Annotated in this window: 64 protein-coding genes (2 of these 64 running past the window's edge); 9 read left to right on the plus strand and 55 right to left on the minus strand. The window is 40.4% G+C overall.

Features of this window, described 5'->3' with window-relative positions:
* From LIT25_19015 to rpsU, 3 genes are all read right to left on the minus strand, one after another.
* Positions 1-628: the start of a nodulation protein NfeD gene (locus LIT25_19015; GenBank protein USK36337.1), read on the minus strand. Its footprint begins 653 nt before the window's first position; the window shows 628 of its 1,281 coding nt (coding positions 1-628); it begins with the start codon at positions 626-628; its stop codon lies off the left edge, out of view.
* Positions 629-1,053: 425 nt separating this feature from the next.
* The gene (locus tag LIT25_19020; GenBank protein USK32665.1) at positions 1,054-1,500 is read right to left on the minus strand and encodes a GatB/YqeY domain-containing protein; all 447 of its coding nucleotides are present in this window, start codon (positions 1,498-1,500) and stop codon (positions 1,054-1,056) included.
* Between the two features lie 13 nt (positions 1,501-1,513).
* Complete coding sequence (gene rpsU / locus LIT25_19025) at positions 1,514-1,687, minus strand: 30S ribosomal protein S21 (GenBank protein ID USK32666.1); 174 nt, start codon at positions 1,685-1,687, stop codon at positions 1,514-1,516.
* A 208-nt stretch (positions 1,688-1,895) separates the two neighbouring features.
* On the opposite strand from rpsU, the gene LIT25_19030 reads away from it, so the two are divergent.
* The gene (locus tag LIT25_19030) at positions 1,896-2,840 is read left to right on the plus strand and encodes a Na/Pi symporter (GenBank protein USK32667.1); all 945 of its coding nucleotides are present in this window, start codon (positions 1,896-1,898) and stop codon (positions 2,838-2,840) included.
* A gap of 51 nt (positions 2,841-2,891) precedes the next feature.
* On the opposite strand, the gene deoC is transcribed toward LIT25_19030, so the two are convergent.
* The 13 genes from deoC to gpr form a co-directional block, all read right to left on the minus strand.
* A complete protein-coding gene (gene deoC, locus LIT25_19035) occupies positions 2,892-3,563 on the minus strand; it encodes a deoxyribose-phosphate aldolase (protein ID USK32668.1) in 672 nt (223 codons plus the stop codon).
* A 181-nt stretch (positions 3,564-3,744) separates the two neighbouring features.
* Positions 3,745-5,103 carry a tRNA (N(6)-L-threonylcarbamoyladenosine(37)-C(2))-methylthiotransferase MtaB gene (gene mtaB / locus LIT25_19040; protein ID USK32669.1) on the minus strand — a complete coding sequence of 453 codons (1,359 nt, stop codon included), beginning with the start codon at positions 5,101-5,103 and terminating at the stop codon, positions 3,745-3,747.
* A gap of 5 nt (positions 5,104-5,108) precedes the next feature.
* Positions 5,109-5,864 (minus strand): 16S rRNA (uracil(1498)-N(3))-methyltransferase, encoded by a 756-nt coding sequence (locus tag LIT25_19045; protein USK32670.1) that lies wholly within the window; start codon positions 5,862-5,864, stop codon positions 5,109-5,111.
* Between the two features lie 13 nt (positions 5,865-5,877).
* On the minus strand, positions 5,878-6,816 hold the full coding sequence (gene prmA / locus LIT25_19050) for a 50S ribosomal protein L11 methyltransferase (protein ID USK32671.1): 939 nt from the start codon (positions 6,814-6,816) through the stop codon (positions 5,878-5,880).
* Positions 6,817-6,836: 20 nt separating this feature from the next.
* Positions 6,837-7,949 carry a molecular chaperone DnaJ gene (dnaJ, locus tag LIT25_19055; protein ID USK32672.1) on the minus strand — a complete coding sequence of 371 codons (1,113 nt, stop codon included), beginning with the start codon at positions 7,947-7,949 and terminating at the stop codon, positions 6,837-6,839.
* Between the two features lie 357 nt (positions 7,950-8,306).
* On the minus strand, positions 8,307-10,133 hold the full coding sequence (gene dnaK / locus LIT25_19060; protein USK32673.1) for a molecular chaperone DnaK: 1,827 nt from the start codon (positions 10,131-10,133) through the stop codon (positions 8,307-8,309).
* 24 nt (positions 10,134-10,157) lie between these two features.
* A complete protein-coding gene (grpE, locus tag LIT25_19065; protein USK32674.1) occupies positions 10,158-10,751 on the minus strand; it encodes a nucleotide exchange factor GrpE in 594 nt (197 codons plus the stop codon).
* An 84-nt stretch (positions 10,752-10,835) separates the two neighbouring features.
* Entirely contained in the window at positions 10,836-11,864 is a 1,029-nt protein-coding gene (hrcA, locus tag LIT25_19070) for a heat-inducible transcriptional repressor HrcA (protein ID USK32675.1), read from the minus strand.
* Between the two features lie 177 nt (positions 11,865-12,041).
* Entirely contained in the window at positions 12,042-13,193 is a 1,152-nt protein-coding gene (gene hemW, locus LIT25_19075; GenBank protein USK32676.1) for a radical SAM family heme chaperone HemW, read from the minus strand.
* Between the two features lie 99 nt (positions 13,194-13,292).
* The gene (gene lepA, locus LIT25_19080) at positions 13,293-15,119 is read right to left on the minus strand and encodes a translation elongation factor 4 (protein ID USK32677.1); all 1,827 of its coding nucleotides are present in this window, start codon (positions 15,117-15,119) and stop codon (positions 13,293-13,295) included.
* Positions 15,120-15,536: 417 nt separating this feature from the next.
* The gene (locus tag LIT25_19085; protein USK32678.1) at positions 15,537-15,878 is read right to left on the minus strand and encodes a YqxA family protein; all 342 of its coding nucleotides are present in this window, start codon (positions 15,876-15,878) and stop codon (positions 15,537-15,539) included.
* A gap of 27 nt (positions 15,879-15,905) precedes the next feature.
* Complete coding sequence (locus LIT25_19090) at positions 15,906-17,105, minus strand: stage II sporulation protein P (GenBank protein ID USK32679.1); 1,200 nt, start codon at positions 17,103-17,105, stop codon at positions 15,906-15,908.
* 65 nt (positions 17,106-17,170) lie between these two features.
* The gene (gpr, locus tag LIT25_19095) at positions 17,171-18,289 is read right to left on the minus strand and encodes a GPR endopeptidase (protein ID USK32680.1); all 1,119 of its coding nucleotides are present in this window, start codon (positions 18,287-18,289) and stop codon (positions 17,171-17,173) included.
* A 208-nt stretch (positions 18,290-18,497) separates the two neighbouring features.
* On the opposite strand from gpr, the gene rpsT reads away from it, so the two are divergent.
* Positions 18,498-18,764: a 30S ribosomal protein S20 gene (rpsT, locus tag LIT25_19100; GenBank protein ID USK32681.1), complete on the plus strand. Its 267-nt coding sequence runs from the start codon at positions 18,498-18,500 to the stop codon at positions 18,762-18,764.
* 43 nt (positions 18,765-18,807) lie between these two features.
* Here rpsT and holA read toward each other — a convergent pair whose 3' ends face one another.
* Positions 18,808-19,824 carry a DNA polymerase III subunit delta gene (holA, locus tag LIT25_19105; protein ID USK32682.1) on the minus strand — a complete coding sequence of 339 codons (1,017 nt, stop codon included), beginning with the start codon at positions 19,822-19,824 and terminating at the stop codon, positions 18,808-18,810.
* 300 nt (positions 19,825-20,124) lie between these two features.
* Here holA and LIT25_19110 point away from each other — a divergent pair, with 300 nt between their 5' ends.
* The gene (locus tag LIT25_19110; protein USK32683.1) at positions 20,125-20,259 is read left to right on the plus strand and encodes a YqzM family protein; all 135 of its coding nucleotides are present in this window, start codon (positions 20,125-20,127) and stop codon (positions 20,257-20,259) included.
* Positions 20,260-20,386: 127 nt separating this feature from the next.
* Here the strand turns inward: LIT25_19110 and LIT25_19115 are convergent, their stop codons facing one another.
* From LIT25_19115 to LIT25_19125, 3 genes are all read right to left on the minus strand, one after another.
* Positions 20,387-22,720: a DNA internalization-related competence protein ComEC/Rec2 gene (locus tag LIT25_19115; protein ID USK32684.1), complete on the minus strand. Its 2,334-nt coding sequence runs from the start codon at positions 22,718-22,720 to the stop codon at positions 20,387-20,389.
* A gap of 7 nt (positions 22,721-22,727) precedes the next feature.
* Positions 22,728-23,276: a ComE operon protein 2 gene (locus LIT25_19120; protein USK32685.1), complete on the minus strand. Its 549-nt coding sequence runs from the start codon at positions 23,274-23,276 to the stop codon at positions 22,728-22,730.
* Between the two features lie 71 nt (positions 23,277-23,347).
* Positions 23,348-23,977 (minus strand): helix-hairpin-helix domain-containing protein, encoded by a 630-nt coding sequence (locus tag LIT25_19125; protein ID USK32686.1) that lies wholly within the window; start codon positions 23,975-23,977, stop codon positions 23,348-23,350.
* 84 nt (positions 23,978-24,061) lie between these two features.
* Here LIT25_19125 and comER point away from each other — a divergent pair, with 84 nt between their 5' ends.
* Positions 24,062-24,892 (plus strand): late competence protein ComER, encoded by an 831-nt coding sequence (gene comER / locus LIT25_19130; protein USK32687.1) that lies wholly within the window; start codon positions 24,062-24,064, stop codon positions 24,890-24,892.
* Between the two features lie 70 nt (positions 24,893-24,962).
* On the opposite strand, the gene LIT25_19135 is transcribed toward comER, so the two are convergent.
* The 8 genes from LIT25_19135 to LIT25_19170 are packed head-to-tail and all read right to left on the minus strand — an operon-like array spanning position 24,963 to position 29,984.
* Positions 24,963-25,706 (minus strand): class I SAM-dependent methyltransferase, encoded by a 744-nt coding sequence (locus tag LIT25_19135; GenBank protein USK32688.1) that lies wholly within the window; start codon positions 25,704-25,706, stop codon positions 24,963-24,965.
* A complete protein-coding gene (gene rsfS / locus LIT25_19140) occupies positions 25,703-26,059 on the minus strand; it encodes a ribosome silencing factor (protein USK32689.1) in 357 nt (118 codons plus the stop codon). The genes LIT25_19135 and rsfS overlap by 4 nt, the downstream gene beginning before the upstream one ends.
* Complete coding sequence (yqeK, locus tag LIT25_19145) at positions 26,056-26,634, minus strand: bis(5'-nucleosyl)-tetraphosphatase (symmetrical) YqeK (protein ID USK32690.1); 579 nt, start codon at positions 26,632-26,634, stop codon at positions 26,056-26,058. The genes rsfS and yqeK overlap by 4 nt, the downstream gene beginning before the upstream one ends.
* The gene (locus tag LIT25_19150) at positions 26,624-27,193 is read right to left on the minus strand and encodes a nicotinate-nucleotide adenylyltransferase (GenBank protein ID USK32691.1); all 570 of its coding nucleotides are present in this window, start codon (positions 27,191-27,193) and stop codon (positions 26,624-26,626) included. Before LIT25_19150 ends, yqeK begins: the two co-directional genes overlap by 11 nt.
* A gap of 17 nt (positions 27,194-27,210) precedes the next feature.
* Positions 27,211-27,504 carry a ribosome assembly RNA-binding protein YhbY gene (gene yhbY, locus LIT25_19155; protein USK32692.1) on the minus strand — a complete coding sequence of 98 codons (294 nt, stop codon included), beginning with the start codon at positions 27,502-27,504 and terminating at the stop codon, positions 27,211-27,213.
* Positions 27,498-28,340 (minus strand): shikimate dehydrogenase, encoded by an 843-nt coding sequence (gene aroE / locus LIT25_19160; protein ID USK32693.1) that lies wholly within the window; start codon positions 28,338-28,340, stop codon positions 27,498-27,500. Before aroE ends, yhbY begins: the two co-directional genes overlap by 7 nt.
* Before the next feature lie 14 nt (positions 28,341-28,354).
* The gene (gene yqeH, locus LIT25_19165) at positions 28,355-29,461 is read right to left on the minus strand and encodes a ribosome biogenesis GTPase YqeH (GenBank protein ID USK32694.1); all 1,107 of its coding nucleotides are present in this window, start codon (positions 29,459-29,461) and stop codon (positions 28,355-28,357) included.
* Positions 29,462-29,465: 4 nt separating this feature from the next.
* Positions 29,466-29,984 (minus strand): YqeG family HAD IIIA-type phosphatase, encoded by a 519-nt coding sequence (locus tag LIT25_19170; GenBank protein USK36338.1) that lies wholly within the window; start codon positions 29,982-29,984, stop codon positions 29,466-29,468.
* A 386-nt stretch (positions 29,985-30,370) separates the two neighbouring features.
* Between LIT25_19170 and LIT25_19175 the strand changes: the two genes are divergently transcribed.
* The gene (locus LIT25_19175) at positions 30,371-30,511 is read left to right on the plus strand and encodes a sporulation histidine kinase inhibitor Sda (protein ID USK32695.1); all 141 of its coding nucleotides are present in this window, start codon (positions 30,371-30,373) and stop codon (positions 30,509-30,511) included.
* A gap of 26 nt (positions 30,512-30,537) precedes the next feature.
* Here the strand turns inward: LIT25_19175 and LIT25_19180 are convergent, their stop codons facing one another.
* Positions 30,538-31,320, minus strand: a complete 783-nt coding sequence (locus LIT25_19180) for a phosphatidylserine decarboxylase (protein USK32696.1) — start codon at positions 31,318-31,320, stop codon at positions 30,538-30,540.
* A 100-nt stretch (positions 31,321-31,420) separates the two neighbouring features.
* Here LIT25_19180 and pssA point away from each other — a divergent pair, with 100 nt between their 5' ends.
* Positions 31,421-31,960, plus strand: a complete 540-nt coding sequence (pssA, locus tag LIT25_19185; GenBank protein ID USK32697.1) for a CDP-diacylglycerol--serine O-phosphatidyltransferase — start codon at positions 31,421-31,423, stop codon at positions 31,958-31,960.
* Positions 31,961-31,991: 31 nt separating this feature from the next.
* Here pssA and LIT25_19190 read toward each other — a convergent pair whose 3' ends face one another.
* Positions 31,992-32,156, minus strand: a complete 165-nt coding sequence (locus tag LIT25_19190; protein ID USK32698.1) for a hypothetical protein — start codon at positions 32,154-32,156, stop codon at positions 31,992-31,994.
* A gap of 429 nt (positions 32,157-32,585) precedes the next feature.
* On the opposite strand from LIT25_19190, the gene LIT25_19195 reads away from it, so the two are divergent.
* Positions 32,586-32,726, plus strand: a complete 141-nt coding sequence (locus LIT25_19195) for a YrzI family small protein (protein USK32699.1) — start codon at positions 32,586-32,588, stop codon at positions 32,724-32,726.
* Between the two features lie 184 nt (positions 32,727-32,910).
* Here LIT25_19195 and sigK read toward each other — a convergent pair whose 3' ends face one another.
* Positions 32,911-33,639: an RNA polymerase sporulation sigma factor SigK gene (gene sigK / locus LIT25_19200; protein USK32700.1), complete on the minus strand. Its 729-nt coding sequence runs from the start codon at positions 33,637-33,639 to the stop codon at positions 32,911-32,913.
* Positions 33,640-33,853: 214 nt separating this feature from the next.
* On the opposite strand from sigK, the gene LIT25_19205 reads away from it, so the two are divergent.
* Entirely contained in the window at positions 33,854-34,600 is a 747-nt protein-coding gene (locus LIT25_19205) for an SGNH/GDSL hydrolase family protein (protein ID USK32701.1), read from the plus strand.
* 76 nt (positions 34,601-34,676) lie between these two features.
* Here LIT25_19205 and LIT25_19210 read toward each other — a convergent pair whose 3' ends face one another.
* From LIT25_19210 to LIT25_19230, 5 genes are all read right to left on the minus strand, one after another.
* Complete coding sequence (locus LIT25_19210) at positions 34,677-34,916, minus strand: YrhC family protein (protein USK32702.1); 240 nt, start codon at positions 34,914-34,916, stop codon at positions 34,677-34,679.
* A 90-nt stretch (positions 34,917-35,006) separates the two neighbouring features.
* Positions 35,007-36,140, minus strand: coding sequence for a bifunctional cystathionine gamma-lyase/homocysteine desulfhydrase (locus LIT25_19215; protein ID USK32703.1), 1,134 nt, complete (start codon positions 36,138-36,140; stop codon positions 35,007-35,009).
* A 1-nt stretch (position 36,141) separates the two neighbouring features.
* Positions 36,142-37,065 carry a cysteine synthase family protein gene (locus LIT25_19220; protein USK32704.1) on the minus strand — a complete coding sequence of 308 codons (924 nt, stop codon included), beginning with the start codon at positions 37,063-37,065 and terminating at the stop codon, positions 36,142-36,144.
* A 42-nt stretch (positions 37,066-37,107) separates the two neighbouring features.
* The gene (gene mtnN / locus LIT25_19225) at positions 37,108-37,806 is read right to left on the minus strand and encodes a 5'-methylthioadenosine/S-adenosylhomocysteine nucleosidase (GenBank protein ID USK32705.1); all 699 of its coding nucleotides are present in this window, start codon (positions 37,804-37,806) and stop codon (positions 37,108-37,110) included.
* A gap of 30 nt (positions 37,807-37,836) precedes the next feature.
* On the minus strand, positions 37,837-38,478 hold the full coding sequence (locus tag LIT25_19230; GenBank protein USK32706.1) for a class I SAM-dependent methyltransferase: 642 nt from the start codon (positions 38,476-38,478) through the stop codon (positions 37,837-37,839).
* Between the two features lie 171 nt (positions 38,479-38,649).
* On the opposite strand from LIT25_19230, the gene LIT25_19235 reads away from it, so the two are divergent.
* A complete protein-coding gene (locus LIT25_19235) occupies positions 38,650-38,850 on the plus strand; it encodes a YrzA family protein (protein USK32707.1) in 201 nt (66 codons plus the stop codon).
* A 177-nt stretch (positions 38,851-39,027) separates the two neighbouring features.
* Here LIT25_19235 and LIT25_19240 read toward each other — a convergent pair whose 3' ends face one another.
* From LIT25_19240 to mnmA, 19 genes are all read right to left on the minus strand, one after another.
* Positions 39,028-39,717, minus strand: a complete 690-nt coding sequence (locus LIT25_19240; protein USK32708.1) for a DUF1510 family protein — start codon at positions 39,715-39,717, stop codon at positions 39,028-39,030.
* A gap of 54 nt (positions 39,718-39,771) precedes the next feature.
* The gene (locus tag LIT25_19245) at positions 39,772-41,514 is read right to left on the minus strand and encodes a penicillin-binding protein 2 (protein ID USK32709.1); all 1,743 of its coding nucleotides are present in this window, start codon (positions 41,512-41,514) and stop codon (positions 39,772-39,774) included.
* 57 nt (positions 41,515-41,571) lie between these two features.
* Positions 41,572-42,045, minus strand: coding sequence for a transcription elongation factor GreA (greA, locus tag LIT25_19250; protein ID USK32710.1), 474 nt, complete (start codon positions 42,043-42,045; stop codon positions 41,572-41,574).
* Positions 42,046-42,356: 311 nt separating this feature from the next.
* Positions 42,357-42,992: a uridine kinase gene (udk, locus tag LIT25_19255; protein ID USK32711.1), complete on the minus strand. Its 636-nt coding sequence runs from the start codon at positions 42,990-42,992 to the stop codon at positions 42,357-42,359.
* Positions 42,993-42,995: 3 nt separating this feature from the next.
* The gene (locus LIT25_19260; GenBank protein ID USK32712.1) at positions 42,996-44,264 is read right to left on the minus strand and encodes a U32 family peptidase; all 1,269 of its coding nucleotides are present in this window, start codon (positions 44,262-44,264) and stop codon (positions 42,996-42,998) included.
* A 27-nt stretch (positions 44,265-44,291) separates the two neighbouring features.
* Positions 44,292-45,221: a U32 family peptidase gene (locus LIT25_19265; protein ID USK32713.1), complete on the minus strand. Its 930-nt coding sequence runs from the start codon at positions 45,219-45,221 to the stop codon at positions 44,292-44,294.
* Positions 45,214-45,876, minus strand: coding sequence for an O-methyltransferase (locus tag LIT25_19270; protein USK32714.1), 663 nt, complete (start codon positions 45,874-45,876; stop codon positions 45,214-45,216). The genes LIT25_19265 and LIT25_19270 overlap by 8 nt, the downstream gene beginning before the upstream one ends.
* Positions 45,877-46,070: 194 nt before the next feature.
* The gene (mltG, locus tag LIT25_19275; GenBank protein USK32715.1) at positions 46,071-47,198 is read right to left on the minus strand and encodes an endolytic transglycosylase MltG; all 1,128 of its coding nucleotides are present in this window, start codon (positions 47,196-47,198) and stop codon (positions 46,071-46,073) included.
* Between the two features lie 212 nt (positions 47,199-47,410).
* The gene (locus tag LIT25_19280; GenBank protein ID USK32716.1) at positions 47,411-47,698 is read right to left on the minus strand and encodes a DUF1292 domain-containing protein; all 288 of its coding nucleotides are present in this window, start codon (positions 47,696-47,698) and stop codon (positions 47,411-47,413) included.
* A 32-nt stretch (positions 47,699-47,730) separates the two neighbouring features.
* Positions 47,731-48,147: a Holliday junction resolvase RuvX gene (gene ruvX, locus LIT25_19285; protein ID USK32717.1), complete on the minus strand. Its 417-nt coding sequence runs from the start codon at positions 48,145-48,147 to the stop codon at positions 47,731-47,733.
* 1 nt (position 48,148) lies between these two features.
* Entirely contained in the window at positions 48,149-48,415 is a 267-nt protein-coding gene (locus tag LIT25_19290; GenBank protein USK32718.1) for an IreB family regulatory phosphoprotein, read from the minus strand.
* Between the two features lie 156 nt (positions 48,416-48,571).
* The gene (alaS, locus tag LIT25_19295) at positions 48,572-51,205 is read right to left on the minus strand and encodes an alanine--tRNA ligase (GenBank protein ID USK32719.1); all 2,634 of its coding nucleotides are present in this window, start codon (positions 51,203-51,205) and stop codon (positions 48,572-48,574) included.
* Positions 51,206-51,587: 382 nt separating this feature from the next.
* On the minus strand, positions 51,588-52,649 hold the full coding sequence (locus tag LIT25_19300; protein USK32720.1) for an AI-2E family transporter: 1,062 nt from the start codon (positions 52,647-52,649) through the stop codon (positions 51,588-51,590).
* 140 nt (positions 52,650-52,789) lie between these two features.
* Positions 52,790-53,131 carry a hypothetical protein gene (locus LIT25_19305; protein USK32721.1) on the minus strand — a complete coding sequence of 114 codons (342 nt, stop codon included), beginning with the start codon at positions 53,129-53,131 and terminating at the stop codon, positions 52,790-52,792.
* A 409-nt stretch (positions 53,132-53,540) separates the two neighbouring features.
* The gene (locus LIT25_19310; protein USK32722.1) at positions 53,541-53,732 is read right to left on the minus strand and encodes a hypothetical protein; all 192 of its coding nucleotides are present in this window, start codon (positions 53,730-53,732) and stop codon (positions 53,541-53,543) included.
* 14 nt (positions 53,733-53,746) lie between these two features.
* Complete coding sequence (locus LIT25_19315) at positions 53,747-54,247, minus strand: PRC-barrel domain-containing protein (GenBank protein USK32723.1); 501 nt, start codon at positions 54,245-54,247, stop codon at positions 53,747-53,749.
* Positions 54,248-54,249: 2 nt separating this feature from the next.
* Positions 54,250-56,625, minus strand: a complete 2,376-nt coding sequence (locus LIT25_19320) for an ATP-dependent RecD-like DNA helicase (protein ID USK32724.1) — start codon at positions 56,623-56,625, stop codon at positions 54,250-54,252.
* A gap of 29 nt (positions 56,626-56,654) precedes the next feature.
* A complete protein-coding gene (locus LIT25_19325; protein ID USK32725.1) occupies positions 56,655-57,308 on the minus strand; it encodes a tetratricopeptide repeat protein in 654 nt (217 codons plus the stop codon).
* 174 nt (positions 57,309-57,482) lie between these two features.
* Positions 57,483-57,671, minus strand: partial view of a tRNA 2-thiouridine(34) synthase MnmA gene (gene mnmA, locus LIT25_19330; protein ID USK32726.1) — the end only. The gene runs 930 nt beyond the window's last position; only the last 189 of its 1,119 coding nucleotides appear in the window; its start codon lies off the right edge, out of view; its stop codon occupies positions 57,483-57,485.

The raw sequence follows: 57,671 nt of genomic DNA on the forward strand, positions 1-57,671 counted from the left end.
CCTCCATTTCAATCACTTCAGCCGAACCTAAGTCCAGTGCATTTAACAAACTGTCCAGGTTTTCAGCAATTCCTTCTGCATAATTTACCTCCACCGCCTGCTCTGCGTTCAGAGTCAATAGATCACCCTTGCCTGCTCCATACTCAGGAAGGTCCACATCGGGATCAGCCATAGCAAGTGCGTATTTTGAATCTCTGTTATTCCGTTCTGCTGATTCTTTCATTTCAGCCAGCCAGAGGGATTCAGCTTTTTTATCAGCCGTATTGCCTTCTAAATCAATAATAGCTGCAGAGCCCATCTTAGCTCCCGGAACCATGTAAATTTGATCAGCATTCAAAGCAATATAAGCTCCGGCAGATAAAGCCCTGCTATCTATAAAAGCGGTTACAGGTATTTCTGATGCTCTTATTGTGTCCGCAATTTCAAGTGCAGCATCAACCGCTCCGCCCGGAGTATTTATATCGAGAATAATGTGGTTGACCTTTTCTTCTCTTGCTTCCTTAAAAGATCTTTTAATAAATTGTGATAAGCCTTTCTCAACGGTTTCTTCAATTGGGATGACCGCAACTTTTTCAGAAGCATTATCTGCGGCGGGCATATAAGCACTGCCAAACAGGGAAAGAAACATAACAATTCCAAATAATATATGAAACAAACGGTTATGATTGCTTATCAAGTGAATCGCAAGCCTCCTTTCAATCGTAAGGTTTAATTGTAATACGTTTCATCTTAAGTATAGGTTTCGGTTTCATGAAAAATTCTTAAAAGAAAAGCGGAAGTGCCCGTTTAGCTCCGACAGACAGAAAAGGCTCAGACTGGAAAGTCCGGGTTTGACTTTTCAGGCTGAGACGTTCTGGCCGAGGAGTTGGGTGCTGAAGCTGGACAATGGGAAAAGCGAAGCACCCGTTAGCCGCTTTGCTTATTTATCCACTTTTTTTTGCATTTATCTTACAAGCTTAAATGATTTTTTCAGCTAAATTTGTTACAATCTGCTTTTTTCATATAAAACATAAAAACACCTTGTTCAAATGAACAAGGTGTTTTCCGTCTTTTTTATGATAGCCGTCCAGCTACAGTTTTATTGACAAGCGCGCCATCAGCCTTACCTTTTACCTTAGGCATGATCGCAGCCATAACTTTACCCATGTCTGCTTTAGAAGTTGCATTTACTTCTGCAATTGTTTCTTTCACAATAGCTTGAAGCTCTTCTTCTGAAAGCTGTTCAGGCATGTATACAGTTAAAATATCAAGTTCAGCCTGTGTCTTTTCAACTAAATCTAAGCGATCAGCTTTACTGAATTCCTGGAGGGAGTCTTTACGTTGCTTTAATTCGCGAGAAAACACAGTCAGTTCCTCTTCAGCAGACAACTCCTGTTTACCCAGCTTGATGCCTTCATTTTGTAATGAGGCTTTCACCATTCGGATAACAGCCAGTTTGTCCTTCTCTTTGTTCTTCATCGCTTGTTTCATATCTTGATTTAAACGCTCAAGAAGACTCATAAATCCACCCTCTTTAGAATTTGCGTTTTCTAGCAGCTTCAGACTTTTTCTTACGTTTTACGCTAGGTTTTTCATAGAATTCGCGCTTTCTTGCTTCTTGTATAGTACCGCTTTTTGATACTGTACGTTTGAAGCGACGAAGAGCGTCCTCAAGCGACTCGTTTTTACGAACGACCGTTTTTGACATTCTTATTCCCTCCCTCCGAATACAACCAATCGACATCATCTGTTTAATAAACATGTTTAAAGAAAACATGTACTTTGCAATTATAATATAACGTTTCTCAGAGGTCAACTTATATAAAAAAAAGTTCTTAACTTCGTTCATTTGCCCCCTGAATTTCAGTCATGCAGCAGGGCGCTTGTCCATATATTTTTAAATAAGAGGTGATTTGATGGGGGCTGCAGGCTTTTTCTTCCTTTACTTAATCGTTTTTTTAGCGGGTATGCATTTGCTGAAAAATGGCCTGTCTATTCTATCGGGACAGGCGATGAGAAGCTGGATCTACACTTGTATTAACCATCCCGTCAAAGCTTTTATTGCGGGAATCATATTCACGGGCATTCTGCAAAGCAGTTCAGCTGTGATGGTAATTGTGATTGGTCTTGTTTCAGCTGGGGTCATCTCGTTTAAACAGACGATTGGAATTATTCTTGGAACAAATATTGGCTCTACTTTCACTACACAACTAATCACTTTGGATATTGGATCTTTAATTCTTCCCCTTTTCATGATAGGATTCCTATGTCTTTTAATGGGAGCTGCCTTTAAAAAAGAAGCGCTGATGCGAATGTGTGCTGTTTTTATGGGGCTAGGAGCACTTTTTTCAGCGATGGCAGGGTTTGGCCGGCTTGCTTATCCTCTATCCCAGCTGGAACTTGTTCATGAATTATTGCTGTACACAAATGAACACTCTTTTGCAGGAGTCCTAAGCGGGACGGTTTTAACAGCAATTATTCATTCAAGTGCAGCCACTGCAGGCATCATTATGAGTTTTTTAAATGCGGATATTCTTACGCTCAGTGCAGGCATTGCTTATGTTCTTGGAGCTAATATCGGCACTTGTATTACAGGCATGATGGCAGCAGCCGGAGCCAATCAAGAAGCAAAGCTGACCGCCTATGCGCATGTGTGGGTAAATGTAATCGGTGTAGCCGCATTTTATCCATTCATTTCATATTGCAGTGCAACTGTTCAAACTTTATCTTCACAGCCTGATCTGCAGCTGGCACATTTCAGTCTAATTTTTAATGTCATCAGTTCACTTGCATTGCTGCCTTTTGCCAATGCTTTTGGAAAATTTGTAGTTTCATTTTCAACTTTTTTTAGAGGAAATTAATACGGCAAAAAGACTGCCGAAAAATTTTCAGCAGTCTTTCATAGTCAGAAATTAATAATCAGAATTTGAAACTTCGCCTTTAACAATAGAAATTCCAGCACTTGCACCGATGCGAGTTGCACCAGCTTCAACCATCGCAAGCGCTCCTGCACGGTCACGAACGCCGCCAGAAGCTTTTACGCCAAGATCTGGCCCTACTGTTTTGCGCATTAGTGCGATATCCTCAACAGTTGCACCGCCAGTTGAGAAACCAGTGGATGTTTTGACGAAATCTGCTCCAGCTTTCACTGATAATTCGCATGCTCTAACTTTTTCTTCTTCTGTTAAAAGACTTGATTCGATAATGACTTTTGTAAGCGCTTTTCCTTTAGCTGCATCAACAACCGCACGGATGTCACGTTCAACAAGCTCATCATCTTTATCTTTTAATGCGCCGATATTGATTACCATATCAACCTCTGTTGCGCCTTTTGCAATTGCATCTTTAGTTTCAAATGCTTTCGTTTCAACTGTAGTCGCTCCAAGCGGAAAACCGATTACTGTACAAACCTTTACATCTGTTCCTTTTAATAAAGCGGCTGCTGTTTCAATCCAAGTTGGATTGACACAAACAGATGCGAATTTATATTCCTTTGCTTCTGCGCATAATGTGTCGATTTGAGCCTTTGTTGTTTCTGGCTTTAACGCTGTATGGTCAATCATACTGCCAATATTTACTGACATATGTAGTACCCCTTTTCCATTTAATTAGTCGTCTGACCTCTTACATCTTAACACTTTTTCAAAAAAAATACGAGTACAAACTTAATTTACACCAGTAAAATAATTCTAAACCTGTTTTAAAAGAAAAGTGCGTTTCCTGTGTTTATACATAAAAATAAAAAACCCGGTCTAGTCGACCAGGTTAAGAGATATTCCGCATACTTTCAGCTGCCGGTTCATCTTCCATGACACGGACAAACTGTCCTTCCGAATACGGGTAGCCGGCTTTAGTAATTTTCACTTTAACAATTTTTCCGACCATTTCTTCTGTTGCAGGGAAAACAACTTTCAAATAATTATCCGTATATCCGACATAAAGACCACTTTCAGGATCTTCTTTATACAGTTCCTCAGGGATAACTTCAAGAACTTCGTCTTCATATACAGATGCGTATTCTTTGGCAAGCTGATCGGATAGGGCAATCAGCTGATGAACACGTTCATTTTTAATTTCTTCATCCACTTGATCATCCATTCTTGCAGCAGGTGTTCCTGTCCGTTTTGAATAAGGGAAAACATGAAGCTCTGAGAATTTATGTTCTTTAATAAAGTTATAAGTTTCCATGAATTCTTCATCCGTTTCACCTGGGAAACCGACGATAACATCAGAAGTAACAGCCAGCCCGGGCAAAGCTTGTTTGAGTCGTGTCAAACGCTCCGCAAAGAATTCCATCGTGTATTTTCGGCGCATTCTTTTCAATACAGTATTTGAAGCTGATTGAATCGGGATATGCAAATGACGGACAATTTTATCTGACTGATCAAGAACTTCAATGACTTCGTCTGAAATTTGACTGGCCTCAATGGACGAGATTCTAATGCGCTTTAAGCCGTGAACCTTAGTGTCCAGATCACGAAGCAGCATGGCGAAGTTGTAATCTTTCATGTCTTCGCCGTATCCGCCGGTATGAATTCCCGTCAATACAATTTCTTTGTAGCCTGCATCAACAAGCTGCTGGGCCTGTTTAATGACTTCTTTGGGATCGCGTGAGCGCATTAAGCCGCGCGCCCATGGAATAATACAGAACGTGCAGAAGTTGTTGCAGCCTTCCTGGATCTTCAATGATGCACGGGTGCGGTCTGTAAATGCCGGTACATCAAGTTCCTCATATACTCTCGCCTTCATAATATTGCTGACGCCGTTGATAGGCTGCCTTTCGTTCTTAAATTGCTCAATATAGTCAAGCATTTTAACCCGGTCAGACGTACCTACTACTATATCAACACCCGGAATCGCCATAATTTCAGCAGGAGACGTTTGAGCGTAACAGCCGGTTACACAAATAACGCCGTCCGGATTTTTTCTTATTGCACGGCGAATGACCTGACGGCTTTTTTTATCGCCTGTATTCGTTACTGTACATGTATTTATGACATAAACATCAGCTTTGCTTTCATATTCAGAGCGATCATAGCCTGCGTCCTTGAATAACTGCCAGATAGCTTCTGTTTCATAATGGTTTACTTTACAGCCAAGTGTATGAAATGCTACGGTTGGCATGATAATCACCTCGATAATTCAAAATAATAAGAAACAGCAGATAAAACATATAGCGGAGCCGTTTCCGTCCGTAAGATTCTCGGCCCGAGTCCGCAGGCTATAAAACCTGCATTTGTCAGCTGTTCTATTTCTTCTTCCGTTAATCCGCCTTCTGGTCCGAATACAACCAGAATGGATTGACCTGGATAACTTTCATTTAATGCTTTCGCAAGATTGGAGAGTTCCCCGCTTTTAGCCAATTCTTCATATGCGACGATTTTCAGGTCATATGAAGCGGAACGATTAATAAGTTCCTTCCAGCTGCATGGCTCAAAAACATCCGGGATTAAGTTGCGATAGGATTGTTCAGAAGCTTCTTTCACAATCTTTCTCCAGCGCTCCACTTTTTTGACTGCTTTCTTTGCATCAAGCTTTACAACGGAACGAGCAGCATTAAAAGGGATAAACGAAGCAGCACCAAGTTCTGTGCCCTTTTGAAGTATCCATTCCAGCTTATCCCCTTTAGGCAGCCCGCTCGCAATCGTGACTGATACTGGAAGTTCATGATCAGCAGTTTGCCACTCAATAATCCTGCATACTGCTGCATCATCATTTACTTCTTCTATTTCACAAAGCGCTGCCTGTCCATCTGAAGTACAGCAAATCAGTTTGCTGCCTGGTTTCATACGCATAACACGGGAGATGTGATGAACAACGTCTCCCGTGATTGTCATTCTGGATGTTAAATTTACTTTTTTCTCACTTATAAAATAACGCTGCACAGATGAGCACCTCTTATTTCTTTCTTGCGATAAAGGCCACCCAGTCTTCCATAACAACTGTTTCTTCAATCTCAAACCCAGCCTCGATTAAACCGTTTTTAACCTCAGCCTTTTTATTAAGAATGATTCCAGAGGTGATGAATAAACCGCCTTGCTTCAGAATCTGATTTGCTTCGTGGACAAATCGCAGAATGACTTCAGCTAAAATATTTGCAACGACTACATCTACAGGACCTTGGATTCCGTTCAGCAAATTGTTTTGAGATACTGTGACCGCCTTGTGCACTTTGTTTAATTTCGTATTTAAACGTGCGCTTTCAACAGCAACAGGATCTAAATCCAATGCTTGAACCTGTTTTGCTCCAAGCATTGCAGACGCAATACTTAAAACTCCTGAGCCTGTGCCCACATCCACTACTAAATCCTGTTCTTTTACAGAGCGTTCAAGCGCCTGAATACAAAGAACGGTTGTCGGATGAGTCCCCGTTCCGAAAGCCATACCCGGATCAAGCTCGATGATCAGTTCATCGGAATGGACCGGTGTATAAGTTTCCCATGTCGGCACGATCGTAAATCGCTCCGAAATCTTTACGGGATGATAATACTTTTTCCATGCAGTCGCCCATTCTTCATCATTTACTTCACTGATTGAGATATCATTCTTCCCTAAATCAATATCATGAATAAGCAGATTATTTACAGCTTCTTTAATTTCATCAACCGTTTCACCAAGGAAACTGTTTACAGGAAGGTATGCTTTAATAATAACACCTTCATCGGGATAATCATCAGAATTGAGGTGGTAGATTTCTCCATACACACTTTCACGTTCTTTTAATAGATCCATTTGATCTTCAATGACGACACCGCTTGCTCCGGCCTCATGCAATATATTCGAAATTGGTTCTACCGCTTCTTGTGTTGTATGAATACTTAACTCGGACCATTTCATTCTACCAGCTCCACTTCTGTTTATTCACCCTTGAATGCACGCTTTACTTTATCAAAAAAACTTTCTTCGTGCTCATCTGGTCTTCCTCCGCTCATTTCAGCGAAATCGCGAAGAAGCTCTTTTTGTTTTTCCGTAATATTTGTAGGCGTTAAGACTCGAACGATAATGTGCTGATCGCCCTGTCCGTAGCCTCTCACATTTGCGACACCTTTTCCCTTCATGCGGAATTTAGTGCCCGTTTGTGTTCCGGCCGGAACCTTCAGCTTCACTTTGCCGTGCAGTGTAGGCACTTCAATTTCATCACCTAAAGCAGCTTGTGCAAATGTAAGCGGCATTTCACAGTAAATATCGTCCCCGTCTCTCTCGAAGAACTCATGAGATCTTACTTGGAACACAACGTATAGATCACCGCTTGGTCCGCCGTTAATTCCTGGTTCCCCTTGTCCGGAAACTCTAAGCTGCTGTCCATCATCGACCCCAGCAGGAATTTTAACAGAAATCTTTTTGCGTTTTTGAACTTTTCCAGCTCCTCCGCAAGTTGAACATTTATGTTTGATCATTTTGCCAGTTCCGCTGCAATGATGACACACGCGGCGGTTGACAATTCTGCCGAATGGCGTGTTTTGTTCAACATTCAGCTGTCCAGATCCGTTACAATGTTTACACGTTTCCGGCTTAGTTCCAGGTTTCGCTCCTGAGCCATCACATGTATCACATGTTTCCTCCCGAGGTATTTCGATTGTTGTTTCCTTGCCGAATACTGCATCTTCAAAAGACAAAGTCATCGTATATTGAAGGTCTGCACCTTGTCTTGGCGCATTTGGATCGCGTCTTCTGCCGCCTCCAAAGATCGAACTGAAAATATCGTCAAAACCGAATCCTCCGCCAAAATCAGATCCCCCAAATCCTTGATTTGGATCAGTATGTCCAAATTGATCATACTGTGCACGCTTCTGATCATCGGTCAGGACCTCATATGCCTCTGAAATTTCTTTGAATTTATCGGTTGCATCCGCATCTTTGTTGATATCAGGATGATATTGTTTAGAAAGCTTGCGGTACGCTTTTTTCATTTCATCCTTTGTCGCGCTCTTACTTACTCCAAGCACTTCATAGTAATCACGCTTGCTCATAATTTCTCACTCCCGAATTCTCACATAAAGTAAATTGTATCACTCGATTTAGCCTGATTGCAAGATATTGTTTAAGTATAGAAGGTGTTTTCATACCCATAATCTATTCAATCTTTCTGGAAAAGTCTTTTCTTTGCTCAAATTAGAAAAGCACAAGCGCCTTGATCAGCTCACCCATGGCAGATAAGGATCCTACAGAAAAGTCCGGATTTGATTTTTATGGCGGACCCGTTCTGACCGAGGAGCTATCATCAATGCGAAAATTTTTTCTTTCAAAACACTAAAAAAGTCAAAGTCAAGACAAGCCTGACTTTGACTTTTCTTTTGCGGGATGAAGTCACTCATTTCCGCTCAGTATTATTTTTTATCGTCGTTTACTTCTTCATATTCAGCATCAACTACATTGTCATCTTGTTTCGCGTCTGCTGCACCTTCAGCACCTTGTTGCTGTTTTGCAGCTTCTTCATACAATTTCATAGATAATTGCTGAACGATTTCTTGAAGCTCATCTTTTTTCGTTCTGATTTCTTCAAGCTCATTTTTCTCAATAGCAGCTTTTAATGCATCTTTCGCTTCGTTCGCTTTTGCAACGTCAGCTTCGTCTACTTTACCTTCAAGATCTTTAAGAGTCTTTTCAGTAGTGAATACTAGCTGATCAGCTTCATTGCGAAGTTCAACTTCTTCTTTGCGTGCTTTATCAGCATCTGCATTTTCTTCTGCTTCTTTTACCATGCGTTCGATTTCTTCATCACTTAAACCTGTTGAAGATTTAATTGTGATTGTTTGTTCTTTGTTTGTGCCTAAATCTTTTGCACGAACATTGACGATTCCGTTTTTATCAATATCGAATGATACCTCGATTTGCGGAACTCCGCGCGGAGCCGGAGGAATATCCGTTAATTGGAAACGGCCTAATGTTTTATTATCTGCAGACATCGGGCGCTCACCTTGAAGAACATGGATGTCTACAGCTGTTTGGCTGTCAGCAGCCGTTGAGAATACTTGTGATTTGCTTGTTGGAATCGTCGTGTTGCGCTCGATTAACTTCGTAAATACGCCGCCCATTGTTTCAATTCCAAGTGAAAGTGGTGTTACGTCAAGTAAAACAACATCTTTAACGTCGCCTGTGATAACTCCGCCTTGAATTGCTGCGCCAAGTGCTACAACTTCATCTGGGTTAACACCTTTTGACGGCTCTTGGCCAAGCTCTTTTTTGATTGTTTCTACAACTGCAGGTATACGAGTAGATCCGCCAACAAGGATTACTTTGTCAATTTCATTTTTAGAAAGACCAGCATCTTTAAGCGCCTGGCGGACTGGACCCATTGTTCTCTCAACTAGATCAGAAGAAAGTTCTTCGAATTTAGCACGTGACAATGTCACTTCTAAGTGAAGCGGCCCAGCTTCTCCAGCTGTGATAAATGGCAATGAAATCTGTGTTGAAGATACACCGGAAAGATCTTTCTTAGCTTTTTCAGCAGCATCCTTCAAGCGCTGAAGAGCCATTTTGTCTTTTGAAAGGTCGATGCCATTATCTTTTTTGAATTCGGAAACAAGATAATCAATGATTACTTGGTCAAAATCATCTCCGCCAAGACGGTTGTCACCAGCTGTTGAACGAACTTCAAATACTCCGTCTCCAAGTTCTAAAACGGATACGTCAAAGGTACCGCCGCCTAAATCGTAAACAAGGATCGTTTGATCTTGATCTGTTTTATCTAAACCATATGCAAGTGCTGCTGCAGTTGGTTCGTTGATTATACGCTCTACTTCAAGTCCTGCAATTTTACCTGCATCTTTAGTTGCCTGACGCTCAGCATCATTGAAGTATGCCGGTACTGTAATAACGGCTTTTGTAACCGGCTCGCCCAAATAATCTTCTGCATATGCTTTTAAGTGCTGAAGAATGATTGCAGAGATTTGCTGAGGCGTATTTTCCTTGCCTTCAACCTCTACTTTATAGTCCGTTCCCATATGTCGTTTGATGGACATAATTGTGTTTGGATTTGTAATAGCCTGGCGTTTTGCAACTTCACCAACCTGGCGCTCGCCATTTTTAAATGCTACTACTGAAGGAGTTGTGCGGTTGCCTTCTGCATTTGGAATAACCTTAGGTTCTCCGCCTTCTAATACTGCAACACATGAGTTTGTTGTACCTAAATCGATGCCGATAATTTTCCCCATCGTAGAAACCTCCTATTATGTAAGTTATTGATTGACTTTAACCATAGCTGGTCTGATAATGCGGTCTTTTAACTTGTAGCCTTTTTGGAATTCTTCAATGACAACATTGGATTCATATTGATCATCTTCTACCTGCATGACTGCCTGATGAAGATGCGGGTCAAACGGCTGGCCTTCTGCTTGAATGGCTTCAATTCCTTCATTCTGCAGAGCCTGCACCAGCTGGCGATAAACCATTTCCATCCCCTGTAATAAGGATTGTGTTTTTTCGTCATCCGTATCTATTTTTAACGCTCTTTCAAAATTATCAAGAGCTGGCAGTATTTCGGTTATCAGATTTTGAGAACGATATTTTTGAGCAGCCTCAAGATCAAGCCGTGCTCTTCTTCTGAAGTTATCTAGATCTGCCTGTACGCGGTACATGCGATTTTCAGTTTCACTAAGCTTGGCTTCAAGCTCTTCAATCTTAGCTTTGGCTGCAGATAACTCATCAGATTCCTGCGCTTGTTCAGCTTGTGTTTCAGAATCCATTGATTCGCCCTCTTGGTTTACCAATGTTTCTTCTTGTTCAGAAGCTGTTCCATTTTCTTTTAAGCTTTCTTTTGCGTCGTTAGTCAATTTCTTTCACCTCCCTTAAAGTGCAAAGCCATGGAAAGGGAGCGGAAAGCAATTTTCCGCTCTCTTACAATATGGACAATGTTTTTATGAGTGATACAGATTAGTTAAGGCTTTGGACATATCTTTTGTGACTCTCTGCAGCAGACTGATAACACGGGAGTACTCCATTCTTGTCGGACCAAGAACCGCAATCCGCCCTATTTGTTTATTATCAACAGAATAGGTTGCAGTGATCAGACTGCAATTTTCCATTGCAATGTTCTGATTTTCTTTGCCGATTTTAATTGTAATCCCTGAATCATAGGCCTGAAGAATATTATATAATTCCTGCTCTTCTTCAATCATTGTCAAAAGCGTTCTGACACGTGAGATATCATTGAATTCCGGCTGGCTTAACATATTTGTTTTCCCGCCGAAATATATTTTTTCATTTGCGTTCATCGTAAATGTTCTGGATAGGACTTTCATGATGGAATCATAGTTTTGTATATGATTCCTCAGTAAGTTTACTATTTCTTTGTATATTTTGTCATGCAATTCGACAATCGGAACATTAAATAAGCGCTCATTTAATATGTTAACCATTTTTTCAATATCCTGCGGATCAATTGTTCCCGGAAAAGAAATGGTTCTATTTTCAACATGGCCCGTATTTGTCACAATAATTGCAACAGCAGTATCTTCACTGATTGGAACAATCTGAATTCGTTTCAGCCGATTTTCGTTCACTTTAGGACCAAGAATAATTGACGTATAATTCGTTAAATCCGAAAGAATCTGAGCAGACTTCTGCACTACTTTTTCAAGTTCAAATATACGTTCTGTAAAGACAGATTTAATTGTAACAACATCCATATTCGTCAGTTTCTGCGGAGCAAGCAAGTGATCCACATAATAGCGGTATCCTTTCTCCGAAGGAACTCTGCCTGATGAACTGTGAGTTTTTTCAATGAAACCCATTTCTTCAAGATCTGCCATTTCATTTCGGATTGTTGCAGAACTGAATGTGATCGATTCCTTCTTAGACAATGTTCTTGAGCCTACCGGCTGAGCAGATTGAATAAAATCATCAACAATGACCTGAAGGATTAAAAGCTGACGATCTGTTAACATTATCATCACCTCTGTTAGCACTCTGTAAGCGCGAGTGCTAAATCTATAATAAAAAGTATCAAATCAAACGATAATTGTCAATTATTTAGATTAAATTCCCCTATAGTTTATGTTTAATTAACTAAAGAATGTAAAACAAAAAGACACACGCAAAAAACGCCGTCTTTTCTGTTTACCCTATTCGGAAGGGATAACACCTAAAAATGCCTGAAAAACTTCATTTCCCAGCAATTTCCCTTTATGTGTAAGTGAAATGGAATCTTGATGATCATTTAACAGACCTTTTTCTGATTGTTCCTGGATCTGCAATCCAAACACTTTTGTTAAAGGCATGCCAAACTTATCGGCAAATCTCTTTTTGCTCACTCCAGCAGATTTACGCAAGCCAAGAAAAAGTTCTTCCTCCATCTTTTCAGCTTCAGTTACTTGATGCTCATTCAGATAGGGAAAACCTGTTTCCTCAATCAGCTGCATATATTTTTTTAAAGGACCTGCATTTGCACGCCGGATATTGCCTGTGTAACTGTGCGCTCCCGCTCCGATTCCGTAGTACTCATCATTATTCCAATAAGTAAGATTATGTCTGCTTTCATAACCGGGAAGGGCAAAATTGCTGATTTCATATTGATGAAAACCGTGCTGCTCCATTTCTTCCATGAGATATTCATACATGAGAGCTTCTTCTTCCTGAGGCGGAAGAGTCAGTCTGCCTTTTGACATTAAGTTATAAAAGACAGTTTTAGGCTCAACAATGAGAGAATACGAAGAATAATGCTGGACATCCAGGCCAAATGCGATCCTAAGCGAATCTCTGAAATCGCTGATTGTCTGCCCCGGCAGTCCGTACATCAGATCAATGCTTATATTGTCAAAGCCTGCTTTTTTGGCAAGCTCAATACTTTTCATGACATCAGCCGAACGGTGTGTGCGGCCAATTTTTTCAAGCAGCCCATCGTTAAATGTCTGCACACCGAAGCTCAGGCGGTTTACTCCAAGGTCTCTCATCACTTTAAGCTTTTCATATGAAAGGTCGCCAGGATTAGCTTCTACTGCAAATTCATGTAAAGAAGGGAGTGGCTTAAATTCTTCATTTATAGCTTTCAGCAGCTTTTCCATTTGTTCTTCGTTTAAAGCAGTAGGCGTTCCTCCGCCAATAAAAATCGTTTCAAGGGAAGCCGCCGGGTATTTTAAAAGAGTGTTTCTCATTTCCATTTGCATGCTGTCAAGGTACTCATCAACAGGCTGATTTTTTAAAAAAACCTTGTTAAAGTCGCAATAATGGCAGATTTGTTCACAAAAAGGAATGTGAAGATATGCAGCTTTGACCATTTTTCTCACCTTCTAATAAAGAAGCCGCAGTGCGTTGACTGCGGCAAATGTTTTTTCTTACGTTATCATAGTTTAAGTTTGAATGTAAATAATCCTGAATTAATTGTCATCCATTTTCAGAACAGCCATGAAGGCTTCCTGAGGAACTTCTACAGAACCAACCGTTTTCATTCGTTTCTTACCTTCTTTTTGTTTTTCAAGAAGTTTGCGTTTACGGGAAATATCTCCTCCGTAGCATTTGGCAAGAACGTTTTTGCGCATCGCTTTGATCGTTGAACGTGCAACCACTTTTTGGCCGATTGCAGCCTGAATCGGCACCTCGAATTGCTGGCGCGGAATCAATTCTTTTAACTTCTCTACAATGATTTTACCGCGGTCATAGGCTGAATCTCTATGAACAATAAATGACAAAGCATCAATTTTCTCATTATTGAGCAGGATATCCATTTTCACAAGCTGAGATGTTTTATATCCAATCAGCTCATAATCAAATGATGCATATCCTTTTGTGTTTGATTTTAATTGGTCAAAGAAATCATATACAATTTCAGATAATGGAAGTTCATAAACGATGCTCACTCTGTTTTCATCCAAATATTGCATGTCGATAAAGTTGCCCCGTTTATTTTGGCAAAGCTCCATCACCGCACCTACATAATCGTTTGGAACCATAACGGTGGCTTTCACGTATGGCTCTTCGATCCGGTCAATCTTTTGCGGATCAGGAAGATTTGATGGATTATCAATCCGGACTTCGCTGCCATCTGTCAAAAAGACATTGTAAATAACACTTGGTGCGGTTGTAATTAAATCGATTTTAAATTCACGTTCAATCCGTTCCTGGATAATTTCCATATGCAGCAGTCCAAGGAATCCGCAGCGGAAGCCGAAACCAAGAGCCTGAGACGTTTCCGGTTCATATTGAAGCGCAGAATCGTTCAGCTCCAATCTTTCTAATGCCTCGCGAAGATCGTTGTATCTAGCAGTATCAATTGGATACAGACCGCAATACACCATTGGATTTAATTTACGGTAGCCCGGAAGCGCCTCTGTTGCGCCATTTTTCGCATCCGTAATCGTGTCCCCGACTCTTGTATCGCCGACATTTTTAATGGCAGCTGTTAAAAATCCAACATCACCAACATTTAATTCATCAAGCAAAAGAGCTTTAGGTGTAAAGACACCGACCTCTGTTACTTCAAATTCCTTGCCGGTTGCCATCATCTTGATTTTCTGTCCGACTTTAACTGTTCCCTCAACCACTCGAATGTATGCCACTACACCGCGGTATGCGTCATATAAGGAGTCGAAGATAAGCGCTTTAAGCGGCGCATCAGGATCACCTTGAGGAGCAGGCACCTTTTCAACAACCTGTTCCAATATTTCTTCAATTCCGATGCCAGCTTTAGCTGAAGCGAGAACAGCTTCTGAAGCATCAAGACCGATTACATCTTCAATTTCCTGGCGAACACGTTCAGGATCAGCGCTTGGAAGGTCAATCTTGTTGATAATTGGAAGGATTTCCAGATCATTATCAAGCGCCAAATAAACGTTCGCAAGTGTTTGAGCCTCAATTCCCTGAGCAGCATCAACAACCAATACAGCTCCTTCACATGCAGCCAGACTGCGGGAAACCTCGTATGTAAAATCGACATGTCCCGGTGTATCAATCAAATGGAAAATATATTCTTCTCCATCTTTTGCTTTATATCTTAATTGAACGGCATTTAATTTAATTGTTATTCCGCGTTCTCTCTCAAGATCCATTGAGTCAAGAAGCTGATTTTTCATTTCCCTTTGTGTCAACGCTGACGTTTTTTCAAGGATCCGGTCCGCAAGCGTTGATTTGCCGTGGTCAATATGGGCAATAATCGAGAAATTGCGTATTTTGGATTGTCTATTTAATTTATCTTCTTTATTCTTCATAATCGTTCTATCACTCCTACTAAACTAGCCAATGCACTAAATTTAATTATATCAATAGGGGAAGTAACATTCAACAAGGAAAAGCGGAACCGACTGTTTAGACTCGGGCAGACAGATAAGAATTCACCCGAAAAGTCCGGGTTTGACTTTCCTGAGGGAATTTGTTCTGGCCGAGGGGCTAGGAGGTGGAGCTGGACAATGGGAAAAGCGGAACCGACTGTTCAGACTCGGGCAGACATATAAGAATTCACCCGAAAAGTCCGGGTTTGACTTTCCTGAGGGAATTTGTTTCGGCAGAGGGCTAGGAGTTTAGCCAACAGCTTAGATTGACTTTTTTTAGCCAAAGCAGGTTTATCCGCTAAACAAAATATGGGAAGCCCTAAAAAGGACTTCCCTTCATCATATTCCATTGATCCATTATTGAAACAGGCTTTCAACCAGTCCTGCTAAAAATGTGATTAAGCCAGTTATGACTGCATTTGCAAGAGCAGCAAATTTTTTGCCCAGCTGGGAAAAGAAATTGAATGCTTCCATTTCCTCAAGTTTTTCCTGTTTTTCTTCGAGATTATGGTTGACGCCTAATACGGAAGCTTCCAGTTCTCCTGATGAATCATTTTTCACTTCAAAAGCGCTGCTCAAATTCGGGTCTTCATATCCTTTCATTTTTACAAGACCCTGATTGGCCTGCTGCATGCCAAACAGAACACCAAGCAGCAATATTGAGCTTAGGACAAAGCACTTTAGCATGAATTTTATCATCATACTTCCCTCTAATCTGAATTTACCTTATTTTTTTTCAGCAGCTGAATCCGCATCCGCTTTTTCAGCCTGCCAGTAATATTCGCTGAAAATATCCGCTACTGCGTCTGCTGTTCGATTCAATTCATCAAGATTATTATCAATCCCGCCGAATTCAATTAACATGGCGTTTTGAGTCAGGTCCTGATTATACAGGCTGTTTGATCCTGGTGAATCCTTAAGAAAAACTCCTCTGCTGAGACCCGGGTATTTAGTTTCTATTCTATTATGAAGCTCTGATGCCAATTGTTTGTTTTTGTCACGAAGCGGATTCTTTCCTCCGATGACAAATGCCACCTTGGCATATTTTTTGCCGTTGATATCTGCTGTTGTAATTTTATACCGCTGAGAATCACGGTGAATATCGATTACATACTCCAGCTCTTTATTCCCTGCCATCGCTGTTTCGACTGTCGGCCTGGACATAGAGTAGGCTTTTGTAAAAGACCAGCCTTTTTCATTCAGCTTCTTCATGAAATTGGTTTTATCAACGTTTGTTCCTATTCCCTGATCTTCAAGCGATTTTCCGAGCCTGTCTCCAACGAGAGTTACGTTTGCTTCAGAATGATAAGCACTGTTTGCATTTTTCACGTTTTTTAACATAGGCAAATAGGATTCTGTTGTATGTGTATGGTAAATGTAAACAACTTTGCGCTCGCCTGTCGTCGCTATAGGCGGTGTTTTGGACTGATCGGGCTGATCGTCCGCCCCTTTTAAGTCAGCAATTGATGCTTCCCTCTCCTCTAACAGCACCTCTGTCGGCGGCGGTGATTCAATAGGCATCGTTGTATAATCTGTGCCTTCTCCAGCCACTACGATTTCGCTGTCAAACAGGGTGAATCCAGGGAGTTCCCTTCCAAGGAGACTCCGCGGATCCTCCGGATTAATGCTTGTAGCCGCTTTAAAAAATAAAGAAGAAACACTTGGAGGTTTAGCCTCTTTAGGCAAATCCTGAACAAAATAGCGATTTTCGAAACCAAGCAGATGAATAAAGGAATCACCTGTAATATTATTTGTTAATTCATTAATTGATTTGGATGTGATCCTATATTCAGGTTTTAGGGAAGTAAGCGCGCCTGAGAGCAAAAATACGAGCATAAACCCGATAAAGCTGAGTGCAAATCCTTTTTTCAAGCTTGTCCCATTCAGAGTCACTATTATTCCGCGATTATTTCGAGAATGCTTCATCTTCTTCCTCCTTCAAAGATTGCCTGCTTAACTATATGCAGGAACCGGAGAAAGTAGACTATTTTTTAATGGGTATATGACCTCGCGTTGCTGCTGTCCACCTGCTGATGAAGTGCCTCATTCAGCCCATTTGCCACTACAGCTGCCATGTCTTCAATAAATGTATCCACTTCTTTTGGGGTCACCATTAAATTATGCCCAAGCGGAGATAGAACTTCATGAATCAGTCTTCTTTTTTCTTCATCTTCAAGGGTTCCAATAATCCCAAGGAACTGCTGTCTATGTTCATCAGAAGGAAGATCTTCATCAGACAGCACCCTCTTTTCTCCAAATGACATCCCAGCGGGAGTGAGCGACTTAGAAGGGCGGTCTCCTTCCTTCATCTCTCTTCCGAAGTGCTTTAAGATAAAGTCAATCGTATCACTTGTTATGGATACCGCATCTACAACCGTTGGAATTCCAAGAGCAATAACAGGAATGCCCAGAGTATCCATGCTCAACTCTTTTCGTTTGTTTCCTACACCAGATCCGGGATGAATGCCGGTGTCTGAAATTTGAATGGTTGTATTTACACGCTCTATCGATCTTGCAGCCAGCGCATCAATGGCAATGACAAAATCCGGTTTGCTTTTTTCAATAATGCCGGTAATAATATCACTTGTTTCAATCCCGGTAATTCCCATTACTCCAGGTGAAATAGCGCTTACCGGCCTGAAGCCTTCCTGTACATTTTCAGGCTGCAGCTGAAATAAATGACGTGTCACAAGAAGGTTTTCAACAACACGGGGACCAAGCGAATCTGGTGTTACATTCCAGTTGCCAAGTCCCACAACTAGACAGCTTGCATCCTTTGGAATCTTCAGACCATCCATAAAACTGCTGAATTCTTTTGCAAAAACGTCGACAACCTGATTTTGCAATGCTGTATCTTTTTGGCGAATTCCCTGTACTTCAAGTGTCAAGTAATTTCCCGGTTTCTTTCCCGTAAGCTCTGCACCCTTCTCAGTAATTTGGAGAGATGTTATTTTAACTCCATTTTCGTCTTGCTCTTTGACAATAACGCCTTCCATATCGGGTGATTTCTTTTCGGGCTCAGGTGTTTTAGATTCAGCTGCCATATCGCGTGCTTCAATGGCCAAATCTGTTCGGACTGAATACATACTCAAATCTAAAGGTTCTTTCAATATCATAACCTCCTGGCTCATAGTCTTTCTTATTCTGTATTTTTGCCTTAATTTACAGGTTTCATTCTTGACAGGTATAAGCCGTGATAATTTCCTTTACAATTATATTGCAATCTATATGTCCGTTTGATAAAATATCACTTGTTCTTATTATTGATGAAAATGTCGAGTATAATAGATCTCGAATGCTTTTTAGGAGGTGAAACGAATGCCAAACATCAAATCTGCAATTAAACGCACAAAAACTAACGCTGAGCGCAATGCACACAATGTAACAATCAAATCTGCGATGCGTACTGCTATTAAAAGAGTAGAAGCTCTAGTTGTTAACAATGATGCTGACAATGCAAAAGCTGCACTAGCTGTAGCTTCTAAAAGAATTGACAAAGCGGCTCAAAGTGGTCTAATCCACAAAAACGCTGCTGCTCGTTACAAATCTCGTTTAACGAAATCTGTAAACGGTCTTTCAGCATAAAAAAAAAATCCTCTTCTCGAGAAGAGGATTTTTTTTATGGACTTTATTTGAATAAGCGGAGTAGAAATAATTCAACAGCAAGTCTTTTGTCCATTTTTCCGGTTTTCATTTCATAGTCTGCGTCACCAAGCTGATTCATGATCGATGTCAGTTCAGAGGATTGAAAAAGCTGTGCCTGCTGCATAGCCAGTTTCACACGGAATGGGTGCACCTTGAGGTTTCCCGCAATTTGCTGCTGTCCATATCCCTGAATAGACAGCTCTTTCACTTGAAGAATCAGTCTGAATTGATTAATCAGCAAGGATAAAATTTTTATCGGTTCCTCGTTTGCTTTCAGCAGATCATAAAAAATCTGCATGGCACGAGTTCTGTCTTTGCGGATAACCTTCTCAATCAATTCAAAAATATTCTGCTCAAGTGTTCTTGAAACAAGGGAAGAAACAATGTCTTCCGTTATTATTCCACCTTCTCCCGCATATGTACCCAACTTTTTCATTTCTTGTGAGATGGCCATTAAATTGCCGGCTGACAGCATATAAAGCTGATCTCTTGCTGAATTTTCAAGCGCAATGGCATTTGCATCTGCCAATTCATTCATCCACTTCTTTGTTTCATGCTCAGAAAATCCATTCATCTCTACAGCTTCTGTCATTTTTTTGACAGCTTTTGTTATTTTTTTTCTCTCATCAAGTTTTTCGTAGGGGGCCACAATAACCAAAATGGTGTATGGAGCAGGACTTTTTAAATATTCCTCTAATTTTTCGATGTGGTGTTCTATTTTTTCTTTCTTTTTTTCACTCGTTAAAAATTGAGGATTCTTAAGAATAACCACTCTTTTTTCACCTAAAAAAGGAAGTGTTTCTGCATCTTCAATGGCGGACTCTAATGGGGTCTCTGACAGGTCATACTGTGCAAGATTAAAGTCCATCTCAGAAGGATCCAACGCAGCTTCAATAATAAGCTGAACGGTTTCCTGAATAAGGTAAGATTCCTTTCCAAGAAGCAGGTATGCCGGCTTCAGCTGTTTATTTTTTAAATCTTTCCAGACGTTTGATATCATTTTATCACCCAGTTTCAATCATTCTTTTCTAATCCTATCGGTACCCTGCCTGTTTAGCAAGTGCGGATTATCTAAATGGGCAAAATGAATAGGGAACAGGCTAAGCCGGTTCCCATATATATAAACGCCACCGCATATGCCCCAGGATACATGTGCAGGTAAGCGATCAATATGTTGTATATATTTTTCTCACTCTGATGAGTTTCTATTTGTGTAAAGTGTTGTCAAAACCTGATTGGAAAATGATAGATTTTTTAAATGATTTGGCTTATACTATAAGGCATATAGGAGGGGTAAATTGTGAATGAATTTGAAAAGAATGTTCAAAGCAAACGCAACGATGCAGTAGACTCAGGAGTTGGATTTGTCGTTTCTTTTGGCTTTTTTGCCACTATTTTTGTATTAGCGACAGTTATTAAGTTAATCGGTTCATGACAACCCTTACATAGAGACTGCAGAGCAGTCTCTTTTTCATTGTCCAGCACAAGCGCCTGACTTCTCGGTCAGAACGGATTTGCCTGACAGAGCTGCCTAAGGCGATCCGCTTTTCTAATTGCAAAAATCATTTATCTGATACGTTATCGTATGGAGGCTGAACGGAAAACGTTCCACTGTCTCCACTAAATTTAAAAGTAATCGAACCATGATCCTTCGTTTGAAGAATTTCTATCCCATATTTCTGAAGCAGCCCGATCACTTCATTATGAGGATGATGATACCGGTTGTTTTCCCCTGCTGAAATTAAAGCAATCTTTGGCTGAAGCTGCTTTAAAAACGAATCTGAAGTAGACCCCTTGCTTCCATGATGTCCAACCTTTAATACATCGGTTTTTAATCCTTTATATTTTTCTAGAATACGCTTTTCTCCTTCGTGCTCAAGATCACCCGTAAACAGCCAGTTTAAGCCCCCAATCTTAGCAAATATAACGAGTGAATCGTCATTTTCACTCTCTGACAGCGCGATTGGAGATAAGATGTTCAATTTGAAAAATGAGTCAAGTACAGCGTCCCCGCTTTTCAATACGGTCAACCTGGTTCCTTTACTTTTCGCTTTATCAATGATTTCCTGCTCAAATTCTCCTCTTAAAAAACCATATGGCACAATCAGCTCTATGACACGAATTTCATCAAGAAGTTTGGTAACCTCACCCGCATGATCTGCATCTCCATGAGTCAAAATCAACTTATCAAGTGTTCTTTTGCCTTTTGATTTTAGAAAAGGAATAAGAGTATCTTCAGCGATCGAATAAGGATTGCTTTTTTCTTTCCATTTTTGCTGATTAAACGAGAGTATGCCTCCCGTATCAATTAAGTATGTTCCCTGATTATGCGGTGCTGAGAGATAAATGGAATCACCTTGACCGACATCAAGCATCACGATCTCGCCTGTCTGTACGAAATACTCCGATTCGTACTGATAAAAAAGGAGAAGGACAATGAATAAAACGAATAGCTGCATTTCTTCCAATCGATTGGACTTCTCGTAAACGATAAAAGCCAGGCATAGGAATACGGTGAATAGAAAAAGAAACAGAAAAGATGGTTTGCCAAACAGAAGCATGAAGGAAGGCAAGCTGTTGATAAACAGAACAATGTTATTGCTTATTTTCAGCAAAAGATCCGTTACGGCGATGAGGACTGAACCTAATGGAGAAAAAATAATCATCCCAAACACCGAGGCCAGTGATAAAGGGAGAATGACCACAGAGTAAAAAGGCACAAATAGAATATTCATTGGCAGGCTTAAAAGGGAAATAGAATAAAAGCTGTACAAAATAATCGGAAGGGATGCGAGCTGGGCTACTGACGAAACTGCCAGCAGCTGATAAAAGCGTTTGGGGATTTTTGAAAAAGCCCGGGCTGACAGAATGAGCGCAATACTTACAGAAAAGGACAATTGAAATCCAACATTAAATAAATAATATGGATCAGCAAATAGCAGAACAAGAAATATAACAGAAATAACATCAATCGTGGAAAGCTGCAGCTTCATTTGTTTTGATGCAAGATAAAGCACGCTCATCCCTGCAGCCCTGAGAACGGAAGGAGCCCCTCCAGCAATTATGCAGTAGACCGGCAGGGACAGGATTAAAAGAAGTTTCGTTTTTTCATGTGTCATTCCCGTTCTGATCAAGATATAGTATAGTCCAGAAACTAAAATACCGACATGGAGACCAGAGATTGCAAGCAAATGAACGATGCCCAGCTCCTGATATGCCTTGTTTATATCCTCTGAAATATGAGAACGTTCCCCGTACAAAAGAGCTTGTACAATCCCTTTGGATTCCTTTGGAAACACATCAGAAATAAATTGAATTCCATTTTGTCTGTATTCTTTCAATTTTTCTAATAATGTTTGTTCTGAATTCCTGCATTGATCAATAGAATCGGCAGTAAGCACCCAATGGATTCGATTGTATTTTAGATAATCTGAATAATCAAAAGCATTCGGGTTCGTTGCATGTTTAGGGAGCTTTAATTCCCCTTTAAATGTACAAGATGTACTTATTTCCAATAGCTTGAACCTGTTTTTCTCTTCCTCTGAACTGAAATAGTATACGGCAGTTATCTTTTCTTTGTTAACATTTATAACACTTTTCAATTGATTTCCGTCTATTTCAGGAAAGTCAGCAAATTTGCCTTGAACGGTAATTCCGCCTTCAACGAATCCCGTAACATTGCCTTTTTCTACTGCGTAAAAGTGAAGAATGAAGAGGGTGAAAATGGCCATACAGCCAATCAGCAAAGTCATTTTTTTGCGTAAAAGAAGATGTGCACAAAAGAGAAGAAGAATGAAGAGGGAAATCGGATGGAATGGAAATTTTGCAGCAGCAACGGCTAAACCGGCTGCTGCTGCAAAATAGATGAGCTTTCCTTGATAGCTTATTTTAGACATGCCGAAATTATACGTTGCTTTTGAACAGCTTTTTTGCTCTTTCTAAAAGCGTATTCCGCTCAGCGTCATCATTTAATTTTTCAAGCAATTCATCAATAAATTTTCTCTGTTCGGAAGCTAAAGGGTCCTCATTCGTCTCAACCTGCTCTACATGAACCCCTGCTTGTTCAAATAGCTCGGTTGCATACGGGTGATTTTTGTAGCTTTCAGCAAAATAGACCTTTTTGATGCCGCTTTGAATAAGGGCTTTGCAGCATTGCAGACAAGGAAAATGTGTCACATATATTTCTGCTCCTGCGGTTGGCACGCCAAATTTAGCACATTGCAGCAAAGCATTCATTTCTGCATGAATGGTTCTCACACAGTGATTATCGATTACATAGCATCCCTCATCAATGCAATGGACACCTCCTGCAATCGAACCGTTATATCCTCCGGCAATAATGCGCTTGTCCCTGACGATTGTTGCTCCTACTGCAAGGCGAGTACATGTGCTTCTTAATGCAAGCAGATGACTTTGTGCCATAAAATACTGATTCCAGGAAATTCTATTCATGTTATCCCCCATTTGTAGAAGTAGCTGCAGCTCTTCCTTTAGTGTATCGATAGAAGGAAAAGCCCGTCAATTCATTTTACAGAAATACTGTCTTTTAATTTTTCGAATGATTTTTCCCCTATCCCTGGAACGTTCATAAGATCCTCAATCGTTTTGAATCCTCCCGCTTCTTCCCGGTAAGAAAGAATGGCTTCCGCCTTTGCAGGGCCAATTCCTGTAAGCGTCTGGAGCTCTTCTGCTGTTGCTTTATTAAGATTGACCTGCTGTTCTCCCACGTCAACTTCAGCTGATGCTGGCTGCTGAACATTATCTTCTGCTGTCTCTCCGAGTTTTGGAATATAGACAACCATACCGTCTTCAAGCATCTCTGCAAGGTTGATTTGGACGGCATCAGCTGCTTTCGTTAAGCCGCCAGCTTTTTCAATAACATGATGAAACCTTTCTCCATGCTTCATTTCATATACACCAGGCTTTTGAACTTCGCCTTTCACATCAACAATGACTGTCTGCTCTTCATTGGCATCATCTGAATCGGGCTCCTCTTCTAAAACCGGTTCTCCGGTTAATAAAGAAGCTTCATCTTCGTCCAATTGAGAGGTTTGTTCAGCGGGAATTGAGTTTTGCTGCGTTTGATATAGAAACATCGCTGCAGCAATTCCTATTAAACCAAGTAAGTATTTATATTTTTTTAGAATTTCCATTCATTACTCCTTCATGTGATTCATATTTTTTCAACTTTTTTCATAAAGTGTAGGAGAAAGTATGTTAAAGGAGGGGATGAAACATTGAACGCAGGTTTTATTGGAACAGGGAATATGGGAAAAATATTAATTGAAGCGTTTATTGAATCGAATGCACTTAAGCCCTCAGCCATTCATATTACAAATCGTACGTTTGAGAAAGCTGCCAACCTGAAAAAACAGTATCCAAAAATAAACTTATATTTAACGCCCGAAGAAATTGCTCGGCAATCTGAGCTTATTTTTATATGCGTAAAACCGCTTGACATTCACCCCCTATTAATTAAATTATCACCCTATTTACGAAAAGATCAGTGCATCATCTCTATAACTAGTCCCATTAATGTTGAGCAGCTTCAGTCTATTGTTGATTGTCAGGTCGCCCGTGCCATACCAAGCATTACAAATCGGGCTCTATCAGGTGTTTCTTTACTTACTTATGGAAACTGCAGTCCATCTATGCGGAAGTCAATCGAAGAATTATTTCAGGCCATTTCAAACCCTTTTACAATTGAAGATCACATAACAAGAGTTTCATCCGATATTGTCAGCTGCGGCCCGGCTTTTTTCAGCTATCTTCTCCAAAGATTTATTGATGCGGCAGTCAGAGAAACGGAAATTACAAAACATCAGGCTGTCCAATTAACGAGTGAAATGGTCATAGGGCTTGGAAAGCTTTTAGAGAGCGAGCTGTATACACTTCCAACATTACAGGAGAAGGTGTGTGTAAAAGGCGGAGTAACAGGTGAAGGCATCAGTGTAATGGAGGCAGAAATTGGTGAGGTGTTTGAGCACTTATTTCAGAGAACCCACAGGAAATACAATGAGGACTTAAGAGAGGTAAAAGAACAATTCGAAAGTATGAGTGATACCTAAGGAATTCTCCATCAAATTATATTTTCCTTCTTGCCCATAAAAAAACCATCGAAAAAAATCCGATGGTTTTTTATTTCTTTGCAGCAACAAAAAAGATTCTCTCAGAATGTTGTTCAGGAGGCTGATTTTTAAAATCTGCACTGACCTCAAGCAAAGTAAATCCAGTTTGACCAAGCATCTCTTCATATTGATTAACAGAATAAGTTCTTTGAATATGATATTCGTCGAATCGCTCATACATTGAGCCCCGTCTTACAAAAAAGGACAAATCGTGTTCAATGCTATCCGGTGCTTCTCCAATAAAGCTGTTCCATATATAGCTGACTTCATCGTTATTATCAGCAAATGTAGCTTCATTAAATATTTCATGTATTTTGTATAATGAATGCACATCAAAAACAAGAATCCCGCCAGGAGCAAGCTGCTCAAATGCAGCATGCAATGCCGCATGAACATCTTCTTCCGACTGAAGGTAATTAAGAGAATCACAGCATATGAATATGCCGTCAAATAATTGTCCAAGTTCACCGGGCAATCTCATATCATGCTGAAAATAAGGAATGCTTAATCCCATTTCAGCCGTTTTCTGAAAGGCAATCGACAGCATTTCTTCGCTGATATCCATACCTGTAACTTGGTAACCTTTTTGTTTCAGCCTGATGGAAATTTCTCCAGTTCCGCAGCCTAAATCAAGCACATTGGTCCCGCCATTTCCGAACATGGACATCCTTTCATGAAGAAATTCTGCCCAAAGCGTATAAGGAGCCTCTTTCATCAGTTCATCATAAATCTCGGCAAACCCTTTATAAATCATTGTGAAAGGACACTCTCCAGATTTTCAGAAGGTGCATCTCCCCAAAGTTTTTCAAGCTTGTAATAGTTGCGCTCGTCTTTATGGAAGACGTGTGCAACTACATCACCCATATCAATCAGCACCCATCGTGCCTCATCAAACCCTTCCAGACGCTTCACTTCAATGCCGTTTTGCCCCGCTTGATCCTTCATCTCTCGTGCAATTGCCTGCACTTGTTTGTCTGAATTTCCGTGACAAATTAAGAAGTAATCAGCAATTAATGAGATTCCTTCCATTTTCAGAGCTACGATATCTTCTCCTCTTTTGTCATCTGCTGCTTTTGCTACAATTTCCAGCGTTTCTTTACCAGTCAATATAATGTTCCTCCTTTTTCTTCAAAAACCAAAAAATTATAAGATTGCAGAGTCTGCGGATAAATTGGCTGATTTTTTTTCAGCAAAAATAAAATCGTATTTTTCATCGACACTATCAGCGCTTTGTTTAAATCGTTCTTTGCAATTTCTCTTACTTCATCTGCACCGGGAAAGATTCTGCCCGGTTCAATATAATCTGCTACATATATAACTTTATCAAGCAGTGTCATATTTTCTCTTCCTGATGTATGATACCTGATTGCATCCAGAATTTCTTTATCCTTAATTCCTGCTTCTTTTTCTGCAAGATAAGCACCGACAGGAGCATGCCATAGTTCCGGACTGTGAATCAACAATTCCTTAGTCATATTCTGCTCGATAATGATTTGTTTCATCTCATCTTTTCTGCGAAACTTTGCATAATCATGAAAAATGGCAGCTGTCTCGGCTTTTTTCACATCTGCTCCATATAGTCTTGCGAGTACAATTGCCGTTTCCATTACCCCGATTGTATGCTCATATCTGTGATCTGTTAAATGTTCCTTCACTAGTGCTAATGCTTTTTCACGGTCCATATAAGTGATTCTCCTCAATATAGCCTCTCACTTCATCCGGCAGTAAATAATCTGTGACATGCCCAAGTCTTATCCGCTCTCTAAGCATAGTAGAAGATACTTCAAAGATTGGAGCATCGACTTCAATGATTGGATATTCTGTATCTGATTCAAAGCCTGCACGTTTAACGCCAACAAATTGAACAAGTTCAATCAGCTGATCAATTTTATGCCATTTGGGCAGAAACTCTACCATGTCTGCTCCAATAATAAAATAAAACGAGCAGTCTGGATATTGGTTTTTCAGCAATATAATTGTATCGTATGTGTACGACGGGCCATTTCTCTCAAATTCAATGCTCTGTACCTTAAACCCTGGCCGCTTTTCTGTACACAACTGAAGCATGTGCAGCCTATGTAAGCTGTCAGTTGTGACGTCACTGTCCTTGTGGGGCGGAATTTGGTTTGGCATAAACCAAATTTCATGAAGATGAAGAGAATGCAATACTTCACTTGCCATTAATAAGTGTCCAAAATGGGGAGGGTCAAATGTACCTCCAAATATTCCGATTTTCCTCATCATCTCCACCTCTCTATTTATCTAGGCAGCTTAAGTTGTTTATTTTCTTTTGATTCTTTATATAAAACAATTGTGTTGCCGATCACTTGAACAAGCTCAGCTTTTGCCCCTTTTGACAGCGCTTCTGCTACTGAATCGCGATCCTCTTCACAGTTCTGAAGAACACTGACCTTGATCAATTCTCTGACTTCAAGCACATCAGCGATCTGCTGGATCATATTTTCATTAACCCCGCCTTTCCCCACTTGGAAAATCGGGTTTAAATGATGTGCTTCTGCACGTAAAAAACGTTTCTGTTTACCAGTTAACATGTAAATCCTCCTAATTGTTCGTAAACTAATTCACTCATTCTTGCTGTATCGGGCTTTTCGCCGGTCCATATTTCAAATGAAAGAGCTGCCTGATGAACAAACATTCCGACTCCATTCAATGTTTTTGCTCCTGCCTCTTCTGCTTCCTTTAAAAGGGCTGTCTTCACAGGATTATAGACGATATCACTCACAATAGAACCTTTTTTAAGGTTTGTCACCTCAAACGGTTTCTGCGAAGTATTCGGGTGCATCCCGATCGAAGTTGTCTGAATGATGACATCAAAGTTTGAAAGTCTCTGCTCTGACTCGCTGAGCGAAAAAACACTTCCGGCACTTCCGGCAGGACACTCCTCCATAAGCTGCTCTGCTTTTGAAAGGGTTCTGTTGGTAAGATCAATGTTCTCGCAGCCTTCAGCAGCCAGAGTAAAGTAAATCGCTCTAGCCGCTCCGCCTGCGCCAATAATTAAATACCTCTGCTCGTGCAGAGGTTTGTTCAGAAGATGTTTTAAAGACTGTAAATATCCCTGACCATCTGTATTATACCCAACTAAACAGCCATCTTTATTCAGAACGGTATTAACCGCTCCGAGGAGTTCAGCACTCTTATCTAGCTTGTCTAAAAATGGGATAATGGAAACCTTATGCGGAATTGTCACATTAAAACCTGCTATTCCTAAAGCCTTCATTCCTGCTATCGCAGCCTGTAAATCATCTTTCTCAACATGAAAAGAATGATAGGAAGCATCTATCTCTTTTTGCAAAAAAGCATCATTGTGTATAAGCGGTGACATGGAATGCCCGACAGGACATCCAATCAGTCCATATACTCTATTCATAAAGTCTCCCCCAATCAGATTAATGATGGTCTTAATGTAACATTTACACCTTTAGGGGCATACGCCGTTACTTTCTTATTCCCTTCGTTTACCGTCACCCAGCCAAGTCCGGAGAAAACAATATCTGTTTTATCTTCCTTGATTGTAAATTCATGTGCAGTAAGTTCAGGGAATTCTTCCAGCTGCTCCATTCTTGGAGGCGTAAGCATATCGCCTGCGTGCCTTTTGTACAGATCATCTGCATTTTCCTGTTTCGTCCGATGAATATTCAGTTCGGAAGGGACATAGCATGTCAAAGAAGTTCTTCCGCCGCTTAAATAATCCAGGCGTGCAAGTCCGCCGAAGAATAAAGTCTGCATTTCATTTAATTGAAAAACCTTTGGCTTGACTTCCTTCTTAGGAGACAAAAGCTTGAGGTCGTTTTTATCCACGAAATGGGCCATTTGATGATGATTAATGATCCCAGGTGTATCATATAATGAGGACCCGTCATCAAGCGGAATCTCTATTAAATCGAGAGTAGTACCTGGGAAGTGAGAAGTCGTAATAACGTCTTTTTCTCCCGATACCTCTTTAATAATCCGGTTAATAAAAGTAGATTTTCCAACATTCGTACAGCCAACTACATATACATCCTGACCTTCGCGGTATTGCTCAATCGCATCGGTTACCTCCGGAATGCCCTGTCCTCTAGCAGAACTGATCAGAAAAACATCAACAGGATTTAATCCAAATTCCTTCGCTTCACGCTTCATCCAGCTGATTAGTTTTTGCTTCTTAACGGATTTCGGCAAGATATCCGCTTTATTTCCAACAAGCAAAATTGGATTTCCTCCAACGAAACGCTGAAGACCATTCAGCCAGCTACCGTTGAAATCAAAAATATCCACGATTTTCACGACAAGAGCATTTGTATCTCCTATACCGTGCAGGATCTTCAGAAAATCTTCATCAGTTAATGAAACATCTTGTATTTCATTGTAATTTTTCAGACGAAAGCATCTTTGGCAAATAATAACTTCCTTTTGCAGTGCACTCTCAGGCGCATATCCAAGCTCGTCCTGATTTCCCGTTTGAATCTTTACACCGCAGCCAATGCAAACAAATTGTTCTTCTATCACTAGTTTAATCCTCCCATTGAATTAAGCCTTTTCTTTTAAGAGCAGCTAAAATTCTGCGTTCAATTTTACGGTTAAACCTTGTCACAAGCCCATCAGTAGAAGCTACCGGCACAACTAAAATGGTATGAAAACCATTGCGGTTTCCTCCGAGAACGTCTGTTAAAAGCTGGTCACCAATGACAACCACATCTTTTTTATCCAGATTCATATTCTTCACAGCTCGTCTGAACGCTTTGCCCATAGGCTTTCTCGCTTTATATATAAATGGAATGTTTAGCGGGTCTGAAAATGATTTCACCCGTTTTTCTACATTATTAGAGACAATGGTTACAGCGATTCCATGATCTTTCACATCTTTAAACCATTCAATCAGCTTTGGTGTAGCGCTTGGACGGTCCCACTCCACAAGGGTATTATCCAAGTCTGTAATAATCCCTTTCACTCCGCGCTCTTTTAGAGCCGTTGGAGATATTTCAAAGATATTTTTTACATATTCACCGGGCAGGAATAGATTTAACATTATATAAACACCTCATCGAACATTTTTTGGCCAAATTACATCATATCTGATTTTGCACGTTCTTTCAAAAGAAACTTGACATCCGAGAAAATCAACTGAAAGTATTCAATAAATTTTTCGACAAAATTTATAAAAAATCAACACCTGTGGATAAGATTATGCACATTATACACTCATATAAATTCCTCTACTTAAGAAATTATAAACAAGATATTAACAGCTTATCCACCATCTTCTGTGGATAAGAGAACGATTGTTCTATTTTTTAATTCGTGTTAAATTAAATTTACTAGCAGAAAATAACATATTAGTATATGCATGGTTTTGATATATAGAACCCTTACCTTATCCATAATTGGAGGTGCAAGCCGGAAATTCGGCGAAAAGTAATGCGTAAACTATCTGATGAACTATTGATTGAATCGTATTTTAAAGCTACAGAGATGAATTTAAGCGAAGATTTTATTGAATTGATAAAAATTGAAATTAAACGCCGCTCTCTGACTCACGTTTTAAAAGCGTCCAGCTAGCTTTTAAAGCGTGAAGTCCCCTCTTTTCATTTTTTCACAGCCAATACCTCTCCTGCTTTCACTTCCTTCTTCAGTGCAACTGAATCTGCAAAATCAGTTTTGTGTTTTTCAAACAGCAGAACAACTGTAGATCCAAAAGAAAAATAACCCAGCTCTTCTCCTTTTTGCACCTTTTCATTAGCATGAGTTAATTGAATCGTATTTATAAACATTGCCCCTACTTTAACAACTGCAAGATGATTATGATCTTCTTCTTTAATTTCTGTAATAGTCCGGAAATTCTTTGACAGTGGTGATTTTCCGTACATTAAGCCCCACCTGTTAACTGGATAAGATTTATTCCCAAGCTCATACTGTTTAATAACCGTTCCTGAAGCCGGACTATGTATGCGGTGATAATGACTCGGACTCAAATACAGAACAATAAACGAACCATTTATATATTTCTCAGCTAAAGCAGGATCTTCAAGCATATCGTGTATAGAATAAGGCTGATTTTTGACAATGATGGCATCATGTGAAGAAATAGTGCCGAATTGTTCTATGACGGCATCAACAGGACTTATGATATGATTTTGGTTATCATCAAATGTTCTTGCATCTTTTTTTAATTCCCGAATAAAAAAATCATGCAGAGACGGATAGGCATCTAACTGCTTTTTAGCTTCATTTACATTGACTTGATAAATCTTCGCATATGACGGAATAATAAAACGGCTGCGGGATGATTCAGCAAATTTCATGATAAACTTTGAAACAGGCAGAGAGTTTGTTAATTCAATTAGATTTTGGTACAGTTTTTTTTTCAATTTAGTCCTCCAAAAAAAATTACTTTACTACATTGATTTTGATGCATAGAATAAAAGTAGGCTTAAATGGTCATTTATGCAATTATAAGGAAGTGCGATTATGTTTTTAATAAGTTATGTAGACGCAACAGTAAAAAAAATAAAAGCAAATACTGCCAATCTTCTTACGCTCGTCAATCTCGGCCTTGGCGGTTTTGCGATTCTGTATACAATAAATGATGTCTTAAAACTAAGTCTATTGCTTATTTTTCTCGCAGCACTTGCAGACCGGTTTGATGGGATGGTTGCCAGAAAGTTTAATATTGAGTCCGAACTCGGTAAGCAATTGGATTCAATGAGTGATATTATATCATTTGGTGTTGCCCCCGCACTACTTCTTTATAAAGGAATTCTTTTTGAGTTAGGTGCACCGGGCGCATTTTTTATCGTCTTATACATTGGATGCGGCGCTTTCAGACTGGCAAGGTTTAACATATCTGACAACTACGGCTTCTTCAATGGGCTTCCAATTACAGCAGCAGGGTGTATTCTGACGTTAAGCTATCTTTGGAAGGATTTCATGCCGGCTTACAATTACATCTTTTTGCTTATGATTTTATCATTTTGTATGATTGCTTCATTCAAAATCAAAAAAATGTAGAAACACCTCATTCGATGAGGCGTTTTTTTGGCTATTTGCAGTAGTTATTGTAGTAATAGCCTCCTCCAAGAACAAGGAGAAGAATCAGAAGAACCACAATAAAGGCATACCAGCAGCCAAAACCGGTGTATGGTGCATAAGGATATGGGTACGGATATAATGCAGGCGGTCCATAAAAAGGTGAACACGAGCGCATTAGAGAGACCTCCTTTATCTGACTGTACTGATAAAATATGTGACATGCATCTACTTTGTATAGGCAGCTGCCTCCCATAACAGCGATTTATCAGCACTTTCACCTGGTTTTCAAAAAAATTGTGCCTAATTTGTGAAAAAAGGGTTTACAATATCTTCTATCGTGGATATAATTACCAATGTAATCAAATTTATGAAAAGGGAGGTCGAATCAAATGTTGATCAGTCAATTAGAAATGAATCATTTAAATATCTCTCTATTCGACCGAACTGGTGCACAATCCTAATTTAGTATTGTCCTTACCGCCACAGGTTGAGTAGTATCTGCCTGTGGCGTTTTTATGCTCATTTTCATATGAACGTTTCACGCCACAGGTATGTCCTGTGGCGTTTTACATTTTAAGGAAAATATTTAAAGGAGGTGATAGGTATGACCATCCACTTATTATTTGTTACTTTAACAATTAAACGAAAGCAAAAATCAATTGATCAAGTGCAGCATGAAGAACAAGTTTACAAGTCATATGAAGCAATGATGAACAAATGCTTTCAAATGTACAACGGCAACTAATCTATATTTTCACTACAACCATAAATAGAAAGGAGAGAGTTAAAATGATGATTCAAATGGTTTTAAGAATGCACCTCAATGTGGAGAAGGATACTGCATAGGCGCATCATCCATACATCCCAGCATCTATCATTTCATTTATTATCAAAAAAAAGCGAAGAAACCTCACAGGTTCTTCGCTTTTTTATCTTTTGCTTTTTTGCTGGTTTTTCTTTTCTTTTTCTGCCCGGTAAAATTCATGGAACATCTTCATTAAGGCCCTTTTCTCGATTCTTGAAACATAACTCCTTGAAATCCCAAGCTCCTTCGCAATTTCCCGCTGTGTTTTCTCCTTTTGAAGATCAAGCCCGAACCTTCCGACAATTACTTCTTTCTCCCGTTCATCAAGAATATCAATGAATTCTTTCACTTTTTCAAGCTCCATATTCAGCTGAATGGTATCAATGACATCTTCTGATTCTGACTTTAAGACATCTATCAGGCTTATCTCGTTTCCTTCCTTATCCTGTCCGATCGGATCATGCAGGGAAACATCTTTCTTTGTTTTCTTTAGTGCTCTCAGGTGCATGAGAATCTCATTTTCAATACACCTTGCAGCATAGGTGGCAAGCTTTGTTCCTTTTCCTTCCGAGTAGCTTTCAATGGCTTTTATCAGGCCGATTGTCCCGATAGAAATAAGATCCTCTGAGTCCTCGCCGGTGTTTTCAAATTTTTTGACAATATGTGCTACAAGCCGCAGATTATGTTCAATCAGCATGTTGCGGGCATGTTCATCCCCAGTCGCCATAAGCCTGAGATACTTCTTTTCATCATTTGCTGACAAAGGCTGAGGGAAGGCATTGTTTTTGACATATGATACTAGAAAGACTAATTCCTTTAATAAGTATCCTAAAGCTGCTAAAACCCCTGACATTGACCCACCTCCACGTACAGAATGTAGGCTTTAGCCTATAAAACATTTGTATGTAAAACGGGGCATGTTTGTGTCTGTACTAAGAAAGATTGTACGGAATAATCCTGTATTTATTTAGTTTTAAAACGCATACATTGTGACACTTTTGAAAACCCTATTGATTCTTCCATTTATTTGATCAATAATGGATTTTAGTGATTTGGAGGTGCTTTTTTTGAAAAAGTATTTGTCTCTTGCCGCTTTTCTTGTGATTTTACTATTAATGAGCTGCGGAAATCGATCTGAAAGATATACGATTGTGGCCTTTGGCGACAGCAATACGCGCGGCGCCAACTGGACCATCCGCAATTATCAGGATACAGATAAATGGGTAAATTTAATAAAATCCACTTTGCCTGTGAATAACGGGCAGGCTTTGATCCATAATGCCGGGGTTGGCGGTGAAACCACTGAGGATGCAAGGAAACGCTTTAAGCGTGATGTGCTGAAAATGGATCCGGATTTGGTTTTCATCATGTTTGGAACAAATGATGCAGTCATTTTGCCGAATGGGAAACCTAAAGTAGACCGTGCACGTTTTAAAGAAAATCTTCTCTATTACGTGCGAGAAGTAAGGCATGCCGGCGGCACCCCCGTCCTTATGACCTGTTTGCCGATTGTAGAAGGAAACGGCAATGACAAACTATACTACACCCGATATCCGAAGATGCTTTATGCTCATACTGATGGAGCCAGGAACTGGCATAACTCATATAACGATATTACCCGCGAAGTCGCATATAAAAATGATGTCACTCTAATAGATAATTGGACAAATATGGTGAAATTTGCCGGCGGAGATTCGGATGAAGCTTTATTAAAATCAGGAATCATCGATCCATCAGGCAATCATATGACGCCACAGGGAGCAGAACTAATTTATTTATCCATCCTTGAAAGCAAAGTGCTCAATTCTAAGTAAAAGAACCCATCCTAAGGCTGGAATGGGTTCTTCTTTTTATATAAAATTACAGACAGAAAGCCTGCATGTTCCTTCTTTAAGCATCTTCCTGCTCATCTAATCGCTTCTTATATGTGATGGATCGTTTAAAACAGAAAAAGGCTGTTGCCAAGAAGACTGAAGTCGTCCCCATCATCACATATTCTTTTATAGCGCTGGGTTCTTGGCCCTGTGCGGGAATCAGCATGCCTATATATAAAAAGACACTGACTGCAAGCAGCACAAATGCGTATCTCTTGTAATCTGTCATTAGGTGCCGGACATGTTTTTTATTCACTTTATTATCACCTGCCATAAATGTGTCTCTAATAAAACGATAACACATAACAGCGGTGATTTATGCATGTAAATTCCGGCAAAAGAGGAATTAGTTTAAAGCATTTTTTAAGTCTTCAATTAAATCCTCTGAATCTTCTATACCTACAGAAATTCTTACTAAACCATCTGTTATGCCAAGCTCCATGCGGCGTTCTGCAGGAATCGAAGCATGCGTCATTTTAGCAGGCACGGAAATTAAGCTCTCAACAGCACCTAAGCTTTCAGCCAATGTAAAATACTTAACTTTTGACAAGACTTCTTCTGCCTTCTCTTCGCTTCCTACATCAAATGAAACCATTCCGCCGAAGCCTGCTGCCTGTTTTTTGGCTATTTCATGGTTTGGATGATCAGAAAGACCCGGGTAAAACACCTTTTTAACAGCAGGATGCTGAACAAGAAACTCAACAATTGCAGCAGTATTTCTTTCATGTGCCTCCATGCGCAGCGCAAGAGTCTTAATGCCGCGAATGAGCAGCCATGAATCTTGAGGTCCCAGAACTCCTCCAGTGGAGTTTTGGACAAAGTGAAGCTGTTCAGCCAGCTCCTCAGAGTTAACGGCAACAAGCCCTCCTACAACGTCACTGTGGCCGCCGATGTATTTTGTTGCACTATGAAGGACAATATCTGCTCCCATTAAAAGAGGAGTCTGCCAATACGGAGTGCTGAATGTATTATCTACAATCGTAAGCAGCCCATGTTTTTTAGCCAGAGAGGCTGCAGCTTCTACATCCGTAATTTTAAGCAGCGGATTTGTTGGTGTTTCGATAAATAGCGCTCTTGTATTTTCTTTGACCGCTCCTTCAATGTTTGATAGATCGCTTGTATCAACAAATGTAGAATCAATGCCAAGACGGTTTAACACTTTAGTCATAACGCGGTATGTTCCGCCGTAAACGTCATCTGTTAAAATAACATGGTCTCCGCTGTTAAAAAGCATCATAACTCCTGTTATCGCAGCCATACCTGAACCAAAAGCAAAGCCAGCGTGTCCTTCTTCAAGATCCTTAATCAGCTCTTCTAATGCGTGTCTTGTTGGATTACCGGTACGTGAGTACTCAAATCCTTTATGATTTCCGACTCCATCCTGTTTGTATGTGCTGACTTGATAGATTGGCGTTGATACGGCTCCTGTATGAGGATCTCCGACAATACCCCCATGAATCATCTTTGTTTTGCGTTTCATCCTATATTCCTCCTTCATAGATTTTTTTACTTAAGTAACGTTCACTGCTGTCAGCAAAAATGGTTACAATGTTTGTTCCCGGTTTAGCTTTTTCTGCCTCAATTAGTGCTGCGTGAAGTGCTGCTCCCGATGAGCTCCCAACTAAAAGACCTTCTTTTATAGCAAGCTCCTTTACACGGTTAAATGCATCTATATCTAAAACGGTATGAATGCTATTAAAATATGACTCGTCCATATAACCGGGCAGGAATTCCATGCCGATACCTTCTGTTTTATGCGGGCCTGATTCACCGCCATTTAAGATGGAGCCTTCTGGCTCGACTATGGCAGTCCTGATATATTCGTTCTTTTCTTTTAAATATTGGGCTGTGCCCATGAACGTACCGCCTGTGCCCGCTCCGGCCACAAATATATCAATGCGGCCATCCAGCTGCTCCCATAGCTCGGGACCGAGCGTTTTGTAATAAGTAAGGGGGTTCGCGGGATTGGCAAATTGCTGCGGACAATAAGAACCAGGGATCTCTTCAAGAAGTTCTTGTGCTTTTTTAATAGCTCCCTTAATTCCTTCACTAGTTGGAGTATTGACCACCTTTGCTCCGAGAGCGCGCATAATATCCTGCTTTTCCATGCTGAATTTCTCAGGAACGCACACGACAACATTGACTTTGCGGTGAATCGCAGCAAGAGCAAGACCGATTCCGGTATTGCCTGCTGTAGGCTCGATAATGGTTCCGCCCTCTTTTATTTTGCCGGTTTTAATCGCCTCATCTATCAATTCAACGCCAAGACGGTCTTTAATGCTGCCGCCCGGGTTAAAAAATTCAAGTTTTGCAAAAAGGCGCACTCCTGCAGGCAGTTCAAATTGTGTAATCTCCATCAGCGGTGTATACCCTATAAGTTCTTCAATGCCCTTTACAACTTTCATTTTATTCACTCCCAAGAATTAAAAAGAGGCTCACCCCGTCTATTAGCTTTTTAAAGCACTCACAATACTTAAAACAAACTGTGCAGAGTTCTTCGCAGCTGTATCTAAATACTGCTCAAATGAAACATCTGATTCTTTGCCGGCAATATCAGATAATGATCTGATAATGACAAATGGTACACCAAATTGATGCGATACTTGAGCAATAGCTGCTGCTTCCATTTCTACTGCATAAAGGCTGTCAAATTTAGTGCGGATATATGCCACTTTTTCCGGATCATTCATAAATGAGTCACCCGTTGCAATCAGTCCTTTTACAACTTGAATGCCAGTTTGCCCTTCTGCTTGTTGGGCTGCAATTTCAACAAGCTTTGGATCCGGCAAAAAGGCTGGCGGCATTCCCGGCACCTGCCCGTATTCATAATTGAATGCTGTAACATCAACATCATGGTGTCTCACTTCAGATGAAATGACTACATCCCCTACATTCAATGATTGATGAAAACCGCCTGCTGATCCTGTATTGATTACATAATCCGGCTTATATCGGTCAAGTAAAAGGGCTGTGCTCACTGCGGCGTTTACCTTCCCAATCCCTGATTTTAATAAAATCACATCAATTCCTTTGTATGTTCCTGTTGTAAATTCACTGCCTGCAATTGTTTCTGAAGAAGGATTTTCAAGCTGTTCTCTTAATATAGATACTTCCTCTTCCATTGCTCCGATAATTGCTGCTTTCATTATTTAGTCAAATCCTTTCCAAAAGGCGAATTATTGTTTCACTGCTTCCATTAACCAGACAAATTCATTCATTTGTGTAAAGGTAACTTCAAAAGAGTTGCTTTCAAAAATACGGCGCATGACAGAATGTGTTGTGTAATATTCTGTTTCAAGATCATTTGCCAGGTTTAAGAAATGCTGCTTTTTCGATTTTTCGATCATGGCTTGATACGCCTTCTGATCGGTAAAAACAGTATCAGCAAAAACTATTTTACCACCTTTTCCAAGAAGACTGCTATAAATTCGGACAGCTTTCTCCTTTTCTTCATCTGTTAGATGATGAAAAGCATATGTGCTCACAATCGTTTCAATCTGTTCCTCAGGAACTGGAAATGCCAAAAAATCTCCGTCGCTGATGTGCACCGCGCTGCCAAGCTTTTCTGCCGCCTTTTCACGCATTGTTTTCGATGGTTCAATTCCATATACTTTTTTCCCTGTATTCAAAAGCTCATTCGTTAAATTCCCGGTACCTACACCAAATTCAAGAACCGTTTTCCCAGATAGCTGTGTGACAGCTTTAAGAATTTGATCATAGCCTGCAAAAACTTCTTTGTATTCTTCATCATGTCCACCGACAGTTGAATCATACGAATGTGCCCAATCCTCAAATAACTCTACAAATTCTCTGCCCATTTATGCCACGCTCCATTATATGCTGTAAATTTAATAATTCATATCTGTATACTATGAATTAAAAATTGAACTGTTCTTAATTTACCATAATTCCTTTCATTTAGGCAATGAAAAGACTTTCCATCGGTTATTTTGGTAAAATAATAGGGCATGAGAATGGAGGATTGCTTAATGTTTAAATTAGAGTTTATAAAAGATAAAGTGGAATTTTTTGAGGCAGAGAAAATCACAGATTTGGAAAGAAAGATCAATGAGCAAATCGAGGTAAATAAAGCCATTTTGCTTGAGCTTCATTCTGTTGCTCATCAAATGCATGTGACAGAGGAAGGCAGAAGGTTTTATAGTGCTGCTGTGCATTTTAAAGCTAAATAAATGAGAATAATGCAAGCGCCCGTTTAGCTCAAGGCAGGGAAGATAAAAATCCGGCAGGAAAGTCCGGTTTTGACTTTATTGCCGGATTTGTTTTGGCTGAGGAGCTGGATGACGGAACTAGACATTTAAGCACAAAAAAAGGTGAGACCCGGATAAACCGGGTCTCACCTTTTTACATTACCTTGTTTCTGTTTGCTTTAATTTTTCCACCTTAACAGGCTTCCAGCCCTCATTTTCCACCCAGGTAATTTCTACTTTGAAGTTCTGCGTTTTGTCCTTGGATGAAATGGTTCCTTTGGCATCATTAGGACTTCCGTTATTGCCGATAAACCAGATTGTCATATCTGATTCGCTTAAGCCGGTTGCATAGCTCATCGCTTTAATCATTTCCGCCCAGTCCTGTGAATTCTTGTCATACTGAGCTGCATGAGGTCCAGTTTGTGAAGTGCCTACTGGTTTCCAGCCCGGATTTTCTATAATCTGGTCAACATTGGAATTCGGATCTCCTTCTGTGATCACTTCTTCCCCTGCTTCTGATTCTTCTGGCTGTTCTTTTGCATTCTCTTCTTCTTCAGCAGCATCCTCTTCTTCGCTGCTGTCTTGATCTGATTCAGCGTCTTCTTTCGCTGTTTGTTCTTTATCTTTTTCTTCTTTATTTTTTTCGTTTTCGATTTGATTTGAACCCGTTTCTTCTTCCGTATTTTTTGACGCCTGTTCACTGTCATCTCCGCCAAACATCAGCTGCGATCCAATAACAAGAATAAGGATGACGACAATGCCAATTAAAACGTTCAGGACAACATTTGCTTTTCGGCGCTTATCACGATTTTCAAAACGTGATCCTTTACTTAGTTTGCTCAAGTGCATTACACTCCTTTATCCCTCTAACATTCTGTTTTATTCTATCATTAGAATGAATTTCTATCTAGTAAAAGCATTTTCTAGCCGGGCCAATTCATTTGCCATGTCATAAAAAATACTATTTGCCGAAGATTGCGCACTATGTGTATCAAGCTCTACTACAACCATGGCATATTTAGGCTGATGTGAAGGAAAAAATCCTGCAAACCATTTATGTACTGTACCTTTTCCTGTTTCTGCAGTCCCTGATTTTCCTGATACCTCAAATGGCAAACTTTGAAATCTTCTGCCGGTCCCTTCTTGATCCGTTACGACTAATCGAAGCAGGTGCTGAAGCTTTGCAGCTGTAAAAGGTGAAATATTGTCGCTTTCCGGTTCTTCATCCGGAAACTTAAACATGGTAGTGCCATTTTTATATAAGATACTATCTGCAATTTTCACCTGTTTTTTTTCGCCGCCCCGAGCGATTGCAGTCATCATGTTTGCCACTGACAGCGGTGTGACCCGGACATTTTTTTGTCCGATTGCTGTTTGAGCAATTGCCCGTTCTGCAGTTTTGTCCGTCTTATCTCCCCATAAATGCGGATTTTTCTCTTCAGGAAATTGCTTAAAATCTTCATAATGATACACCGGGCCGCTCCAGCCGGCTTTTTCGGTTAATCCCAGCTTTTTGGCATATTCATCTATTGTGTCTGGGTCTTTTTCCATTAACTCGTTAGCAATTGATGTAAATGTATAGTTGCAGCTTTCCGCAAAACTTCTTTCTAAGTTTAAGCTGCCTTTATCGTTTTCTTCATCAGGTTCACCGTACATATTCAGACTGCAGTCATATATTCTGTTCTTATCAATTCCATTTTCAATCCCAGCTGCAGCAATGACTGTTTTAAACACTGAACCGGGTGCAATTGGAGTGAGCATCAGATTCGCATAGGTTTCATGCTCAGATCGGTTCATTTCGGGTTTGCTGACCATGGCAAGTACTTCGCTTGTCTCTACATCAAGCAGCACGATGCCCCCTTTTTTCACGTTATACCGGTTCATAACATCATTCGCCATATCCTGCATAGAGCTGTCTATCGTTGTTTTAACGCTTACAGGATAAAAGGGATTGGCATCAGCAATATATTTAACATTAATGCCGAACAGCGGATTTCCGTCCCCGTCAACGTGGTACAATAGTTTCGTTTCGGCATCCGGAAGCAGAAATTCATCAAATGCCTTTTCGAGTCCTGTAATCCCAATCTGAGTTTTCGAAGATAAATTTTTCTTGTCTGGATATTTTTCTCTAAGTACTTCAGCATTTTCCCCTGTTATACCGATAAAATGATCAGCTGCCTGTCCTCTCTTTTTTGTTTGCTGGTAAATGGCAAATACACCTGGGATCTCCAAATCATTGATTTCTTTTATGGCGGATTCATTCAGCTCGAACCCTTCTTTTGATCCTAAGAGCAGCGGTTTATCGGCTTCTTCTAATAATCTCTCCAATTTGAAACCTGGCACATTGACAATTGCTGATAGTTGACTGATTGGCCAGTCAATCTTATTCAGAAACGGAAACAATACAAGCTTGGCCTCCTGATCGTGTCCAAGAGGGCTTCCATTTCTGTCTACAAAACGACCTCGTCCATCATCAATCATGACTTCCTGTGTCCGCTGACTGACGCTTTCCTCAATCAAATTTATGTTTCTGTCTGTAAAAGATTCTGTGTGAATCATCTGGATATCTGCAAGTCTCAAAATTAACGCAAGCATGGATAAAAAAATGCCAATCGCAATGAATTTCATTCTTTTTCTTGTTTTCATAGAAAAACACCTCGTCAGTAATTAGTGTCGACGAGGTGTTTTTTTATTAAACCTATATTATTTCACGTTTGTAATTTTTACATGCATTTCTCCGCCAGGAGTCTGCACATTGACTTCATCTCCAACTTGACGGCCCATCAGGCTCTTTGCAATCGGAGAATCATTTGAGATTTTGCCTTCAAATGGATCTGCTTCAGCGCTTCCTACGATTGTATATGTTTCTTCATCGCCATTTGGAAGTTCAACAAATGAAATTGTTTTGCCAAGTGTGACAACATTTGTATCGGCATCTTCCACGATGATCTTCGCATTGCGGATCATGTTCTCAAGCGTAGTCACTCGTCCTTCAACAAAAGCCTGCTCTTCTTTCGCTGAATCATACTCAGAGTTTTCTGAAAGATCCCCGAAGCTGCGGGCAATCTTGATTCTTTCGACTACTTCTTTACGCTTAACGGATTTTAAATATTCCAATTCCTGCTCAAGCTTTTCTTTACCTTCAGTTGTCATAGGAAATACTTTTTCTTGTGCCATGATCTCACTCCTTCTAGTATAACTGTCCCCCAAAAAAATTTGGTATGTAAAAATGCACTGTGATTATGGGGAGGGCCAAAACTTTCAGCCCTCACACTGCAATATGCATATGCTGAACTTTTCAGGTGATCTTGTGAGGAATAGCCTTAAATGTAGCTTAAAAGCAAGCCTGCGGCTTGCTTTCCTCATAGAGCATACAATGCTCAAGTTTACTTTAAATGAGAATTTTTACTCAGTCAATGATGAACCCTGAGAAACTTTAACAGCCTATACATAATATGGTCACAGTAATCTTTATCTATGCTATGTTATTACAAAATTGCATTTAGTTCAAGAATTGTTTGAATTTTTGTAACCATAAGGTCAATCGCTACGTGATTTTGACCGCCTTCTGGTATGATGATATCCGCATAACGCTTAGTAGGCTCAATGAATTGATTGTGCATCGGCCTTACAACCGAAACATACTGCTCAATCACGGAATCAATTGTTCTTCCGCGTTCTTTAATATCACGGAGCATTCTTCTGATAATACGGATGTCTGCATCTGTATCCACATAAAGCTTCATATCCATCAAGTTGCGTAGTCTCTCGTCTTCTAGGACCAAGATCCCTTCAAGAATAATCACATCTTTAGGTTCTACTAAGAGAACATCCTCTGAACGAGTATGAAGCTTATAATCATATACAGGCTTCTCAATAGCTTCGTAATTCAGAAGCTGTTTAATGTGCTCAATTAAAAGCGTGTTATCAAAAGCAAGCGGATGATCATAATTTGTATTCAGTCTCTCCTCGTATGGAAGGTGACTTTGATCCTTATAATAGAAATCCTGTTCAAGCATCAAAATGGAATGTCCTTTGAAATGCTCATAAATGGATTTTGTAACGCTTGTTTTGCCTGAGCCGGAGCCGCCGGCAACGCCGATTACAATGGGCTTTTCCCCCATTTGTCACTTCCCCTTTCGCATCATGTTATTTGGGAAGATTTTTTGATCCGCTTTAAACTTCACAATTTGCAGTGGATGACGGGCAGCATCGAGCTCATTGCCTTCTTCGTCCCATAGTTTATCAATGGTTTGCGTAAAGTTCGAAATTTCAGGACCAAAGAATTCGACTTCATCCCCTGGTTTGAAGTAGTTGCGCTGCTGAAGGGTAACCATACCTGTTTCCTCATTGTAATCAAGGACAAGTCCTGCAAAGTCAAAAGTCGTTTTCTTTCCATGAATTCCAAACATTTGCTCCTCTGTACCTGGAACACCTTCAAAGAATGCTGGCGCTGTGTCACGATTAGCACATTTATCAAGCTCATCAAGCCACTCTTTTTGAATGACGAAGTTCTCAGGATCCGCACAATATGCATCAATGACCTTGCGATACACACTTACGACTGTTGCTACGTAGTGAATGGATTTCATGCGTCCTTCAATTTTCAGGCTGTCGATTCCAAGCTCAATCATTTTTGGAATGGATTGAATTAAATTTAAATCTTTTGGGCTCATCGCAAATGCTGCATCATCCGCACTAAACAGTGCTTCTTCACCGTTATCAGCAAGTTTATAGAGATCATAATCCCAGCGACATGACTGACAGCAGCCACCGCGGTTTGAATCCCTTGCAGTCATATGGTTGCTTAGTACACAGCGTCCGGAATAGGCTATGCACATTGCACCATGGATAAACGTTTCAATTTCGATATCCACTTTTTCTTTCATTTCTTTAATTTCTTCAGCGCTCGTTTCGCGGGCAAGCACCACGCGCTCGAGACCTTCCTCTTTCCAGAACTGAACAGCTTTCCAGTTTGAAAGAGATTGCTGGGTGCTTAGGTGAACCTCAAGCTTTGGCGCTACTTTGCGGCATGTCTCAATAATCAGCGGATCGGCTACTATGATGCCCGCCACACCTGCATCCTGCAGACCCATTAAATAATCTTCAAGGCCGTCCATGTTTTCATTATGTGCAAAAATGTTTGTCGTTACATAAATTCTTGCACCATACTTGTTTGCAAATTGAACACCTTCAGCCATTTCTTCTTGTGAAAAGTTGTCTGCATTTGAACGCAGGCCAAATTCTTTTCCACCGATAAAAACAGCGTCAGCACCGTAATGCACGGCAATTTTAAGCTTTTCTAAATTTCCGGCAGGAGCCAGCAATTCAGGTTTTTTTGTAATAACGCGTTTGCCGTCAATAATTTGTGAGATGTTATCTTTAACAGTAACCATCCTATTTCCTCCTTCATTTCTTATTTTTTAGTACACTGTTTCCTTAAAGAAAAATCCTGTATCTAAAGGCCGGTTCTCAGGCTGAATTTCTTCTATGTCCGAAAGCAGCTGATCTTTTACATCTTCATACTGATCCCGGTCCTCAATGCATATATCAATAGCTTGGCGGTATTTTTTTGTAACCTCGATTAAATACTCAGATGTCTGCAGGACACCATCGATTTTAAACGAGTCAATTCCAGCATCAATCATATCTGAAAGTTCATCAATAATGCACATATCGTTGGGACTCATGATGTGGGTGCCGTTTGCATCTTCATAAATCGGGTACTTATTGCTGCGCTCTTTATCATGGAGGAACATCGTTTTTTCATCTTGGATGCTCTCAATTTTCATAGCTTTGCCCTGATATTCATAGTAGTTTCCGATCAGGGAGCGTTTTGATTGGAACATGCATGTCATGCCATGTACCTGCACTTCAATCTCCACTTTTGCATTTTCTTTTATTTCAATGATTGATTCCATGCTTAATTCCCGTGCTAAAACAGCGCGTTTTGCGCCTTTTCTGCCCCAGTAATTGCACGTATACCAGTTGGTTGCTGTCGTTTCTGTATTCCAATGAAGCAACATATCTGGTGCTGCTTCCCGTGCAGCCATTAAGACAGCCGGATCTCCAAACACGACCGCATCTACTTTTATCTCATTTAAGAATCGAAGGTAATCATACAATTCTTCAATTTTCTCATTATGAAAAATGGCATTCATTGCAGCATATACTTTTACGTTTTTTGAATGAGCAAGAGATGTTGCTTCTTTCATTTGATCGCGGTTAAATTCACCTGCAAGACGGAGACCATAACGCTGTTCTCCGATAACGACTGCTGTAGCGCCTGCTTCTGCAAGCGGAAGAATATCTTCAACTGTTGTCGGTGTTACAATTAATTCTGGTTTATTCATCTTTTTCACCTCGTTTTATACTTACAGCCATTCCATCACCCACAGGAAAAATTGCTGTGTGATAGGCTTTGTTTGACATCAGCCATTCATTGTATGTCCGTATTTTTCTTAAAAGCGCGCGCCGTCTCCGATGAAAGGACATATCTTCTTCTTCAGATGCAACTAAGCCTTTGAATAAGACGTTGTCTGTAATTATGCAGCCGTTATCTGAAAGCATTGGTTCGTACATTTCAAAGAAGCGCATATACTGTCCCTTTGCTGCATCAATAAAAATCACGTCATAAGGACCTTTTTCTTCTATCTGTTCTTTAAGCTCCAATGCATCTCCATGCAGAACCGTAATACGGTCTGCTAACGCATTTGCTTCAATATTTATGGCTGCTTGCTTAAATCGTTCTGCATTTCTTTCAGCCGTTATGATTTCTGTTTCAGGGAGCGCTTTGCACATGCGAATCGCAGAATAGCCGATTGCAGTGCCGATTTCTAAAATCTTTTTTGGCTGTTTCAGCAAAAGCAGACTAATGAGAACTTCTATCCCTGTCTTTTCCATAATTGGAACGGCGTGATCAAGCGCGTATTGCTCCATTTGCCTGACTGCTTCGTCTTGATCAGGAAGAAGGCTCTCTATATATGATAAAATCGTGTCGTTTTCCATTGTCTTCTCCTTCAAACGGTGCGTTGATCACCGTTAAAGTGTGTCTTAAGTCATGAAAATAAGAGTTCTTTCAGAGAACTCTTGTAATTATTTGTCATTTTGTTTTTCTTTCTCTACACAACTCGATATATTTTACCACAACAGAAAAGGGAATGCGAATATTTTCACGTTCCCTTCTGTTCTTTATTTATTCTTTATTTATTGGAAATATGCTCTGCTTTAGCTTTGTTGTGCTCTTCAAGTGTTTTTGTGAAAATGACTTCACCTTTTTTTGTTGCCAAGAAATAAAGAAAATCTGTTTTTTCAGGCTCCAATGCCGCTTTCATGGATTGATCTCCGGAATTTGCAATTGGTCCGGGGGGAAGTCCTTTCACCTTATACGTATTATAGGGTGATTGCACTTCAAGATCTTTATAATAAACTCTGTCCTTATGCTCCCCGAGTGCATACAGCACGGTAGGATCTGTCTGAAGGGGCATGTTCTTTTCAATCCGGTTGTAGAATACACTTGATATTTTATTCCGGTCAACTGATTTTGTAGCTTCTTCTTCAATCAGAGATGCCATTGTAAGAAATTGATGGACCGATATTTTCTTCTCTTCAAGCTGAGGAAGATAATGGATTACAACAGTATGCGTCTTTTTAATCATCTCTTCTAAAATAAAATCAAGGGAAGGCTTTTTCTCATAAAAAGGATAGGTTGCAGGATAAAAATAGCCTTCAAGAGGATATTTAATATTCTGTCCATAGATATCTTTCGTGATGGTTTCCGGATATTTCTTTTGCATCGCAGCTATGAACTCTTTATTATTCATCCTGCTTAGGACTTCTTTTTCGGTAAACCCTGAATGTTTGGCTATCGATTTAGCAATGTCAGTTATTTGGATTCCCTCGGGAACTCGAATTTGGAACACAACATCCGTAATCACTTTACCGGATTTAAGACTTGCAATGATATCTTCGATTTCCATTGAGGGTGTTAATTTGTAGTCTCCCGCCTGAAATCCTGACTCATTTTTAAATTTCACATAGTATTTAAATACTCTTTTATCCTTAATGATTTTCTTTTCTTCTAAAATGGCTGCAATTGTGGAAACGGAAGATCCTATTGGAATGTTTACATTTATTGCATTTTTGTCCTTTTCATCTACAGGCTGCAGCGCAGACTTTATATATAAATAGCCGCCACCGATTAATCCTGTCATTAAAATGACTAAAACAACAAAAATCACAAGGACGATTTTTCGGATGACTTTAGCTTCCTGCTGTTTTTCAAGGAGTTTATTTTGGATTGAATGTTTGTTCGAATCAGCTTCTGACATTATAAGATGTGTCCCCCTTTCATCAAAATGATTATACTACATAATCACTGTTTTTTCGCCAAATTCCAGCATATTTTTAAGGAAAGGTCACATTAAGAGTGAAAATTCTTCATTATCGTTCCAGGTTTGGCAATCCTACCATAGAACTATTATCTCCTGTGATTGACATTTTTCTTTTTCGGGCACAAAAAAAACCGTCCTAAGACGGTTTCTTACTTTTCTTCCTCTTCGTTATCAAGGAATGTATTCAGCATCTCTTCTACAAGATCCCACTCTTCTTCAGTTTCAATCGGTGCTAATTCTCCGTCTACCCCGTCCGCTGTCGGTTCGAAGCTTGATGCATGAATTTCGATTTCCTCTTCATCATCCTGCTCGCCAAGAGGGTAGTAAAGCACATATGATTTTCCAAATTCTTCAGATGCAAATGTGAAAAGAATTTCACAAAGCTGTTCATTTCCATTTTCGTCTACTACTGTAATTTGTTTTTCTCCGTGTTCCATTGCAGTCACCTCATCTATAGTTTGCTGTCAGTTTAATTCAGGCTATCTAAGTATCCCTGCAAAATCATCACCGCAGCCATTTTATCAATTACTTTTTTTCTTTTCTTTCTGCTGACATCTGCTGAAATCAAAACTCGTTCAGCCGCCATGGTGGACAATCTTTCATCCCATAGTATAACCGGGATCCCAAATTTTTTCTCAAGCTTTAAAGCAAATGTCTGGCTGGCTTCACCTCTTGGTCCAACCGTTCCATTCATGTTCTTTGGGAATCCGAGAACGATTTTTTCTGCTTGATGCTCGTTCACAATCTGCGTGAGACGCTCCAGCCCGAAGTTGCCGCCGGCTTCATCAATTTTAATCGTCTCAAGCCCCTGTGCTGTCCAGCCAAATTCATCGCTGACAGCAACTCCAAGGGTTTTGGAGCCAAAATCCAAACCAATAATTCGCATATTAATCCTCTCTATGATGGTGTAAGTACGATTTAACCAATTCCTCAATGAGTTCATCCCGTTCAAGCTTGCGGATTAAATTTCTTGCATCGCGATGACGGGGGATATATGCAGGATCTCCAGAGAGCAGGTACCCAACGATTTGGTTAATCGGATTATAGCCTTTTTCTTTCAAAGCATCGTATACCGTGAACAGGACTTCATTCACATTCGTTTCCACTGCTTCCTCAGAAAAGTTAAACTTCATCGTTTTATCAAAGGAACTCATCACTCGCACCTCTTTCCCAGATTCACCTGTGGAATCTGCTTGTCCATTCATACTACCATTCTACACTAACTATTGAAATTATAAAACGGATTTCACTTTCTGGTGAAATCTTTAGAGAAATTCCGTCAGAAAGCAACAGGTTCATTGATCCTTGTATTAGATAGTTTTAACCCATTCTAATGCATACTTCAAAGCTTCTTCAAGTTTTTCAGGATCCTTGCCGCCAGCCTGTGCCATATCAGGACGGCCGCCTCCGCTTCCTCCGCATCTTACAGCTACCTCTTTAATTAATTTCCCTGAGTGGTAACCCTTTTCGACTAAATCACTTGTAACTCCTGCTGCAAGACTTACTTTTCCGTCATGAGCTGCTCCAAGAATGACAATGGCTGATCCTAATTTTTGCTTTAATTCATCGACCATTGTTCTAAGACTGTTCATGTCTTTTGCATTTACTTTGCTTGAAAGAAGGGTTACACCATCAATTTGTACAGCGCTGCCCAATAAGCTTCCAGCTTCTACATTACCCAATTTAGCTGTTAATGATTCATTTTCCCTTTGGAGAGAGCGAACTTCACTGAGCAGCGCATCTACACGGCTTGCTGCATCTTTAGGATTTGATTTCAGTTTTGATGATACCTCAGAAAGAATGGATAGCTGGTCTTTTATCAGCTGATAAGCGCCTTGTCCGGTAACTGCTTCTATTCTTCGTGTGCCTGCACCTATTCCTGTTTCGGCTACAATTTTAAACAGGCCGATGGAAGCGGTATTGTCAACATGGCAGCCTCCGCACAGTTCAAGGCTGTAATCTCCTACTTGAACAACTCTGACAATATCTCCGTATTTTTCGCCAAAAAGAGCCATAGCACCCATTTCCTTCGCTTCAGCAATTGGTTTAAGTTCGATATTGACTCCAATGCTTTTCCAGATTTGTTCGTTTACAATTTGCTCAATCTGTTCAAGCTCTTCAGGCTGAACTTGACCAAAATGTGAAAAGTCAAATCGAAGTCTTTCAGCTGTTACAAGTGATCCTGCCTGATTGACATGTCCCCCAAGAACATCTTTAAGAGCCTGATGCAAGAGATGTGTCGCAGTATGGTTTTTAATGACCGCACTTCTAGTTGTTTCATTAACAGCTGCAGTTACTTCATCATTTGTTCTCACTGTGCCGCTGATCACAACTGCAGTATGCAGGTTTTGTCCATTTGGAGCCTTTTGTACATGCTTTACTTGCAATTTGACTGCATCATTTTCAATTGTGCCTTCATCCGCAATTTGACCGCCGCTCTCAGCATAAAAAGGCGTTTCATTTAAAATAAGCTGCACTTCATCTCCAGCATTTGCATTGTCTGTCAGCTTCCCGTCTTTCAGTAGAACAGACACTGAAGCTTTCGCCGTAAGCTGAGTGTATCCGACGAAAGTGCTGTCGGCTTTAATTTCGCCAAGTACTCCGCCCTGCACCTGCATTGAATCAACATCCTGCCTTGCAGCACGTGCACGCTCGCGCTGGCCTTCCATCTCTTTTTTGAAGCCTTCATGGTCGATTTCCATTTGCTCTTCTTGTGCGTACTCTTCTGTAAGTTCAACAGGGAATCCGTATGTATCATAAAGACGGAAAACGTCCGTTCCAGGAATGATGCGGCTTCCTTTAGCTTTTTGCATTTTTACAACTTCAGCCAAAATGGACAATCCGTCATTTAACGTTTCATGGAAGCGTTCTTCTTCATTTTTTATGACTTTTTGAATAAACTCTGTTTTTGCTTTCACTTCAGGGTAGAAGTCAACCATAATTTCCCCGACAACCGGTACAAGCTCATACATAAACGGGCGGTTGATATTGAGTTTTTTTGCATATCTTACTGCTCTGCGCAATAGGCGGCGTAGAACGTATCCGCGTCCTTCGTTTGATGGAAGGGCACCATCTCCAACAGCAAATGTAACCGTGCGAATATGATCAGCTACAACCTTGAAAGCTTCATCTTTTTCATGATCAGTGCCGTATTTCTCTCCTGAAATCGTTTCAGTTGATTCGATGATCGGCATAAACAAATCTGTATCGAAGTTGGTCGGAACGTCCTGAATAACAGAGACCATCCGCTCAAGTCCCATACCTGTATCAATGTTTTTCTTTGGCAGCGGAGTATATGTACCGTCTGAATTATGATTGAACTCTGAGAATACGAGGTTCCATACTTCCAGGTATCGCTCATTTTCTCCGCCTGGGTATAACTCTGGGTCTTTAGGGTCGTTTCCATAAACTTCGCCGCGGTCATAGAAAATTTCTGTATTCGGTCCGCTTGGCCCCTCGCCGATATCCCAGAAGTTTCCTTCCAGACGGATAATCCGCTCTTCAGGCACACCAATTTTATCTTTCCAGATTAAGAAAGCTTCATCATCTTCCGGATGAATGGTAACGGACAGTTTTTCTGGATCAAAGCCAATCCACTCTTCACTCGTTAAGAATTCCCATGCCCATTCGATGGCTTCTACTTTAAAATAATCACCGATTGAAAAGTTTCCAAGCATCTCAAAAAATGTATGATGACGGGCAGTCTTGCCGACATTTTCAATATCATTTGTCCGGATTGATTTTTGTGCATTGCAAATTCTTGGATTTGCCGGGATGACTCGGCCATCGAAATATTTTTTCAATGTCGCAACTCCGCTGTTGATCCAAAGCAGGGACGGATCTTCATGAGGAACCAGAGAAGCACTTGGTTCCACTGCATGGCCTTTTTCCTTGAAGAAATCTAAAAACATTTGACGTACTTGTGCTGAAGTTAGTGTTTTCATCTTTTTTCCTCCTTTATTGCGGCTGTTTACATAAAGAAAGCTGTGTCTTTCATAAACCTTCTCTTAAAAAGCCTTTAACAAAATAAAAAACTCCCGTCCCTGTGAAAATCATAGAGATTTTCACAGGGACGAGAGATTGCTCGCGGTACCACCCTGATTATGGACTTAATGTCCATCAGCTTCATTTAACCGTAACGGGGTTAAGACGGCAGGGTTTGCCTGCACTCTGGAATAGCCTTCTGTTTCCCTTCATCCTGGAATTCCTCTCAGCCTGGGAAATTCCTCTCTTGTCAGATGGTCTGAAACGTACTCGTTCCTTCATCGTTTTTATAAAATATATGCTGTGTATACGCAGAATTATAGTTCATAGGATGTGGCAATGTCAATGCTGTCTTCTCAATTGTACGAGATGCATCAAAGTCACTTTTAAAACAGCTAATACAGGAACCGCTAAAATCATCCCGATAATCCCTGCAATTTCTCCTCCTGCCAGAAGGGCCAGCATAATGACAATGGGATGCATGTGAAGACTTCTTCCAACGATTAAAGGACCAAGGATATTCCCCTCGATAAATTGCAGGGAAAAGATAATGATGATCACAATCAGGACAGTATCAAGAGACATGGATGCTGCAATAATGACTGCCGGAACGGCTCCAATAATCGGTCCGAAGTATGGAATGACATTCGTTACTCCAATTAAAATGCCAATGACTAAAGGATATTTAATATCGAAAAACCAAAGTGATATAAATGCCAGAAAACCAATTATGAAACAAACAAGAAGCTGCCCTCTTATGTAATTTCCCAATGACTGATCAACATCCCGGACAAAAATGACTGCCTCAGGTCTCCATCGCTTGGGAGTTAAATACCAGGCTGCTTTTTTAATTTGCTCATGATCTTTCAGCATATAGAATACCAGAAAAGGAATGAGAGCGATAATTAATACATAATCGAAAACCCTTCCTATGCTATTTAAGATTCTGTCAATCCAATAGGAAAACCAGGCTTCTATATTTTGAAAAGCAGATTCAATTCTAGCGTGAACCTCTTCAGGAAACCGGTCAGTCTGATTATGGATCGTGGACAGCCATCCCTGATATTTTTTCTCAAATACCGGAAAGCTTTCAGAAAGATCCTTAAGCTGTTCAATCATAACTGGTATCCCCTTGTAAAAGCCATAACCGATCCCGCCAAAGAAAAGAGTGTAGATAATTAAGATCGAGAGTGTGCGCGGAACTCCAGTGGAATGCAGTTTCTCAATAACCGGATGCAGCAAATAGGTAATAAACCCGGCGATCAAAAATGGAAGAAGGATAGCTTTGATGATAATAAAAAAAGGATCCCAAAGGACACGGAGCTTCAAAAATAGATAAACAGAAAGCAAACATAAAAGAAAAATACCGATTCTCATCAGCCATTTAATATAGCGTTCCTTCAAAATGCATCACTCCTCATCTTTAGTTTGGGGAGGAGAGGACGAAATATGCATTGAAATTTGAATAGCGAAAACGCCTTGTTCAGCTCCTGAAGGAAGATAAGAATCCGGCGGACCGCTTTGATGCACTTTTTCCGTTCCATTCACCGCTTTGATGCACTTTTTCCGTTCCATTCACCGCTTTGACACACTTTTTTTCTACTGTGCGGCGCTTTTTCTGCTTCATTCACCGCTTTGACGCACTTTTTTCTACAGTGCGGCGCTTTTTCTGCTTCATTCACCGCTTTGATGCACTTTTTTCTACCATGAGGCGCTTTTTCTGCTTCATTCACCGCTTTGATGCACTTTTTTCTACCATGAGGCGCTTTTTCTGCTTCATTCACAGCTTTGATGCACTTTTTTCTACCATGAGGCACTTTTTCTGCTTCATTCACCGCTTTGATGCACTTTTTTCTACCATGAGGCACTTTTTCTGCTTCATTCACCGCTTTGATGCACTTTTTTCTCCCATGAGGCGCTTTTTCTGCTTCATGCTTTGATGCACTTTTTTCTACAGTAAGGCGCTTTTTCTGCTCTATTCACCGCTTTGCGCACTTTTTTTCTACAATGCGGCGCTTTTTCTGCTTCATTCACAGCTTTGATGAACTTTTTTTCTACAGTGAGGCGCTTTAATTCCAGGGCTTAGCGAAGGATCAGGGCCGCTAAACGATTATTTTATTTCTAAACAATGAAAAATCCCCTGCTATACACAGCAGGGGACAACGCATTAAAACCTTTTCATCATCCGTTTTCGCATTTTTTTCATGGAACGTTTGGACATCGGAATGCGTCCAATCAGATCTGAAAGCATTGAGGACATTCTGCGGTTCATTGCTGGTTCCCCCTTCATTACGTCTACATGCTGATTGTCCGATCATCATCTGTAAAAAGATCATCAAGAGAACTTAAAGAACCGTCCTCTTCCACTTGATGGGTAAAGATTTGGCCCTTGGATATGGACAGCTCAATAAAGCAGCCCCAGCAATAATACTGATTCACGCCAATCTTCCCAATATCCTTACTTTTACAATTCGGGCATTTTAACAATGTGGTGCACCTCGCTAATGAATAAAATCCATGACGATTGCATCTTTGCTAATGGTTAAAGACCCAGGAGGGTCAAGCTTTCGTTTTCCCTCCGTCATATCTGCAAAGAATCCGTCCGTCAGTTCATATGCTACAATGGTGCCCACTTGTTCAGAAAAGTATACATCAGCTAGAAGCCCAAGCTTCTCTCCTTCCGTAGAATAGACCGCTTTGTACTGGATCCTCCGGTGTGATTGCAGGAAATAAGCCTCTCTAAATTCAGACATCGATTTCAGACTGCTTCTGCCGTTAACCATAATCCCGTCCTTGCCTATCGTACAAATCGTCTCTGCCGGAACGATGCGCCCTTTTCTGAATAACCCTTTTTCATTTAATAACAGCCCTATAAAAGAGCCATTTGCATCAAAACAAACATCAGATACAAAACCAGCGATTGATCCATCTTCAACATCAACTGCCGGCATTCCTCTGAGCTCTGTAAATGTCCGCAGGAGAAACTCCCCCTTTCCGAACATTCTTAGATTTTGTTGTCTTCCATAAAGTCATACGGGGTAATGCCTTCCATTCCGATCATGGCATCAGCAAGGTCAAAAGGAAGCTCCTCTTTAAGCTCTTCAATAATAGGCTGTTTTTCTGAAAGCTTCATTTTTAAAGAGGTCTGACGGCTTAAATGATCTCTGTTTTCAATTCCCCGCAAAAGGGCATCTTGTTCTCCGCAAAGGATTAAAAACTGCTTGCTTCTTGTAATGGCCGTATAAATTAAGTTCCTTCTAAGCATTCTGTAATAGCTTTTGACAACAGGCACAACAACAATCGGGAATTCGCTGCCCTGGGATTTGTGGATCGAACAGCAAAAGGCATGCGTAAATTGATTGAAATCTGATTTTGTATATGTGACCTCATTGCCATCAAAAGAGATGACAATCATATCTTCTTTTTCAGTGTTTTCCTTTGCATAAAAAATGGACACAATCTCGCCGATGTCGCCGTTATAAACATTGCTCTCAGGCTGATTAACGAGCTGAAGGACTTTATCCCCAGATCTGTATACAGTCTCGCCGAATTTCATTTCCCTTTTGTTTTCAGCTTTAGGATTAAACAGCTGCTGCAGCAAAATATTAAGCTGATCTATGCCCGCAGGCCCGCGGTACATCGGAGCAAGCACTTGAACATCTCGGGCTGTATACCCTTTTTTGATGGCGTTTGATATCACTTTCTCGACCACTTCCTTTACCTGTGCACCGCTGCAACGAATAAAGGATCTGTCTTTAGTAGGTGCAGTCAGATTATCCGGCAGCCTTCCTTTTTTAATATCATGTGCAAGCTCTATTATGGATGAACCCTCTGCCTGTCTATAAATATCCGTCAGTCTTACGACGGGAACTGCCTGAGATTCAAGCAAATCACGCAGCACTTGACCGGGTCCTACAGAGGGCAGCTGATCTTCATCTCCAACCATTATGACCTGAATATGTTCAGGCAGAGCTTTAAACAGCTGATTTGCAATCCAAGTGTCCACCATCGACATTTCATCAACAATCAGCAGTTTTGCACCGATCGGGTTATCTTCCCCGTGGTCAAATCCTTCTGCACCATTCCACTTTAACAGCCGATGAATCGTTACAGCCGGAAGGCCAGTTGCTTCTGTCATTCTTTTTGCTGCCCGTCCTGTCGGAGCAACTAATGAGATTGGAAAAGGCTCTTCTTTTTTATAGTCTTTTTGCTCAAGCGAACAGCCATGCAAATCTGCGTAAAGCTCTACGATCCCTTTAATAACGGTTGTCTTGCCTGTACCAGGTCCTCCCGTCAGCAGAAGCATAGGGGACATCAGAGCCGTTTGTATGGCTTCTTTTTGAGTCGGCGCGTACTGCACTTTCATTCTCTCTTCCAGTTTTCCGAGTGAAAGCAAAAACTCTGATTCAGGAAAAATGCTGTCATATTCTGTCTGCAAAAGGACACGCTGGATACTTTTCACAAGCCCCTGTTCAGCAAAAAAGAGGGACGGCAGATAAGCTCTGTCTTCTTCAATAATAATCCCTTTATCTTCTGCAAGTTTGATTACTTGCTCCGAAATATCCGTTTCAATGATTCCTGAACTCTTCGAAGAATTCAGCAATTCCATTGATTTTATAATTAACTGCTCCAGTGAAACATATGTATGGCCCTCTTGAAGGCAAAGATGTTCAATTGTATAAAAGCAAGCCGCTTTAATCCTCTCAGGATGATTTCCGCCGAGGCCCATTTGTCCTCCAAGCTCATCAGCGCGCACGAAGCCAATTCCCTCGATATCTTTAACTAGCTGAAAAGGATTTTCCTGAATCACTTGGATCGTTCTTTCCTGATAGGACTGGTAAATTTTCATGGAAAGCTGAGGGCCAAACCCAAGCTGATTTAAAATAATCATTGCCTGCTCTAGACCCTGATGCTCCTTCAGCTGATCAAGCAGCTGTTTTGCTTTGTCTTTGCCGAGTTTCGGCACTTTGTCAAGCACGGAAGGATCTTCCATCATTTTAGAAATCGCGCCTTCACCTAGAACATCCACTATGGCTTCAGCTGTTTTTCTGCCAATCCCTTTAAACAGATCGCTTGAAAGGTATTGAATGACACCGTCGCGCGTTTTTGGAATTTCTTTCCGGTAATGTTCAGCCTGAAATTGCTGGCCAAATTTCGGATGGTGTGTCAGCATCCCAAAAAAGGTATATGTCTCATCTTCATGCAGAAGAGGAAAATAGCCTGTCACGGTTATTTCTTTTTGATCATAATTTTCGCTCGTTTCAAGAACCTCCGTCTTTAAAACGGTATAATGGTTTTGGTCATTCTGATAAATAACCGTGATGATCTTTCCTTTTAAAAACCGTTCCTGCTCTTGAAACAGGTCCGCCTTTTGCTGCACAAGATCTCCTCCCCCTGATTGCCTTCTTCTTACAGTGTTTGCATAAGCTGCTTCAAATTAGCAGCCATATCATGATCCGGCTGTATGCTCAAAGCTTGATCCAGCATGTCCATGGCTTTTTTTGCATCCTCTTTAAATGCGTAGCCTACACCTAAATTATAGTATGCGTCCGCATGATTAGGGTCCTGCTCCACTACAATCTGAAATTGACGAATGGCTTCATTCAGTGATTCCTGCTGGGCTAAACATAATCCGTATTGAAAGCGCGCTTCCGTGTCCTCTTCATTTAATTCCACTGCTCTTTGCAGATATGGAAGGGCAGGCAGCGGCTGTTCCATTTGCACATAGCTCATTCCGAGCATGAAAAAGACATCCGATTGACCCATCCCTTTTTGAATCGCTTTTAAAAACATTTTTTGCGACGCTTGAAACTGCTCGCTGTTGTAATAAACATTGCCTGCACCATAGTAGGCAGTTGTCGTGTTTGCATTTAATTCAATAGCCTTCTCAAAAAAAGAAATCGCTTTTTCAAGTTCTCCCACTGCTGCCAACAAATTTCCGAAATTCACATAACAAACAGCATCCTTGGGGTTTTCTTCAATAGCCTCTGAAAAATATCCTGCTGCTTTTTCAAAATCGCCTTTTTGCATCGCTTCTATTCCTAATGTACTTTTATCACTCATTATCAACAGCACTCCCGGCAACAAATTTTTAAAAGAAAAGCGCAAGCGCCTTGATCCGTTCTGACCGAGGAGCCAGACGCTTGCGCTAGACATAAATGTGCAAATTTTTATTCATTCCTATGACTTAAAGAAAAAACCTCAACCGACGTTGAGGTTTTAACAAAGGTTGCATCTTTAACCAACATACCAGATTTTATCATTTTTTTTAAATACTTCATCAATGGTTCCGCCGCCCAGACATTCGTCATCCTTGTAGAAAACAACAGCCTGTCCAGGTGTGATCGCACGGATCGGTTTGTCAAAAATCACTTGTGCAGTTTTTTCATCCATCATTTTCACTGTGACAGCATGATCTTCCTGACG

It is taken from the genome of Bacillus sp. F19, from assembly GCA_023823795.1.
Taxonomy (GTDB): Bacteria; Bacillota; Bacilli; order Bacillales; family Bacillaceae; genus Bacillus_P.

Bases quoted from the DNA above. Each gene is read 5' to 3' on its own strand.
- deoC (USK32668.1), bottom strand. From the start codon at position 3,563: ATGTCAGTAAATATTGGCAGTATGATTGACCATACAGCGTTAAAGCCA.
- lepA (USK32677.1), bottom strand. From the start codon at position 15,119: ATGAAGAATAAAGAAGATAAATTAAATAGACAATCCAAAATACGCAAT.
- LIT25_19315 (USK32723.1), bottom strand. From the start codon at position 54,247: ATGTTCGGAAAGGGGGAGTTTCTCCTGCGGACATTTACAGAGCTCAGA.
- LIT25_19195 (USK32699.1), top strand. From the start codon at position 32,586: ATGACCATCCACTTATTATTTGTTACTTTAACAATTAAACGAAAGCAA.
- LIT25_19280 (USK32716.1), bottom strand. From the start codon at position 47,698: ATGGAACACGGAGAAAAACAAATTACAGTAGTAGACGAAAATGGAAAT.
- rpsU (USK32666.1), bottom strand. From the start codon at position 1,687: ATGTCAAAAACGGTCGTTCGTAAAAACGAGTCGCTTGAGGACGCTCTT.
- dnaK (USK32673.1), bottom strand. From the start codon at position 10,133: ATGGGGAAAATTATCGGCATCGATTTAGGTACAACAAACTCATGTGTT.
- LIT25_19120 (USK32685.1), bottom strand. From the start codon at position 23,276: ATGAATAGAATTTCCTGGAATCAGTATTTTATGGCACAAAGTCATCTG.
- LIT25_19085 (USK32678.1), bottom strand. From the start codon at position 15,878: ATGATAAAATTCATGCTAAAGTGCTTTGTCCTAAGCTCAATATTGCTG.
- LIT25_19290 (USK32718.1), bottom strand. From the start codon at position 48,415: ATGAGTTCCTTTGATAAAACGATGAAGTTTAACTTTTCTGAGGAAGCA.
- udk (USK32711.1), bottom strand. From the start codon at position 42,992: ATGGGGGAAAAGCCCATTGTAATCGGCGTTGCCGGCGGCTCCGGCTCA.
- holA (USK32682.1), bottom strand. From the start codon at position 19,824: ATGATATCAAACGTCTGGAAAGATTTAAAAAATAAACAGCTGAAGCCG.
- LIT25_19235 (USK32707.1), top strand. From the start codon at position 38,650: ATGTTTAAATTAGAGTTTATAAAAGATAAAGTGGAATTTTTTGAGGCA.
- LIT25_19115 (USK32684.1), bottom strand. From the start codon at position 22,720: ATGTCTAAAATAAGCTATCAAGGAAAGCTCATCTATTTTGCAGCAGCA.
- aroE (USK32693.1), bottom strand. From the start codon at position 28,340: ATGAATAGAGTATATGGACTGATTGGATGTCCTGTCGGGCATTCCATG.
- LIT25_19230 (USK32706.1), bottom strand. From the start codon at position 38,478: ATGGGCAGAGAATTTGTAGAGTTATTTGAGGATTGGGCACATTCGTAT.
- LIT25_19150 (USK32691.1), bottom strand. From the start codon at position 27,193: ATGAGGAAAATCGGAATATTTGGAGGTACATTTGACCCTCCCCATTTT.
- sigK (USK32700.1), bottom strand. From the start codon at position 33,639: ATGTCAGGGGTTTTAGCAGCTTTAGGATACTTATTAAAGGAATTAGTC.
- pssA (USK32697.1), top strand. From the start codon at position 31,421: ATGTTTTTAATAAGTTATGTAGACGCAACAGTAAAAAAAATAAAAGCA.
- yhbY (USK32692.1), bottom strand. From the start codon at position 27,504: ATGTTAACTGGTAAACAGAAACGTTTTTTACGTGCAGAAGCACATCAT.
- dnaJ (USK32672.1), bottom strand. From the start codon at position 7,949: ATGAGCAAGCGTGATTACTATGAAGTGCTTGGAGTAAGTAAGAGCGCG.
- LIT25_19190 (USK32698.1), bottom strand. From the start codon at position 32,156: ATGCGCTCGTGTTCACCTTTTTATGGACCGCCTGCATTATATCCGTAC.
- LIT25_19090 (USK32679.1), bottom strand. From the start codon at position 17,105: ATGAAGCATTCTCGAAATAATCGCGGAATAATAGTGACTCTGAATGGG.
- hemW (USK32676.1), bottom strand. From the start codon at position 13,193: ATGGTCAAAGCTGCATATCTTCACATTCCTTTTTGTGAACAAATCTGC.
- LIT25_19030 (USK32667.1), top strand. From the start codon at position 1,896: ATGGGGGCTGCAGGCTTTTTCTTCCTTTACTTAATCGTTTTTTTAGCG.
- prmA (USK32671.1), bottom strand. From the start codon at position 6,816: ATGAAATGGTCCGAGTTAAGTATTCATACAACACAAGAAGCGGTAGAA.
- rpsT (USK32681.1), top strand. From the start codon at position 18,498: ATGCCAAACATCAAATCTGCAATTAAACGCACAAAAACTAACGCTGAG.
- greA (USK32710.1), bottom strand. From the start codon at position 42,045: ATGGCACAAGAAAAAGTATTTCCTATGACAACTGAAGGTAAAGAAAAG.
- LIT25_19220 (USK32704.1), bottom strand. From the start codon at position 37,065: ATGAAAGTTGTAAAGGGCATTGAAGAACTTATAGGGTATACACCGCTG.
- mtnN (USK32705.1), bottom strand. From the start codon at position 37,806: ATGAAAGCAGCAATTATCGGAGCAATGGAAGAGGAAGTATCTATATTA.
- yqeK (USK32690.1), bottom strand. From the start codon at position 26,634: ATGGACCGTGAAAAAGCATTAGCACTAGTGAAGGAACATTTAACAGAT.
- LIT25_19175 (USK32695.1), top strand. From the start codon at position 30,371: ATGCGTAAACTATCTGATGAACTATTGATTGAATCGTATTTTAAAGCT.
- LIT25_19240 (USK32708.1), bottom strand. From the start codon at position 39,717: ATGCACTTGAGCAAACTAAGTAAAGGATCACGTTTTGAAAATCGTGAT.
- ruvX (USK32717.1), bottom strand. From the start codon at position 48,147: ATGCGAATTATTGGTTTGGATTTTGGCTCCAAAACCCTTGGAGTTGCT.
- LIT25_19270 (USK32714.1), bottom strand. From the start codon at position 45,876: ATGGAAAACGACACGATTTTATCATATATAGAGAGCCTTCTTCCTGAT.
- LIT25_19260 (USK32712.1), bottom strand. From the start codon at position 44,264: ATGGTTACTGTTAAAGATAACATCTCACAAATTATTGACGGCAAACGC.
- LIT25_19245 (USK32709.1), bottom strand. From the start codon at position 41,514: ATGAAAACAAGAAAAAGAATGAAATTCATTGCGATTGGCATTTTTTTA.
- LIT25_19325 (USK32725.1), bottom strand. From the start codon at position 57,308: ATGAGTGATAAAAGTACATTAGGAATAGAAGCGATGCAAAAAGGCGAT.
- LIT25_19215 (USK32703.1), bottom strand. From the start codon at position 36,140: ATGAAACGCAAAACAAAGATGATTCATGGGGGTATTGTCGGAGATCCT.
- alaS (USK32719.1), bottom strand. From the start codon at position 51,205: ATGAAAACACTAACTTCAGCACAAGTACGTCAAATGTTTTTAGATTTC.
- mltG (USK32715.1), bottom strand. From the start codon at position 47,198: ATGTCAGAAGCTGATTCGAACAAACATTCAATCCAAAATAAACTCCTT.
- hrcA (USK32675.1), bottom strand. From the start codon at position 11,864: ATGTTAACAGATCGTCAGCTTTTAATCCTTCAGGTCATTGTTGATGAT.
- mtaB (USK32669.1), bottom strand. From the start codon at position 5,103: ATGCCAACCGTAGCATTTCATACACTTGGCTGTAAAGTAAACCATTAT.
- LIT25_19265 (USK32713.1), bottom strand. From the start codon at position 45,221: ATGAATAAACCAGAATTAATTGTAACACCGACAACAGTTGAAGATATT.
- LIT25_19135 (USK32688.1), bottom strand. From the start codon at position 25,706: ATGATTTATAAAGGGTTTGCCGAGATTTATGATGAACTGATGAAAGAG.
- LIT25_19125 (USK32686.1), bottom strand. From the start codon at position 23,977: ATGGAAATTCTAAAAAAATATAAATACTTACTTGGTTTAATAGGAATT.
- LIT25_19020 (USK32665.1), bottom strand. From the start codon at position 1,500: ATGAGTCTTCTTGAGCGTTTAAATCAAGATATGAAACAAGCGATGAAG.